Source organism: Micromonospora sp. NPDC005324, from assembly GCF_040607155.1.
Classification (GTDB): domain Bacteria; phylum Actinomycetota; class Actinomycetes; order Mycobacteriales; family Micromonosporaceae; genus Micromonospora; species Micromonospora trifolii.
This window is the reverse complement of the sequence record NZ_JBEXGE010000046.1, coordinates 1-56816: the sequence shown is the minus strand read 5'-3', so window position 1 is coordinate 56816 and position 56816 is coordinate 1. Positions and strand designations below refer to the sequence as shown.

The following is a 56816-nucleotide window of genomic DNA, read 5'->3' as shown; positions in this document are numbered from 1 at the left end:
CTCGCCAAACGCCTCACCACCGAAACCACCCCAACCTGGCGAGACGACTAAAACCACAACACACACAAAATACGTGAATCAGACGTCCTCTCAGAGCCACGGTGCAGCGCCTCGGCGGCTACTTGGCCGCGATGGTCATGCCCAACATCGGCGCGTTCATCGCCTGGGGCCTGATCACCGCACTGTTCATCCCGACCGGCTGGATCCCCAACAAGACCCTGGCCGAACTGGTCGGCCCGATGATCAGCATCCTGCTACCGGTGCTCATCGGCTACACCGGCGGCCGGCTGGTCCACGGCCAACGCGGTGCTGTCGTGGGCGCTGTCGCGACCATGGGCCTCGTCGTCGGCGCGGATGTGCCGATGATCCTCGGCGCGATGATCATAGGGCCGCTCACGGCCTATGTCCTCAAGCTCTTCGACGGCCTGGTCGAAAACAAGATCCGTCCCGGCTTCGAGATGCTGGTCGACAACTTCAGCGCCGGCATCATCGGCGCCGCGATGGCCATCGGCGGTGTCTACGGCATCGGCCCGGTGGTCGAATGGCTCACCAAGCAGGCCGGCTCCGGCGTCGACTGGCTCGTCGGCAAGGACCTTCTGCCGCTGACCTCGGTGCTCGTCGAACCCGCAAAGGTGCTCTTCCTCAACAACGCCATCAACCACGGCGTGTTCGGCCCGCTGGGCATCGCCGAGGCGGCCGACAAGGGCAAGTCGATCCTGTTCATGATCGAGTCGAACCCCGGCCCCGGCCTCGGTCTGCTGCTCGCCTTCATGGTCTTCGGCCCCCGCGCGCTGCGCCCCAGCGCCCCGGCCGCGATCATCGTGCAGTTCCTCGGCGGCATCCACGAGATCTACTTCCCGTACGTGCTGATGAAGCCGAAGCTGATCCTCGCCATGATCGCCGGGGGTGCGGCCGGCGTCGGCACCTTCGTGATCACCGGTGCGGGCCTGGTCGCCACCCCCTCGCCGGGCAGCATCTTCGCCTACCTCGCCGTCACCCCCAAAGGCGGCCACTTCGGGGTCATTCTCGGCGTCGTGATCGCCGCCGCCGTCACCTTCGCCGTCGCCTCGGCCCTGCTCGGCTTCGGGCGCGGCGAGCCCGCCGCCGACGCTGTCGGCCCGGACGAGGAGACGGCTGTGCGCCCAGGCGAGGAAAGGGTCATCGACCCCGACGAGACCCGCGACAAGTCGGCAAAGCAGGAGGTCTGAAACGTATGTCCACCATCAACGGCACCGACATCAAGAAGGTCGTCGTCGCCTGCGACGCCGGCATGGGCAGCAGCGTGATGCTGGCCAGCCAACTTCGGCGGCAACTCGCGAAGAACGCGGTGACCGTCGAGCACACGCCGGTCAACTCGATCCCGGCGGACGCAGACGTGGTCATCTGCCACCAGGGGCTCGCCGCGCGGGCCCGGGTCAGCGCGCCCGACAAGGTGATCGTGCCGATCCAGGTGTTCATCGGCGACCCGGCCGTCACCAGGGTCGTGAACGCGGTGCAGCGCGGTGGTGAGCTGAGTGGCTGAGCTGCTGGCCCGTGACGCGATCCGGCTCGACGAGCGGGCCGGATCGCGGGACGAGGCGATCAGCCGCTGCGGCGCGGTACTCGTCGAGGTCGGCGCGGTCGCCCCGGCGTACGTGGACGCGATGCTCGCCCGCGAGCAGAGCGTCTCCACGTACATCGGGGAGGGCGTCGCCATCCCGCACGGCACGCTGAACAGCAAGGAGTCGGTCCAGCGCGACGCCCTCGCGGTGCTGCGCTTCCCCGAGGGCGTCAACTGGGACGGCTTCGACGTGCGGGTCTGCGTCGCCATCGCCGCGGCCGGCGACGGGCACGTGGACATCCTGGCCCAGCTCGCCTCGGTGCTGATGGACCCGGCGCAGGCGCAGCGGCTACGAGAGTCGACGAGTGCCGATGACGTGATCGCTATCCTCGAAGGGAAATCCTCGTGAAGGTTGTCCGATTCCACGCACCCGGTGACGTCCGCATTGAGGACGCGCCCGAGCCCACGGCAGGCCCCGCCGACGTGAAGATCCGCGTCCGCGCGTGCTCCACCTGCGGCACCGACGTGAAGATCTCCCGCTTCGGCCACCACCACATCGCCCCGCCCCGCGTCATGGGCCACGAGATCGCCGGCGAGATCACCGACGTCGGTGGCGACGTCACGGGCTGGCGGCCGGGGGACCGGGTCCAGGTCATCGCCGCCATCCCGTGCGGCACGTGCGCCGAGTGCCGGCGCGGCCGGATGACCGTGTGCCCCAACCAGGTGTCGATGGGATACCACTTCGACGGCGGGTTCGCCGAATACCTGGTCGTGCCGCACAACGTCCTCGCCGTCGACGGGCTCAACCGGATCCCCGAGGAACTCAGCTTCGCCGAGGCGTCCGTCGCCGAGCCCCTCGCCTGCGTCCTCAACGGCCAGAACCTCGCCGATGTGGGGGAGGGCGACGACGTGGTCGTCGTAGGCTCTGGGCCGATCGGCTGCCTACACGTCCGCCTGGCCCGCTCGCGCGGCGCGGCCCGGGTGTTCCTCGTCGACCTCAACCGCGAACGCCTCGACCTGGCCGCCAACCTGGTCCAGCCGGACGCGGCGATCTGCGGCGCCGAGACCGACGTCGTCGACGCGGTGCTCAAGCTCACCGAGGGCCGGGGGGCCGACGTCGTCATCACCGCCACGGCCGCCGGCGTCGCCCAGGAGCAGGCGGTGCAGATGTCCGCGCGGCAGGGCCGGATCAGCTTCTTCGGCGGTCTGCCGAAGGACAAGCCCGTCATCTCCCTGGACTCCAACCTCGTGCACTACCGCGAACTGACCATCGTCGGTGCCAACGGCTCCAGCCCGGAGCACAACAAGGAAGCGCTGCGACTCATAGCCAACGGCTCCGTGCCGGTCGCCGACCTCATCACCCACCGCCTGCCGCTCGACCGCACCCTCGACGCCTTCGGCATCGTGGCGCGCGGCGAAGCGATCAAGGTGACGATCGAACCCTAGGGGGATCCGTTGCCCACCAGAACAGTCCTCGTCGGCTCCGCCAGCGGGCTGCACGCCCGCCCGGCGGCGCTGTTCGTCGCCGAGGCGGCGAAGCAGCCGGTGCTGGTCACGATCCGCACCGGTGACAAGAAACCCGTACCGGCCCGCAGCATGCTCGCCGTGCTGTCGCTCGGCGCCAAGAAGGGCACCGAGGTCACGCTGGAGGCCGACGGCGACGGCGCGCAGGCGGCCGTCGACACTCTGGCCGACCTCCTCGAACGTGACCTGGACGCCGTCGATGCGTGAACTGCGGGGGATCGGGGCCAGCCCCGGTGGTGCGGCGGGGCCGGTCTACCGGCTGGCCCCGCCTCCGGCCCTGCCGCCGTTGGCGGAGACCGTTGAACCCGAAGCCGAGAAGGCCGCCGTCCGGTCCGCGGTCCTCGCCGTCGCCGCCGACCTGACCCGTCGCGCCGAGAACGCCCTCGACGCGACCGCCGCCGAGGTCCTGCGCGCGCAGGTCATGATGGCGCAGGACGAGACGCTCATCGACGCGGCCGACACCGCCATCGACGGCGGCGCCGACGCGCCGCACGCCATCACCGATGTGCTCGCCGCGCACCGGGCCGCCTTCGAAGCCGCGGGCGGGTACCTCGCCGAGCGGGTCAGCGACCTCGACGACCTGCGGAACCGCCTCGTCGCGGCGTGCCTGGGGCAGCCGATGCCGGGCGTGCCGGACCCTGGCCATCCGTACCTGCTCACCGCCCGCGACCTGGCGCCCGCCGACACCGCCGGCCTCGACCCGGCCCTGGTGCTGGGCCTGGTCACGGCCGAGGGCGGACCGACCAGCCACACCGCGATCCTGGCCCGGACACTCGGTATCCCGGCCGTGGTCCGCTGCGCGGGCATCCTGGACGTGACCGACGGCGCGCTGGCCAGTCTCGACGGATCGAGCGGCGTCGTGGTGACCGGCGTCTCCGTGGGGACGGTGGCCACTGTCAACGCGGGCCGGCTTGCGGAGATCGAACGCCGCGCCCGCTCCCGGGGGCCCGGGCAGACGGCGGACGGCCATCCCATCGCGCTACTGGCCAACATCGGCTCCGCCCGCGACCTCACCGGCGAGGTTGAAGGCGTCGGTCTGTTCCGCACCGAGCTGCTCTATCTCGACCGCATCGACCCGCCGTCGCACGAGGAGCAGGTTGCCGCCTATCGCGACGTCTTCGCCGCGCTGCCCGGCCGCAAGATCGTCGTGCGCACCCTCGACGCCGGCGCCGACAAGCCGCTGCCGTTCCTGCGTCTGGCCGATGAACCCAATCCTGCGCTGGGCATCCGCGGTTTGCGGGTCGCGCGGCAGACACCGTCCGTGCTCACCACGCAGTTGGCCGCGATCGCGGCGGCGGCTGCCGTGACGGACGCCGACGTGTGGGTGATGGCGCCGATGGTCGCCACGGCGGCAGAGGCGGCAGCGTTCACTGAGTCCTGCCGCGAGCACGGCCTACCGACCGCCGGCGTGATGATCGAGGTGCCGGCCGCGGCCCTGCGCGCCAGCCAGGTGCTGTGCCACGCGGACTTCCTCAGCGTCGGCACCAACGACCTCAGCCAGTACACGTTCGCCGCCGACCGTATGTGCGGCGACCTCGCTGACCTGCTCGACCCGTGGCAGCCCGCGTTGATTGCGCTCCTCGCCTCCTGCGCGGCGGCCGGTGTCGAGGCGGGCAAGCCAGTCGGCGTGTGTGGAGAGTCCGCAGCGGATCCCACCTTCGCTCTGGTGCTGGCAGGCATGGGCATCACCAGCCTGTCCATGGCGCCCCGCAGCATTCCCGCCGTGCGTGAGTCCCTGGCCGCGCACACCCTGGACGAGTGCCGCCAGATCGCGGAGGCGGCCCTTGCTGCCCCCAGCCCGGAGGTGGCCCGGGCGGCGGCGGCCGGTGCCTCGCGCCAGCTCCGGTAGGGCGACGGCGTGTCCGTGCGGTGAGCCGGTCAGGGTCACCGTCGTTCAGATCGTCCAGCCCTGGTCGAGGCCCAGCCACACCTGGTGGAGTCGGTAGCTGGCCTTTGAGCGCGTGACGCAGGGCCGGTCCGCACGGCGCGTGCTCCACCGGTGCCCCTGCGGTGAGCATCGGTCGGACCTGTGCCACAGCCCATCAGGGACGCGGAATGTCATGGCGAGGTAGTGACGTGGTGTCACTGCCCGCAGGCCACCGCAGGTGCTGCAATGTAACGCGTACCTTTCCGGTCAGACCGGACATGCTGACCGGCGGATCTGTCGGTGCGCCTTCGTCCAGCGGCGAGAACGTGCTGCACGGCATGTGCTCCTGAGCGCCAGACGGATTCACCCCGAGAGGAAACGTTCCGATGAGCCCACCACGAACCGACGGGCCTGTGGTGCTGGTCGGGCTTCGCGAGCGGCACTCCCGGGGGACCGGCGCGAGCTGATTTCAGCTGAGCAGGGTGCAGGGTGCCCTGGTTCCAGCGCGGCGACCGCCGGCGGCATCGTCACGTGGATCCACCGGATGCGGCGCTGCGCTCCGGAGGTGGACGGTGCTTCGTCCGGGCCGGTCGAGGTGCGACGACCGGCGGACCGACAGCACGACCTACTACCAGCAAGGACCCATCATGACCATGCCGAAGATCGACAGGCCCGACTTCACCGGGCTGCGCGCGATGTACATCAACTGCACGCTCAACCGTTCCCCCGCCCGCAGCCACACCCAGGGGGTGATCGACCGCAGTGTGGCCATCATGGAGGCGAACGGGGTCAGCGTGGACCAGATTCGCGCCGTCGACCACGACATCGCCACCGGCGTCCGACCGGACATGACCGAGTACGGGTGGGACGCCGACGAATGGCCCACGCTGCTAAACCGGGTGCTGGCGGCCGACATCCTGGTCATCGCCGGACCGATCTGGCTCGGCGACAACAGCTCGGTGACCCGCCGGGTGATCGAGCGGCTCTACGGCTACTCCGGCGTGCTCAACGAGCAGGGGCAGTACGCCTACTACGGACGGGTCGGTGGCTGCCTGCTCACCGGCAACGAGGACGGCTTGAAGCACTGCGCGATGAGCATCCTCTACAGCCTGCAACACATCGGCTTCACCGTCCCGCCCCAGTCCGACGCGGGCTGGCTCGGCGAGGTCGGCCCCGGGCCGTCCTACCTCGATGAGGGCTCCGGCGGCCCGGACAACGACTTCACCAACCGCAACATCACGTTCATGACCTACAACCTGCTCCACCTCGCGTCGATGATCCGCCGTGCCGGCGGAATCCCGGCCTACGGCAACCAGCGCACGGCCTGGGAGGCAGGTAGCCGCCCTGGCAACGCCAACCCGGAGTACCGCTGATCGGCTGGTAGGACACGATCGCGACGAGCGTCACCCACTGGTCACAACACCAATAGATGGGAGCAACCATGACAATTCCGACTACGACGAGTTGGCCGAGCCTACGAGTCTCGGACTGGACCCCCACCCGCGACACCCTGCACATGTGGACCCAGATCGTGGGCAAGATCCGCATGGCCCACGCGCCGCTGCTCAACCACTGGTGGCAGGTGACCCTGTACGTGAGTCCGCGCGGACTCACGACGTCGACAATCCCGTACGGCGCAGGGGCCTTCGAGATCGAGTTCGACTTCCTCGGCCACCAGCTCAACGTCCGCACCAGCAACGGCGGCGCGCAAAGTCTCCCGCTCCGGCCGATGCCGGTCGCCGAGTTCTACACACGAATCCTGGATATGCTCCGTCAACTCGGGATCGAGGCATCGATCCGGCCGCATCCCAACGAGGTCGACCCGGCGATTCCGTTCGCCGAGGACCACGACCACGCCTCCTACGACGGAGAGGCGGCCACCCTGTTCTGGCGACAGCTGCTGCAGGCGAACCGAGTGATCGGCGAGTTCCGGTCGCACTTCGTAGGCAAGGTCAGTCCGGTGCACTTCTTCTGGGGCGGGATGGACCTCGCCTGCACCCGCTTTTCCGGCCGGTCGGCCCCGCCGCACCCCGGCGGAGTGCCCAACTGCGGGGACTGGGTCATGGTCGAGGGCTACTCCCGGGAACTGTCCAGCTGCGGCTTCTGGCCCGGTGGTGGCGAGGAAGGTGCCTTCTACTCCTACGCCTACCCCGCACCCGACGGGTTCGCCGAGCAGCAGGTCGGTCCCGAAGGCGCGTACTTCAGTGCCCAGTTCCAACAGTTCCTGCTGCCCTACGAGGCCGTACGCGCCGCACCGGACCCGGACCGCGCAGTCGCCGAGTTTCTCCGCACCACCTATGAAGCCGCCGCGGACCTGGGGCACTGGGACCGCTCGGCATTGGAAGACAGCCCGTTCCGGTGGCAGGAAACCCCTGCTCCGTGAGAACACCGGCGGGGCGGGCGCGCGGCAGCGCGACCGGGCCCGCGAGAAGACCGTGCCGGGAACGGCTACCCGTTCCCGGCCACCCCTCAGACGTACGGAGGACGAGTGATGGTGGAAGTGAAGGACGTTCCTGAGGCCAACCGGTACGAGGCCCGGGTCGACGGCGAGTCCAGGATCGCAGGCGTCGCGCAGTACATCCGCACCGCGGAGCTCGTCGCGTTCGTGCACACCGAGGTCTCGCCGGATTACGAGGGCCGGGGGATCGGAGCGGCGCTGGTCCGCACCGCCCTCGACGAAGCCCGCGCCGCGCACCTGCTCGTCCTGGCCACCTGCCCGTTCGTCGCGGGATGGATCGCCAGGCATCCCGAGTACCAGGACCTGGTCTACCAGTCCCGCAGCAGAGTCAGCGACTGAATGTGTGGACGTGGCAGCGACCGAGGTCGGTGTGAACAGCGGGACGAGGATTCGGCTTCACACGAACGGCGATGCACTGCTGTGTCGGGTCCGGTCCCCGGTCCAGGCCGCTTCGAGGATCGCGGTCAGGCTGGCGGTGTCGGTCGGGCCTGGATGGTTCTGGATCAAGCGGGTGACGCCACTGGCCATCTCCGCGAACCGGGGGAGGTCGGCGCGTGCCACGCCGATGTCCGCCAAGGTGCGAGGGATGCCGATGTCGGCAAGGAGCCCGTCGAGCCAGGTGAGGAACGAGTCTGCGGCCTCGGCATCGGAGGCGTCGGCCACGTCGAGCCCGCACACCCGGGCGAGGATGGCCAACCGGTCGCCGATGGCATCCCTGGCCGCGTCCAGCGCGTAGGGCAGTAGCAGCCCGACGCCCACGCCGTGCGGCGTGTGCGTGGCCGCGCCGATGGGGTACTGGAGAGCGTGCGGGGCCGCGTTGCCCGCGTGGGAGAAGGCGAGCCCGGCGAGCATGGACCCATAGGACATGTCCGCGCGCGCGTCCGTGTCGCCCCCGTCCGTGACAGCACGACGCAAGCTACGGGCGATCCGCTCCGCGGCCAGGAGCGCGTAGTGGTCGGTGATCGGGTTGCGGCCGAGGAACACCTGCTCCACCGGGTCGCGCGGTCCGTGGGCCCGGGGGCGCGCGGTGTAGCTCTCCACCGCGTGACAGAACGCGTCGATGCCGGAGTGGGCGGTGACGGTCGCAGGGCAGGTGTAGGTGAGTTCGGGGTCGACGATGGCGAAGTCGGGGACGATGTGGACACTGGACACCCCCACTTTCAGCTCGCGGTCCGGGTCGGTCAACACCGACACGGGTGTGAGCTCGGAGCCGGTGCCTGACGTCGTCGGGACCGCGACGAGAGGAATCGTCGGCCCCGGCACCTTCGACTCGCCGTAGAAGTCGCGCGGCGTCCCACCGTGGCGCCGGATGACGCCGACGATTTTGGCGAGGTCGATCACCGTGCCACCCCCGATGGCGAGGATCACGTCGGCGTCCACCTCGGCGGCGACCGAGACGGCCACTGCGACATCCGCGAGTGGCACGTCTGGGGTCGCGTCGGAGAACACCTCGACGACGGTGACCTTCTCCCGTACGGCGGCCACGATCTCGGCCACGCCCGGCTGCCCCAGAAGAACCTGGTCGGTCACGATGAGGACTCGTGAGCCACTCTCGGCCACCACTCGTGGGATGTTCTGCGCGACCCCTTCGCCCACTATCAGCTGGCGTGGTCCGCGGACGGTCTCAAGCATGTCAGTGCCTCTCCGGAACGTCGGCGGCGATGTGCTGGTCGGCGGGCGCCCGGCGCAGCAGGCCGGTCATGGTAGGTCGATCGCCACGTAGGTGAGGTCGAGGTATTCGAGGATGCCCTCGTGCGACCCCTCCTTGCCGATCCCGGACTGCTTCACGCCTCCGAACGGAGCTGACGGGTCCGATATCAGACCACGGTTGATGCCGAGCATCCCTGTATCCAGCCCCTCGGCGAACCGGAGCGCACGCTGGAGGTCACGGGTGAAGACGTACCCGGCCAGGCCGTGCTCGGTGTTGTTGGCCTTCGCCAGCACCTCGTCGTCGGAGGTGAACGAGATGATCGGCGCCACCGGGCCGAAGATCTCCGCCTTCAGCATCCGCGCATCTTCGGGCACGTCGACGAGGACCGTAGGCGGGTAGAAGTGGCCCGGGCCATCCGGACGCTCGCCGCCCACCAGGACCCGGGCGCCGCGATCGACCGCGTCGGCGACCAGCTCGTCGATCTTGGTGACCGAGGCCTCGTCGATCAACGCCCCGACGTTCACGCCGTCGTCGAGACCATGACCCATCGACAGCGCGGCCATCCGCTCGGCGAAGCGCGCCGTGAACTCCTCGCGCACCGGCTCTTCGACGTAGATCCGGTTGGCCGCGATGCAGGACTCCCCGATGTTGCGCATCTTGGCCACCATGGCACCGTCGAGCGCGACGCCCAGGTCAGCGTCGGCACACACGATCAGGGCCGCGTTGCCGCCCAGTTCCATGGAGGTGCGCAGCACGTTGTCCGCAGCCTGTCGTAGCAGTACGCGCCCGACCTCGGTCGACCCGGTGAACGAGAGCTTGCGGGTCCGACTGTCGGCCAGCAGTGCCGAGACCACCTCACCGGGACGCTTGGTGGTCACCACGTTGACGACGCCCGGGGGTACGCCGACCTCCTCCATGATGCGGGCCAGGAACAGCATGGTGAGTGGCGTCTGGCCCGCGGGCTTGGTGATCGTCGTGCAGCCCGCAGCCAGCGCGGGAGCGATCTTGCGGGCGCCCATGGCCAATGGAAAGTTCCAGGGCGTCACGAAGACGCAGGGTCCGACCGGCTTCGGTACGGTGAGGATGCGATATCCACCGGCGGGAGCGGTGCTGTAGCGCCCCTCGACGCGCACCGCCTCCTCGGCGAACCAACGGAAGAACTCGGCGCCGTAGGCCACCTCTCCCCGAGCCTCGGCGAGCGGTTTGCCCATCTCGAGCGTTATCAGCCGGGCGACCTCCTCGGATCGCTCGGTCAGTGCCCGGTACGTCGCGGTCAACAACTCTGACCGTTTCCGCGGCGGGGTCGCCGCCCACTCCGCCATCGCCTTGCTGGCCGCGTCCAGGGCGGCGAGCCCGTCGACGACGCCGGCGTCCGCCACCTCGGCGATGGTCTTGCCGGTGGCCGGGTCCTCGACGGCAACTGTGGCTCCGCCTGCGGCGTCGCGCCAGGCGTCGCCGATGCGGAGCCGCCGGTGTTCGGGGGCCAGGACCTTCATCGGGTCACTCACTGCGTCGCCTCCTGTGGTCTTCGTGGTGATGTCCGGCGTGCCGCAGCGTTCGCGCCCTGCGCGTAGACGGACGGGTCACACGCCCTCGTCGGGCGCGAGGTTGCCGAGCGGGTCGAATGTGGCCTTGGACCTGGCCGCAGGGCGCGACGCCCCGCTCCACCGATCGCCTTCTCGGGCCACTGTCGTCTCAGCGTCGTCAGACCGTGCTCGCTGGTGGCGGTCCGCCGAGGCTCGATTGCCAGGTGCGGGCGCATGTCGCCGTCGCCGCCGGGCGCCGTTACCGCCCAGCCTCGGACAGCGACAGCCCGGTGCCCGCATCGAACAGGTGCGCACGGTCCAGGTCGACAGTGACATGCAGCCGCTCGCCCGGCGTACCGGTGACTGTGGGTCGTGCCTTGACCTTGAGGATCTCCGTCCCCACTCGGACGTCGACCACCGTTCGGTCACCGAGCGGCTCGAGCCCGTAGAGCTCGCCTGACATCGAGGCGTTCCCACGCTGCTCGACGGACAGGTCCTCCGCGCGCAGGCCCAGCAGCAGCGCACGACCGTCCTCGGCCGTGGTCCAGCGGGGTCGCGGCAATGTCCAGCCTTCGGCACCGACCAGACGATCTCCCTCGGCGTGGCAGGCCAGCAGGCTGATCGGCGGGCTCCCGACGAATCCCGCGACCCACTGGTTGGCTGGACGCTCGTACACCTCGGTGGGCGTTCCGACCTGTTGCACCTTCCCCTCCTTGAGGACCGCGACCTGGTCGGCCATGGACAGGGCCTCGACCTGGTCGTTTGTCACGTAGACGAAGGTCGCTCCGAGGCTCCGGTGGATGCGGGTGAGCTCGGTGCGCATCTCGACGCGGAGCTTGAGGTCGAGGTTCGTCAGCGGTTCGTCCATGAGGAACGCGCGCGGGCGACGGACCAGCGCCCGGGCCAGGGCGACACGCTGCATCTCACCGCCCGACAACTGCGCGGGACGACGCTGCAGCAGACGTTCGATGTGCAGCAGGTTCGACATCTGCTCGACGGCAGCGGCGATCTCACTCGAAGAGCAGCGGCGTGCCCGCAGCGGCGAAGCGATGTTCTCGTACACAGTGTGTCGCGGGTAGAGGGCGTAGCTCTGGAAGACCATGGCGAGGTCGCGTGCGGCCGGTGTGTCACCTGTCGCGTCCCTGCCGTCCAGATGCACCGACCCGGCGTCGAGCTTGTCGAGGCCGGCCATCGCTCGCAGGGTCGTCGTCTTGCCTGCTCCGGAGGGCCCGAGCACGACGAAGAACGAGCCGTCCGGCACGTCCAGCGTCACCCCGTCCAGGGCCTGGACTTTTCCGAAGGACTTGCGCAGCCCGTGCACTGCCACGGTTCCCATCAGGCCACCAGCTCTTCCGTGCTCACGTCGTAGACCGCCGGGGTCCCGCCGGTGTGCCGCAGCCCGACCGTTGCGTCAGCCGCGAAACGGACAGTCGTGGGCATTCGAACCCGTACGTCGCGCTGGCCGCCGTGGTCGACCACGTAGATGATTTCGTTGCCCAGCCACTCCGCCGAGACCACGCGGGCCGGGACCGAACGTTCCTCCCCCGGTGCGGTGACCTCCAGCGCCTCCGGCCGGACGCCGGCGACCAGACGACGGTCGCGCGGCAGGCCTGGCGGTGGCGCGAGGGCCAGTCCGCCCTCACCGCGCAGCTTCCCGTCGGCCACCTCCACCTCGATCAGGTTCATCGGCGGGGAGCCGATGAAAGCGGCGCAGAAAAGACTCGCGGGACGGTCGTAGACCTCCAGCGGCGTGCCGATCTGCTCGACGCGGCCCTTGTTGAGGATGGCGATTCGGTGACCGAGCGACATCGCCTCGACCTGGTCGTGGGTGACGTAGACCATCGTCGCCCCCAGCTCCCCCTGCAGGTGCTTGATCTCGGTGCGCATGTCCGCCCTCAGCTCCGCGTCCAGATTGGTGAGAGGTTCGTCCATGAGGAATGCGCGCGGTCGTCGCACCAGGGCGCGAGCGAGCGCGACGCGCTGCTGCTCCCCGCCGGAGAGTTGGCGCGGTCGCCGGTCCAGGAGCGGACCAAGCCTCATCAGCCGGGCAGCCTCGTTGACCCGCTCGTGCACCTCCGGCTTGGGCAGTCCCTCTGCCCGCAGCGGGAACGCCAGGTTGTCGCGGGTCTTCAGATGCGGGTAGAGGGCGTAGAACTGGAACACCATGGCGATGTCGCGCTCGGCGGGCGGTAGGTCGTTGACCAGCGTGCCGCCGATGCGGATGTCGCCCGTCGTCTGCCTCTCCAGGCCGGCTATGGCCCGCAGCGTGGTCGTCTTGCCGCAACCCGAAGGGCCGAGCATCACGAACAGCTCGCCGTGGCCGATGGACAGGTCCACGTGTTCAACTGCGACCGTCCCGTCCGGGTAGCGCTTGTGCAGGGCGGTCACCTCGATGCCCGCCATCAGCGTCGCACCGCCCCGAGCGTCACACCGGCGATGAGGTGCTTGCGCACCAGGTACGCGAAGACGAGCACCGGTAGGGCGAACACCACGGAGGCGGCGGCCACGAGACCCCAGTCCGTGGTGGTGCCGCCGATGAGGCCGGCGATGGCGGGTGGGGCCGTCCGGACGTCGTCGCTGGAGGTGAGGAAGGTGGCGAACACGAACTCGTTCCACGAGAAGATGAGTGCGAAGACCGCCGTCGCGGCGATGCCGGGCACGAGCAGGGGAAGGGTGAACCGCCGGAACGCCTGCAGACGGGTGTAACCGTCGAGCATGGCGGCATCCTCGTACTCCGCGGGCACCTCGTCGACGAACCCCTTCATCATCCAGATCGTGAACGGGACGTTGAACGCGCTGTAGATGAGGATCAAGCCGAGCTTGTTGTCGATGAGTCCGACCTGTCGGTACATGAGGAAGATCGGGATCACGACCACCACGGGCGGCATGAAACGCGTGGACAGGATGAAGAACAGTTGGTCCTTCTTGGCCTTCACGGCGAAGCGTGAGTAGGCCCAGGCCGCCGGGACGCCCAGCACGGTGGCCAGCACCGTGGAAGCTCCGGCGACCACGACGGAGTTGAGGAACGATACGGACAAGGCCGAGCGACCACCGTCGGGGCCGACGAACACGTCCTTGTAATGGTCCAGAGTGACAGTGAAGTCGAAGAGCTTGGCCGGGATGGCGTAGACGTCGCGGTTCTCCTTGATGGACGTCTCGATCATCCACAGCACCGGAAAGAGCATCACGACGGCCAGCACGGTCAGCAGCGTGACCTCCAGCACCGAGCGGCCTCGGCCGCCAAGGCGGCGCGCTGGGGGCGTGTGGTCCCGGGCAGGACCTGTGGACACGGCCTCGTCGACGGAGACGGCCATCAGCCCTCCTTGAGCTTGTTCAGGTAGCGCAGGTAGAACTGCGTGAGGACGATGACGACGAGGACCATGAGGATCCCGTACGCCGAGGCGGTTCCGGTGTTGAAGCCCAGGAACGCGACCTTGTAGATGTGGAACGACAACGTCTCGGTGGAGACACCCGGGCCTCCGTTGGTCAGGATGTAGACGAGATCGAACAGCCGGAATGCCTCGATGGCCCTGAACATCACGGCAATGAGAAGCAGTGGCCATACCAGCGGCAGAGTGATGGTGCGGAACCGGAACCATTCGGACGCCCGGTCGATCGAGGCGGCCTCGTAGAGGTACTTGGGAACCGCGGTGAGGCCCGCGAGTGCGATGAGCATGATGAACGGCGTCCATTGCCAGGTGTCGACAACGATCAGGGACAGCAGTGCCGTCCGCTGTCGGGTGAGCCACTCCACCTGCCCCAGGCCGAGTGAGCCGAGCATGCTGTTGACCACGCCGAACTGCGCGTCGAGCATGAATCGCCAGAACAGCCCGACCACGACCGGCGACAGCATCATCGGCACCAGGAACAGCGTGGTCAGCACTCCTCGCCCATGTGTGCGCCGTGAGATCAGGTAGGCGATCCCGAATCCGAGCACGGTCTGCAGGCCGACCGCGCCGACCACGTAGATCAACGTCGTCAGGGCCCTCGTGTGGACCTGCGCCGACGTCAGGATGGCGGCGTAGTTCCCGAACCCGATGAAATTGGCGGGCCCCCCGCGGGTGGCCGAGTAGTCGGTGAAGGACAGGTACAACGCCCACAGCAACGGGAACACCGACATGGCGAGCAACAGCAGCATCGCGGGGGAGATGAAGGCCACGGCGAGCCCACGGTCGCTCAGCCGAGGGGGCCGACCCCGGGCAGGCGGCCTCGCGGACGCCACCTGCCCGGGATCGTCGGTCGTCAGAGGGGCAGGGTCACTCACAGTCCGCCGCCACCCTTGCGGTTGCTCGAGTCGAGCACGCCCTGCTGCTCCTTGGCGATGTCGTCGAGCGCATCCTTCGGCTTCTTCGCGCCGTTGAGAGCCGCGTTCACGTTGGTGTTCTCGATGTCGACGAGGCGCGCGTACTCGGGCACGTTCCACATGTCCCGCATCCGCGGAACCGAGTCGGTGTACACCTGGTTGAACGGCCCGGCATTGAGGAACTCGGGCGACTCCAGGGCGTCCGTACGCGATGGCACGCCACCGGCCGCGGCCCACTTCTTCTGGACGTCAGCCCGCTCGAACCACTTCATGAAGTTCAGGGCCTCCGTCTGGTTCGCCGCGGCGGAGTAGGCCGACACGTGCATCCCCATACCGCCGAGAGGGACCAGGTTCGTCTTCTGGCTCGGCAGGGTGGCAAAGCCCAGCTTGTCGAGAATCTGCTCCCGGGTGGTGCCGAGCGTCGACTGCTTCGGATCGAGCAGGCCGCCGCTCGCGGCGATCCAGTTGAACGCGATGCAGGCCTTGCCCTGGGCGACCGCCGCGTTCACCTCGTCGATGAACCAGTTGCCGGAGCCCTTGGCGGTCAGCGGCTTCATCTTGTTGACCAGGACGTCCATCGCCTCCTGGCCCGCAGCGTCGTTGATGACGCCATCGATCTTGCGCGTCCTGGAATCCCAGAGGTTGCCGCCGTAGACGCCGTTGACGGTGTTGTAGGTGACGGCCGCGGCGTCGGAGCCGTTGGCCTGGTGGAAAGCCAGCCCGCTGACGCCAGGGTTGTCCGCCTGGCACTTCTCGGCGGCTGCGATCATCTGGTCCCAGGTCTGCGGCGGCTTGTCGCCGATCAGGTCCTTGCGGTAGATCATCGTCCAGGTGTCGCCGAGCAGCGGTAGTCCGTACAGGCTGGCGTTCTCGTCGCGCTTGCCGGTCTCCGCCTGGGGGAACTGGCCGTACGCCGCCAGGAGGTACGGGTTGTACGCCGCGACGTCGATGTTTTCCTTGACGAAGTCGGTGAGGTCGAGGATGTTGCCGTTCGTCACGGCCTCGCCGATGTGTTGCGAGTCCAGGATCGCGATGTCGAAGTCGGTCTTGCGCGCGGCGAACTGGGTGAACATCGCGTCGTGCCAGTTCGCGTTCGGCACGGTGTTGACCTTGATGGTCGCGTTCGGCCGTTCCTTCTTGTACTCCGCGTTCGCGAAGGCTTCCAGTGCCTTGGCGGGCGGCCAGTCGAACCAGATGAAGCTGAGGGTCAGCGGGTCCTTGGTGAGTTCCGGGATGGTCGCCGGCGCCTTGGGTGCGCTCGCCTTCTCGCCGTCGTCCTTGCCATCGCCGCAAGCCGCCGCGGTCGTGGCCACCAGCAGCATGGCCATCGTCGCCAACTGCACCTTCCGACCGGAAGCGGATATTCGTCCTGTTCGCTTTGGATGCCGCATATTTCTGCCTGCTTTCTGGGTGGGGACCTTGAGGGCCTCGCTATGTGCCTCGCTGAGCAGTTGCTGGGTTGTTCAGGCGTGTCGCCGGGCTGACGCGGGAGCCGACCCGCGGACCGGCGTCACGAGTACGCCGCGATGCACCGGGTCCTCGTGCCGTCGAGAAGTCCTTCGGCCCATCTGCGGCCCGGGAGGTGCTGGATGCAAGGCATCCGTCACTTTTCCTATACGATCCAGTGGGGGCGTCAGCATGTCGCAGCCTTGTGACTGATGTCAACAGGTTCCCGAAGGTGCAAGAAAGGACCTCACGTCACGATGGACGACGAAGCGATGATCGCGCGGGGCCGCAGGGCCGTGACGGGCGCAGCACCGCCGGGAAGATCTGGCGGCCGGCTTGCCGACGAGGTGTACGACACGCTGCTCGGACAGCTGATGTCGCTACGGATCGAGCCTGGCTCCCGCGTCACGATCGACGTCCTGGCGCGAGAGCTGGGGGTCTCGCAGACGCCGATCCGAGACGCTCTGAACCGGATGGAGGCCGAGGGCCTGGTGGTGCGTGTGCCCCATGCCGGTTACCGCATTCCACCCCAGATCACCCGTCACCGATTCGAGGACATGCTCGAGGTCCGCCTCCTCCTCGAGCCGGCGGCGGCGCGCAGATCCGCCGAACGCGCATCCTCAAAGCAGGTGGCCGGTCTGCGACGAATGCTGGAGGAGATGGCGGAGCTGGAGGGGGGCGACGGGCCCTCGGCCTATGGCGCCTTCGGGCTACGCGACGCCGCCTTTCACGATCTCGTCGCCCTGAGCGCGGAGAACCAGGTCATCCGTGAAGCGCTGGCTCGCCTGCACAGCCACGTGCACCTCTTCCGGCTTCACCACGACACCCAGGTCACTCACCTGGCCATGGCCGAGCACGAGGAAGTTGTGGCAGCGATCGCCGCGCGTGACCCCGACGCCGCCGCCTACGCGATGCGTCGGCACATCCTGCGGTCCGGCGAGCGTTTCCGACGATTGTTCGACGAGATCGAGGGCGCCGACGGGATGGCGGTAGAGGCTTGACGGGCGCCCTGGGCCCGGGAATGCTAACTCAATCCTGATCGGATCGGATTGGATCCACCTCACCGTCCCCAGATGCGAGGAGAAGCAGGTGCCCAGAGCGCTGCTCCTGACCGGCGACGCCGCCGAGGAGCTCGACACCATGTATCCCTACTACCGCGTGCAGGAGGGCGGCTGGGACGTCGACGTCTCGTCACGGACGATGCGTGACGTGCAACTGGTCATCCACGAGTTCGACCCCAACTCCGACGCCTACGTGGAGAAGAACGGCCGGAAGTTGCCGGTCGACGTCCCCTGGGCCGAGGTCGACGTCGAGCGCTATGACGCCCTCATCATCCCCGGGGGACGTGCCCCCGAGTGGATCCGGGTCGACGCCGACGTCAGGCGCATCACCGAGCACTTCTTCGCTCGCAAACTCCCCATCGCGTTGGTGTGCCACGGCGCGCAGGTGCCAGCGGTGTACGGGCTGCTGAAGGGTCGAAAGACCGCGTGCTTTCCCCCCATCACCGGTGACATGGAGAACGCCGGCGCGACTGTCATCGACGCTCCCGACGTCGTGGACGGCAACCTCGTCTCCTGCCGGGGGTGGCCCGACATGCCGCAATTCGGCAGGGCGATGATGGAGCTCTTCGCAAAGTCTGTCAGCCCCGCATCGGCATGAGCACACCTGGTCTGCCCCGGTGACGGCACTTCGGAGCGTCACAGTCGACGGGTCCCCCGTCCACGTCCTGGAGAGCGGCACCGGGCCCCCGGTGCTGATGCTGCACGGCTCCGGACCCGGCACGACCGGGTCCGGAGCCTGGGCGACGACGGCGGAAGCGCTGGGCACGTCCTTGCACCTGGTGGCTCCGGACCAGGCGGGGTTCGGCCGTACCCCTGTGCCAGCGGGCTCCAGGGGTGGGCTCCGGTTGTGGACGGAGCAGGCCGCGGGCCTGATGGATGCTCTCGGTATCGAGCACTACGCCGTGGTGGGTCACTCCATGGGCGGTGCCGTGGCGCTGGCGTTGGCGGCCGCGCGCCACCAGCAGGTCACCCGTGTCGTGGCGGTCTCGACGATGGGCGCCCCCGGGGCGCCGCTCTCCGCCGACCTCGACGCGGTCTGGGCCGCCCCCGCCGGCCCGCTCGGAGCACGGGACATGCTGAGTCGCCTCGTCCTCGACCAGGCGCTCGTGACCGATTCGGCCGTCGACGCCCGTGCGGCTGCGATGCGAGCGGGGGCGGCGGCATTCGCGTCGTTGTTCCCTCCACCCAGGGCACGATGGGTCGACGAGCTCACCCTCTCGGCGCAGACGCTGGCAGCGGTACGCGCGCCCGTGCTGCTCGTTCACGGCGCCGAGGACCGAGTCACCCCGCTCGGGACCGCAGCCCAGCCCTTGCTCGAACACCTGGCCGATGTCCGTCTGCACGTGCTCGGCCGATGCGGGCACGTGCCGGCGATCGAGCACCCGCACGAGTTCAGGCAACTGCTGTCGTGCTTCCTCCGCCGGGACGGAGGTCACTGATTGCTGCGGCTGCCCGACGATGGGACTGGCCGCACCGGTAGGCGCTGTGCCCAGAAGAGGGAGTGCCCGCTGCTGCCTTCCGGGACGAAATCCTCGGCCATGATTGTCAGTCCCGCCTGTTGCAGCCACGAGCGGTAACTGGAGGCGTCGGCGTGACTCCACCACATGCTGGCGGGGCCACCGAGCCAGTTGTCCTCAATGCCCGTCCAGGCACTGTTGCCGACGGTGGTGAGCAGCCAGCCGCCGGGGCGTAACCAGGTGCCGATGCTCTTGATGAGTTGCGGCTGGTCGGCCAGGGGCATGTGGATGAGGGCGTACAGGCAGACCACGGCGTCGAACGAGGCCGGCGGCAGGTCGAGCCCTGTGGCGTCGGCGCGGAGAAAGGTGCCGTTGGGCACCAGGCGGCGCGCCCGCTCGATCTGCACGTCGCTGATGTCAACGCCGGTGACGTCGTGTCCGGCGTCGGCGAGGAAGCGGGCGACCGGCACCCCACAGCCGCATCCGAGATCGAGGACTGCCGCCGAGGCAGGTAGGCGCTGGTGTAGGCCGGCGAGCCAGGGAGCGTACTGGCCGTCGTCAGCGTCGTCCGGTCGATAGTGGTAGGAGAGTGCGTCGTACCCGCGTCGAACCAGGTCACGCTCGTCGCTCCTGCTCATTGCGGGAACGCTACGAGGCTCGGTGCCACCTGCCGAGCGGTTGGTTGCGGTACGGCTTCGTCCTGCCATCGGTAGAGGTCGCGCAGCAGGCAGATCTCGGCACCGTGATGGATCAGCTCCCTGTTGACGTGCAGGACGATGCCCTCCATGGGAAACCGCTCGGAACCCACAGTGGGCGGACTCTCCAGCTCGGCGTCCGAGAGCTCGCGGACCCCGGCGTTCCATCGTCCATACATCTCATCAAGCTGTTTCAGCGCCTCGTCAGCTGTCCCCGCGTAGGTAAACGTCTGGGAGTCGACGTCCTGGCCGCCGAAGTGCCACCCGACCCGATAACCCAGGCAGGAGACGATGATGTGCGCCAGCCGCCAGGCGATTGTCGTCACCGGCGCCGGCGCCGGCGCCGGGTCAGGGGACGCACAGTCCATCGTCCATTCCCCTGAACCTGCCGACGTCGGTGCGGCCGACGTGCCACGTGGGCGGATGCTCCAACAGCCGCGCACCGGCTCCCAGAAATACTCCTCGTCGGCAAGACCGTGCAACCGCGGCCGCAGGTTCCTGTGCCAGTGCCGGTCCAGCTGGTCCGCGATCCGCTCGCTTCTTGTCACTTCCGCACATTACCTACATCGGAGACCTGGCCGTGACCCTCGCGGACGCCGTCGCCGGCAACGGGCCGCGCTTCGACATCGACCACCCGGCTGGCTGGGTTGGGTTCCACGACCCGATGTGCCAGCCTCGACCAATGACGCGCGTGTCAGACCTGGGAGCCGTCGCCTGGCCGCCTGCGCCGATCGGGACCGAGAGGCTCGTGCTCCGTGAGCCCGAGGCCCAGGACCGCGCTGCGTTCATCGAGCTGCTGGCGTCGCCGGAGGTGAACACCTACCTCGGTGGTCCCCGCCTGCCCGGCGAGCTTGAGCGCGAGATGCCTGAAGTGCCCGAGCGGTGGCCCGGAAGCTTCGTCGTTGACCTCGACGGGGCGATGATCGGCCAGATCCTGCTCAGGAGAGCAACGGGGCACCGCCGCCCGGCAGCGATGGGGAAGGCCGACCTCGGTTACCTGTTCCTGCCGCAGGCGTGGGGATTCGGGTACGCCACCGAGGCGTGCGCGGCGGCCCTCGACTGGTTCGACGGTGTCCTTCCCGGCGAGCCGGTGGTGCTCACCACCCAAACCGCCAACGTCGCCTCGATGCGCCTTGCGGCAAAGCTCGGGTTCCAGGAGGTAGAGCGTTTCCACGCCTGGGACGCTGAGCAGTGGCTCGGCCTGCGGTCCGCGGTCACGCTGCCTGCTCGTGGAGGTCGCCAATGGCGGCTTCGGTCCTGAGCTGGGCGTTGCTGGCGGTCGCACGGACGATCTCGGGCGTACTGCGGTCGATCGGCTCGAATTGGCTCGCCGGGTGGCTCAACGGGAGCCTGCCGCGCAGCAGTCCGGGGACGGCCGCCGAACGCGGCCGCCCCCGGAGGTGGTGCTGGTGTCAAGGGCGTATCCCGAGGTTCAGCGGATCGTCGCCCCGCCGGTGGGGGATGGCTGAACCCGCTCGAACCGCACCTTGCTCAGCCATCCCGGGAGGTCACTGAGCACATACAGCTCGCCGTTCACGTCGGCGCCGAACGCCGTCGGCTGGGTGGGGAAGGTGCCGATCTCAGCGGACTCGTAGCCACCCGTGGACGTGGGACGCACGGCGAAGGCGCGGGTCGAGCAGTAGTCGCTAGCGATGTAGGTGCCCCGTGCCTCCGGGGTGACGAACCCCCGGTACACCAGGCCGCCGATGATGGAGCAGTTCTCCGTCATGTAGTGGTCGTACTCGACGATCGGGTCGGTGAGCCGTACGCCCGGCCGGCACTGCGTCTCGTCGAAGACGGGCGTGCCCTCTCGACAGGACCAGCCGAGGTTCGCGCCACGCTGCGACGGGCGGACGTGGTTGATCTCCTCGATCAAACCCTGGCCGACGTCACCGATCCACAGCGAGTTGTCGGCCGGGTCGATGGAGAACTTCCACGGGTTGCGCAGCCCGTAGACCCAGATTTCCGGCCGCGCGCCCGGCGTGCGGACGAACGGGTTGTCGTAGGGCACGCAGTAGGGCTTTCCCCCGCAGCTGCGGTTGACGTCGATCCGCAGAATCTTGCCGAGCAGGGTGCCGAGGTTCTGGCCGCTCTTGTAGGGGTCGTTCGCGTAGCCACCGTCGCCGAGGGACCAGTAGAGGTAGCCGTCGCGGCCGAAGGCCACCTGTCCGCCGTTGTGGTTGCCGTACTCGGCGTGCTGCTGGGTGAGCAGCACCTGCACCCGATCAGGAGCATTGATGGGCACTCGCGCCAGGGTCAGCGCGCCGGCCGGCAGGCTGGTGTAGGCCACGTAGAGCATCCCGGTCCGCGCGAAGTTCGGCGCCGGAGTAATGCCGAGAAGGCCGCGCTCGTTGTCCGACGTGTCGATCCGGGCGCTCAGGTCGATCACCGGGTCGGGAGCCAGGCCGGTGTCGGGGTGGTAGGCGCGGACGGTGCCGTTCTTCTCCGCGATCAGCATCCGGCCGTCCGGAAGCCCGGTGATCGCGATCGGACGCTGCAGACCGAAAGCCACCCGTTCGGACACCACGGTCAGCTCAGCGAGTGGCACAGCGCGGGGTTTGGATGTGCCGGCCGTGGCGGCGCCGGCCATCGGCGCCGGTGGCGACAGGGACGCTGCCAGGGTCAGAACGAGCAGCCCGGCCAGCATGGTGGCCGGGCGATGACGCCGTCGTGACATGTTCAGCTCCTCGATCAGGTGGGGTGGTGGATGCGGTCTGGGAGCGTTCCCACGATACATCGGCTCTAGTCAATATCCAACTCTCGCCGCCTTTGAGCACCGGCCGGACCCGGGCTGTCGCGCTCCGCCCGGAGCGGGTGACATCGGGCGGTAGGGTGAGTAGCCGATCAATACGAACGGTGGTGCCGGTGAGTCTGATCCAGGTGGGTGTCACCGCGACGACGACGATGCTGGCGGTCCTGATCGGTGGGTGGCTCACCGTCCGGGCTCAGGACCGGTTGTGGCGGCGCGACCAGGATCGACAGTGGCGGGACATCCGGCTGAACGCGTACACCGACTTCATCGGCGCGGTCCGGGAGTACGTGGCCCACGTCCTCAACCCGGCCGCCCGCATCACCGCGGTGCCGCGCCCGCGTGATCCGGGTGATCTCATGCCGTTCTTCGACGACGAGGGCAGTCGATACCGGGAGCGACTGGAGAGCACGAAGACCGCGCTTCGACTGGTGGCCGGCAACGTCGAGGTGGTGAGCGGCTCGTCGGAGCTGGTGCGCCAGGCCCGGCTCCTGGCTGCCGCACGGGCGGGCAGCGAGGCCGAGGCGTTGCCCGCCGATCGGTTCGACGCCCTGTGGGAGGCCGAGCGCCGATTCATCGAGATGGCCCGGGCCGAACTCGGCCTGCCCTCCGCGTTCCACGCCGTCGGTCAACGCAGTTGACAGGCTGGGGGTGAGGCACCCTCCGGCGGCTGACGGCCGTATCCCCAGCAGCTGCGGTGCCACCCGGGCCCAGAGGCGGAGGCCGCCTCGCTGATCTCTCGCGGCCGGTCGGCCCAGGTGTCGTTGCGCCGGGATGAGCGCCGACGCAACTCCGCTGGCGGCCGGCTCGTTGGTAGCGAGGGGCGGACGGAGGCTGACGATGGCGGCGGGGCGGGGTGCCGAGCTGCTGCGCCCTCCAATGAGTTCGGGTCGGGCGACGTTCCTGGAGCTGTTCTTCGATCTGGCCTTCGTTGTGGCCCTCACCCGGGTCTCGCAACGATTCGCCGGGTTGGGCGACGACACCGGCTGGGCGCTCGTCACGGGGTTCGGGCGTACCCTGCTGCTCTTTCTGGCGCTCTGGTTGATCTGGTCGCACACCGCCTGGATCACCAGTCGGTACGAACCGGAACAGCCGATCATTCAGGCCGTCGTGGTCGGCACCATGTTCGCCGGCCTGATCATGGCGGTGACGCTGCCACGCGCCATGGAGGAGCGTGCGCTGCCGTTCACTGTCGCGTACCTGATGGTGATGGTGCTGCGGCCGCTGGTGGTCGCCGCCGCGCTGCGTGGTCATCCGCGACGGCTGGTGCCGTTCCGGCTTGTCGTGTGGGCTTTGGCGAGTGCCCCGCTGTGGCTGGCCGGCGCGTTGGGCCCGGACAACCTCCGCCTGCCGCTTTGGGTTGTCGCCCTCGCCGTCGACTACCTCGCCTGGACATTGGGCTGGCCGCTGCCGTGGCTCGGGGTCTCGAAGGTAGGTCGGTGGCGAATCGCGGGAACGCATCTCGCGGACCGTTATCAGCAGATGTTCCTCATCGCGCTCGGTGAGTCGATTCTGGTTATCGGCGTGGTCTTCAGCGGTGCGGACTACTCCGCCGAGCGGGCAGCCGCGTTCACTGTCGCGTTCGCCACCAGCGCGCTGCTCTGGCGGATCTACTTCTACCGTGCCGGTCTGCTGCTGACGGAGACGTTCGGCCGGGCGGGTATGCCCGGCCGACTGGGCGCGGTGTCGGAGCGGACGCATCTGTTGATCGTGCTCAGCGTGCTCGTCACGGCGGTCGGCTACGAGCTGGTGATTGATCATCCGTTCGGGCAACCGCGGCCCAGTTGGCTGCTGTTCGTGGTGGGCGGTCCGATGCTCTTCCTCGTCGCCCGGATGCGGTTGGAGTATGAGATCTTCGCTAAGGTCTCCCGACCTCAGGTCATCGGCTTGGCCGTTCTGGTGCTGTTCACGCCGGAGTTGGCCCGTTGGGCGCCGATGGTCGGGCTGAGCGTGGTGGCCGCAGTGCTGGCACTCGTCGCGCTCCTCGGTGCACTGCGACGCCGGGGCCGGCCGCTGGAGGTTCCCGCCTCGCCGATCGGACGAGAGGCGTCCGGAGATCGCGACTCCGAGGCGTGACGCGGCGGTCGTGCAAACCTGCGCGTCGATGTCGCACCGGTACTGCTCCTGCGCCTGGTGGCGAGCGTCACTCACGTGACCGCGGCTAGATAGAACGGTCGGTCTTGACGGTGTGGGTCACGGCCGGTATGGTTCTCACAGACAGAACGTTCGTTCCATCTGGCACTCGTCAGGTGTGCGGTTGTGCCTGAAGGAGAGCGCCATGCCCACCAAGATCACCCTTGTCATCGGTAATCCCGCCAACCCGGACGAGTTCGAGAAGGTCTACGCCGACGTACGCCGGGCCGCGGAGACGTTCCCGAGGCTTCAGCGGGTCGAGTCGGCCAAGGTGTGGCCGAAGGAGGACGGCACGCCCACTCCCGCGTACCGGACGCTCGACCTGTACTTCGCCAGCTACGAGGACGCCTCTGCCGCAGTGGCGACGCCTGCTGCCGGTGCCGTCTTCGGCGGGCTCCAGGGCGCCCAGGTGGAGATCACGGGGCTGTTCTCGAACGTCGAGTAGCACCGCCGTCTCGTCCCGGCGGCGGCCTGCACCCCCGCTGGGCGTCCCCTTCGCTCCGGAATCACCGAGAGGATGACCATGACCACCGTTGCCGTTCCCGGCATCTCGACGACGGCCGCCGCCCTGCGGCGGTTGTACTTCGGTCGCTTCGCCTTCGCGATCGTCTGGGCTGCCGTGACGTTCCCCCTGGCAAAGCACCTCAACCCCCTCACCGCCGCGCTGCTCGTGATCTACCCCCTGTTCGACGTGGCCGCCGCCATCGTCGACGTCCGCGCGTCACGGGCCACCGGATCGCCCACCCTGCTGTACGTGAACGTCGCGATCAGCCTGCTCGCCGCGGTGGGCCTGGGCATCGCCGGCGCGTCCGGCATCCCGGCGGTCCTGCGCGTCTGGGGCGCCTGGGCGGTCGTCGCCGGGCTGGTTCAGCTGATCGTGGGCGTCACCCGCCGCAGGATGGGTGGCCAGTGGCCGATGATCATCAGCGGTGGCATCTCCGTCATCGCCGGTGGATCGTTCGTCGCGGCCGCCTCCGCGGATAACCCGGCGCTGACCAACGCGATCGGCTACGCCATCCCCGGCGCCATCTTCTTCCTCATCGCGGCCATCCGCCTCGGCCGCGCAGCGAAGGGAAACTGACGTGCAGAACGCCGCGTACGACGTCATTGTCATCGGCGCGGGACCGGTGGGGGAGAACGTCGCCGACCGCGTCGTGCAGGGCGGCCTGACCGCCGCGATCGTCGAGCGGGAACTGGTGGGTGGTGAGTGCTCGTACTGGGCCTGCATGCCGACCAAGGCGTTGCTGCGCAGCCAGGCCGCGCTCCGGGCGGCTCGTCAGCTGCCCGGAGCCCGCGAGGCGGTGACCGGCGAGCTGGACGCGGCGGCCGTGCTGCGTCGCCGGGACTCCTTCGCCTCGCACTGGAAGGACGACGGGCAGGTGTCCTGGCTGAACTCCGCGGGGATCGCGCTGTATCGGGGCCAGGGGCGGATCGGCGCCGACCGGCTCGTCGAGGTCACCGGCGCGGACGGTGTCACCACCTCGCTCACCGCCCGACACGCGGTCGTCATCGCGACCGGAAGTAGCGCACTGGTGCCGGACATCGCCGGTCTGCGCGAGGCGGCACCGTGGACCAGCCGTGAGGCAGCAGCCGCGAGCGAGGTGCCCGGCCGGCTCGCCATCATCGGCGGTGGCGTGGTGGCCACGGAGATGGCGACCGCGTACGCCGGCCTCGGATCGGCGGTGACGGTGCTCGCGCGCGACGGAGTGCTCACTCAGGCGGAGCCGTTCGTCGGCGAGCGGGTCACGCAGTCTCTGCGGGAAGCTGGCGTGTCGGTCCACCTCGGTGCCGAGGCCGCCTCGGTGAGCCGCGACGGCGACGGCACTCTGCACGTCACGCTCACCGACGGCGAACAGGTCGAGGCCGACGAAATCCTCGTCGCGATCGGCCGTACGCCGAACACGCACGACGTCGGCCTGGACCGGATCGGCCTGAAGCCGGACGCCTGGCTCACTGTCGACGACACCCTGCGGGTCATCGACAGTGCTGGCGCGTTGATCGGCGACGGCTGGCTGTACGCGGCCGGGGACGTCAACCGGCGTGTGCTCCTGACCCACCAGGGCAAGTACCAGGCGCGCGCGGTGGGCGACGTGATCGTGGCGCGGGCCAGGGGCGAGGCGGCAGACGACCGCCCGTGGGGTCGGCACGTCGCGACCGCCGACGAGCGCGCCGTGCCGCAGGTCGTCTTCACCGACCCGGAGATCGCGTCGGTGGGGCTGACCGCAGCCGCCGCCGAGGCCGCCGGACTGCGCATCCGGGTCGTCGACTACGACCTGGCCGCCGTCGCCGGGTCCGCGCTGCACGCGGACGGCTACCAGGGGCATGCCCGGATGGTCGTGGACGAGGACCGACGGGTGATCGTCGGTCTCACCCTCGTCGGCCCGGACGTCGCGGAACTGATCCATGCCGCGACGATCGCCATCGTCGGGGAGGTCCCACTGGAGCGGCTGTGGCACGCCGTGCCCGCGTACCCGACAGTCAGCGAGATCTGGCTGCGCCTGCTGGAGGCGTACGGCCGCTGACCTGAGCGTGCGGCAGTCCGCCCCACCCCCGGCCGAGTCCGCTCGTCCGGGGGTGGCCCAGCCCGAGGTCGTGCGGCGGCGGTCACGCGAGGGCTAACGGGCCGACTCGGCCGACTGAAGCTCCGAGTTGATCCTGAGGAGTCCCTCGACACCGCGCAGGAAGGTCTCGGACACCAACGTGGGGTCGGAGAGGCACCCGGCCGCCATCGCGCCGTCCCGGAGCATGACGAAGTGGCGCGCTGCGGGATCCGCCGTTTCTTCGTGGACCTGTGCCATGAGCGTGGTGATGGTGTCCAGGAACCATTGCCGGTGGGCCGTGAGTTCTTGGTGAACGGGATGGTTCGTGTCGGGATATTCCGCCGCTGCGTTCAGGAACGCGCACCCGCGGAACCCGGGGGACTGGATGTTCTGGGCGATGGAACTGGCGATGGCCAGGAGCGGATCGACCGGCGGTCGGTTGGCGGCGAGGGCCTCCTCGACCATGCCGCGCTCCAGTTGATGCACCTCACGCAGGTAGGCCAGGATGAGGTCGTCCTTGCTGGGGAAGTGGCGGTAGAAGGTAGCCCTGGTCACCTTCGCCTCGGCGATGATCCGGTCGACGCCAACGGAGTGAATGCCCTCGGCGTAGAAGATCCTGGTCGCCGTGCGGAGAAGCTTGAGGCGTGCCTCGGAGGGCCGGGCATGGGGTTCGTCGCTCGCCATCCAACCATCTTAGCGACAGAACGTTCGGTCTGATTGGTGCCTGCGGTTGTGGCGTGGTTTTTCGCCAGCCAGGCGTTTCGCCCCGACGTTCGGCGCGGCGCTTCATTCTCGATCTCGCTGACAGTGGCCTGATCGATGCTGGATTCTGGGTACTGGGTACTGCAAGGCACCGGAGCCGGGATCGCCGGCGTGGCCTCTTGAAAGGACTCCAGATGAGCGCTGCTTCTGACATGTCTGCCCAGGAGATGCCGACGGTTGTGCTGATTCACGGTGCATTCGCCGGCTCGTCGAGTTGGAATGGGGTGATTGCCAACCTCAAGGGCCGGGGTTATCCGGTCATTGCCGTTGCCAACCCGCTGCGCGGTGTGCAGAAGGACGCCGCGTACGTTCGGGCTCTTCTGGACAGCCTGCCCGGACCGGTCGTGATGGCAGCCCATTCCTACGGCGGGCTGGTCATGACCGAGGCCGCGGCCGGTGCCTCCAATGTCAAGGCCCTGGTGTACGTCGCCAGCGTGAGCCCGGACGTAGGCGAAAGTGTGATCGAGTTGGTCGGCAGGTACCCCGGAAGTCAGCTCCCCTCCAGCATCACAATGGTGCCGATCCCCTCCGACGACGGCGGCACGACCATGGATCAGTACCTCTTGCAGGACAAGTACCCCGAGGTGTTCGCCGCCGATGTCGACCCCGAAACCGCCAAAATCATGGCGGCGACGCAGCGACCCGCCTCGGCGAGCGCCCAGGAGGAGGGCGTGACCAAGGTCGCCTGGAAGACGATCCCCTCGTGGACTCTGATCACCACCCAGGACCAGGGCATTCCACCAGACCTGCAGCGCTTCCTGGCCCAGAGGGCGGGGTCCACGACGGTTGAGATCGCCGCTTCCCACGCTGTGGCAGTCTCGCAACCCGGCCCGGTCGCAGACCTCATCGACACCGCCGCCCGCGCCACCGCACGCTCGATGCAGTTGTCCAAGAGTCGCCAAGGTTGACGGAGGCTTGGGCGTTCGACGCTTATGCGCGGTGCCGGATCAGTGCGGGAAGGCGCGGGGGATGCGCGCGCCGAGAAGCTCGTCGCGGAACGCCTGGATGCGTGTGATGACCTGCCGTCTGCCGATGGTGTTCTCGATGCGGTCGAGGTAGAGGCATCGGGCCGCGAGTTTGTCCAGATCGACTGTGAAGTAGATCGCCATCAGCGGGTTGACGAACAGATCGCCACCGCCGGTGCGTCGGCTGAATCGGACGTCCCCGAACCCGCCGCTGGTGGCGGCGGCGATCTGTCCCTGAACGATGCTCGGCCGTTGCGGGGTGGCGGCCTGGGCGTCAGCGACGGCAGCGCGGTAGAGCTCCGCCTCCCGGCTGGAACCGGGGATGGACAGGGCGCCGAGGTAACCACCGTCTCTGTCGAGCGCGGCGAGGTTCTCCAGCACCTCGACATGGTTGACGCCGTCGTAGGCGTCGATGCCGAAGCCCAGACTGGTCACCAGCTTGACCGGTACGTCCAGCGCGGCCACGGCGGCCAGGCTGGTCATGTCCTCCACCGGAGTGCCGAGGTTGCTCTCGTCGCCCCGCAGCAGCACGTCGGTGCCGCCGTCGACCAGCACCACCGCGTCGATGTCGAGGTGTTCCACCAGGTGCCGGTAGGCCGTCCGCAGCGGCTGGACACCGAGCGGCGGAAACGCGTACACCGTCGACGGCAGTTGCTGAGCCGCCAGCCATCGGGCGAGCGTTCTCTCCGGGAAGTACCAGTCGGGGCTGGTGGTGTCCGGCTGAACCGCTGCTACGTGCTCCACCACCCACGCGTCTCGGTCGATCAGCTCGAGTTCCGAGAAGGAGAGGTTCGCCAGGTGCACCTGCGCGCCGGCGCGCCACAGGGCGAACGCCAGGGGCAGGCCCGCGTAGACGTCGAAGCCGCCGCCCGCGCCGGCGATGAGGATGCTCCGCGCCGGAGCCAGGGCGGCGAACAGTGGCGGAACGGCCATCGAGAACGCACCGGAGTCGGCCGGTGGCGCCGCAGGGGTCATCACCGCTCAATGATCACCGACGCGCGGCGGACACCGGCGACCCGGCGGTGACGTCGTCGTGCAGGGGTTCCTGGCCTGATCACGAGAGCGCTTCGACGCAGTGGCCGCCCCGAATGCCTTCTGAGGGTGCGAGGCTAGTTGATCCGGTGCGCACTGTAGATGTACAGCACACTGGGATCCGCAGCCCTCCGGTACCACAAGAGGCCGGCTGGGCTGGTGCAGCGGCCGTCCATGATGTAGGTGTATTCGGGGTACGCGTATCCCGCCACCCCGGACGAACTGCTGTAGCCGTAGCGCCACGGGGCCTCGGCGAACCGCATTTCTATGCGCTTGGTGGTCGTACAACCCGCAGCGAACGCGGGAGTCGGCACGGCCAGCGTACTCAGCGGAAGCACGATGGCTGCTGCCAGCGCTAACAGTGATCTCCTCAAGATCTTGCCTCACTTTCTGCACGGCCGCCGTTTGAACGAGCCGGCAGCGATGACGGATTGCCGAACATGTCCAAGATCCGCACCCGTGTGGGCGAAACTCGTTTCCCAGCTTCGATTCGCCAGCGTCACAGGTGATGGGAGTTCACAGCGTATGGGCGCAGAATGGGCGGTCGCTACCGCCGCTGGCTGTCCCGAACACAGGCGTGCCTGTCCGGGCTGCTCACGGGCTTGTTCGGGCTTGTTCGGAATGCTCGTCAGGACGTCAGGGTCTCACGGACGCGGCGAATGCTGCGTGAGTGTCAGCTGTCCGAGTTCCTGGGTGCATCGGGTGAGCGCGACGTAGAGGCCGTTCCAGCCGCGCGGTTCGGCGGCGATGCCCTGAGGGTCGATGAGGAGTGTCGCGTCCCATTCCAGTCCCTTGGACTGGGTCGCGGTGAGCACTGGTACATCACTCAGTACGGCTTGGAGTGTGGCGACGTGGTCCGCGGGGGCGATGACGCCGACAGTGCCGCCGCGCCACCGTTGCTGCAACTGCCGCACCGCTTCCACGGCGGCGCCCGCTAGCTCAGCCGGTGTGATCGCGAGCTCCCAGGGGGCGACGCCGGAGGCGCGTACCGCTCGTGGCGGCGTGTTGTGGCTGCCAGCCTTCTTCAAGACCGGTTCGGTGAGGTCCATGACCTCGCGCGGGGTCCGGTAGCAGATGGTGAGTTCCGCGCCGGTCCAGCGGTCTCCGAAGGCAGACTGCACCGCTTGGGCCCACGTGGTGTGCCGGTGGGCTGCCTCGGCCTGGTCGATGTCGCCGACGGCGGTGATGGAGCGACTGGGACAGCGCCGGAGAACCATCTGCCACTGCATATCGGACAGCTCCTGCGCCTCGTCGATGACGACGTGGCCGTACACCCAGCCGCGCTGGCGGCGCGCGCGTTCGGCGAGGAACTCGCCCTGTGGTTGCGGGGTGTCGACCTCGCCGAGCAGATCGGCGAGGGCGTCGAGCAGCGGGATGTCGCTTGATGCCCACGGGGTGGGCTCGGCCGCGACGGCGGCGATCTCCTCGGGGGACAGCTGCGGGGCGAACCGGGCCAGCAGGGTGCTGTCGGTCAGGAAGCCACCCAGCAGGGTTTCGGGGGCGAGGGTGGGCCACCATGCCTCGATGAACCGGGCGATTGTGGCGTTCTCGGCGATACGACAGCGAAGCTGCTCGACTTCCTGCTCGGAGAGCAACCCGTCGATGTCGCTGCCGGTGGACGTCCGGGTGGAGGGGTGGTCCTGCCCCATGCCCCTGTCGACGCGGGCGAGGATGTCCTCGAAGCCCTCCTCCATCTCCTCCATCAGCGCCTCGCGCTGCTCGGCGACGACATTGGCCAGGAGGTGGTGCAACTGCTCGGCGAACGCCGCCCGAGCGCGATGGTACGGGCGTCCCTGCACCGCCGAAGCGAGCGCCTGCGCCACAGTTGCGGCCGGAATGGCGTAGAAATCGCCCTGCCAGCGCAGCTTCAGCTCGCGCGGCCGGGGGAGCAGCGACGCGACGTAGCCTTCGAGCGCGGGCTGCCAGAGGGCGCGGCCCTTGATCTCGGCGAGAAGCCGGGTCTCGTCGCGGCTGACGTGGACGTCGGCCAGCAGGGTGTCGCAGGTCGCCGAGACGACGGCGGTCTCACCGAGCGCGGGCAGCACCTGGGCGATGTACTGGAGGAACCGCGGCGACGGGCCCAGAACCAGGACCGCCTGGTCGGCCAGCTTTCGGTGGGTGAACAGCAGGTACGCGACGCGGTGCAGGGCAACCACCGTCTTGCCCGTGCCGGGACCGCCCTGGACGACCAGCGGGCCGGTCGCCTCAGCCCGGATGATGTCGTCCTGTTCGCGTTGCAGGGTGGAGATGGCCGTCGACATGTGACCGGTGCGCCGCTGGTCGAGGGCGGCCAGTAGGGCGCCTTCGCCGACGAGTTCCGCATTTGTGGTCCCGTCCAGAGGCTCGTCGTCCACGCCGACGACGGCCGATCCCGTCGTACGGATGTGCCGGCGCCGTGCCTGACCCTGTGGGTCGACAGCCGTCGCGGTGTAGAACGGCCGAGCTGCGGGCGCGCGCCAGTCCACCAGCAGTGGCTCGGCGCCCTCGCCGTCGTCACGGAGACCGATACGGCCCACGTGGCGCACTGTGCCATCGAGGCCGTCGAGGCGGCCGAAGACCAACCCTTCCTCTGCTCGCCGTAGCTCGTCGTACTGCTGCCGGAGCATGCGCTGCCGGGCCCGTTCCAACGCGTCCACTGCCTCTGACGAAAGCTCGACCTGCAGGTGATCGGCCAGCCTGTCGCGCCGGGCCGTGGCCACATCCAGAAATGCCTGTTCCTCGGCGATCGCGGATCGGCGCGCGGCACCCTCTGCGGTAGAGGCCGGCAGTTGGCCGTCAGGTGCTACTTCGCCGCCGCCAGCAGTGCCGTTGCTCAGAGCAGACTTCCGGTGCATTCGCAGATCCTTGTATCGGGGTAACCCTCGGCTCGGACGAGCCGCAGCGCATTCGGCGGCAAGCATAGATTTGGTTTCCCTCACCGGCCAGAAGATTCGCCGGCAGAGATCGGAATCTCAATGCCTTGCGGTTCCGGGGTTGCTTGTGACCTCACCAATCTCATTCTCTTATTGACAGTCCGGTCTTCATCTGTTCTGCGGGGGCGTTCCGGGCAGTGCGGGTGTTCCCCGGCGACCACCGGCTACGACGCCGTTGGTCGGCAATCGTCGACCTGGGTTCTTCATGCGATGTACGAGAACCCCGGCCGTGCAGGTCTGGGCACTCACGACGATCTGCATCGCCACCGGCTCGAAACTGGCGACCTCGCGCCGGAGATAATCGGAGGCATCAACCTCGACGAGCCCACACCGCAGTTGGCCCGTCGCCGTCCAGCCACCGCCTGAAGGGTCCCTCGACGAGGAGAGCCTGGATGCCCTACTGGACACCGTGAGCCGTTTTTCGGTCGACGGCCCCGGGACCGACTGCGTCGCCTTCTACGCGTCCTTGCCGGCCGCTGACTTCGGCGACCCGCACGTGTGGCGGGGACCGTTGTCGGCAGTCCCCGAACTGATCGAAGAACGTGGGGGGCCGGACTTCGACCTGTTCGGCACCAAAATCAGCGGGACCGAGCAACTGGTCGAGGCGGTCAACAGCCACACCGCTCTCGAGACGGTGGAATGGCCGGCTCAACCCCGCTGAGTCGACCTGTTCTCCCCGCTGGCGCTACCGGCGCCGGCGGGCGTCGGCCTCGGTGTCGAGCAGGTCGTTGAGCGTCAGCGCAGAGTTGATCAGGGAGAGGTGGCTGAACGCCTGGGGATAGTTGCCGATCTGCTCCCCGGTCGCGGCGATCTCCTCGGCATAGAGGCCGAGGTGGTTGCTGAAGGTGAACATCTTCTCGAACGTGAGTCGGGCGTCGTCGAGACGGCCGGCACGGGCCAGCGCCTCGACGTACCAGAAGGTGCACATGTTGAAGGTGCCCTCGTGGCCGGGGAGACCGTCGGGGGAGTGGACCGGGTCGTACCGGTGGACCAGGCTGTCGGAGACCAGCTCGCGCTCGATCGCCTGCAAGGTGGACTGCCACAGTGGGTCGCTCGGCGTGACGAAACCGACCGCCGGCATGGCGAGCAGCGCCGCGTCCAGCACGTTCTCGTCGTACGCCTGCACGAAGGTGCCGCGGGCCCGGTCGTATCCGCGCTCCATGACCTGGTTGTAGATGCGGTTGCGTTGCTCGGTCCAGCAGGTCATGTCCCCGGGGCGGCCGGTGCGGGTGGCCAGCCGGATGGCCCGATCCAGCGCGACCCAGGACATCACCCGACCGAAGGTGTAGTTGCGGGGGTGGTGGCGGCTCTCCCAGATGCCGGCGTCGGGTTGGTCCCAGTTGTGGCAGAGCCAGTCGACCAGCCGGACGGTGCTCTTCCACACCTGGTGCGAGACGCGGATGCCCTGCTCGTCGGCGAGGTGCATGGCGTAGAGGGCCTCGCCGTGGATGTCGAGCTGGAGCTGGTCGGCGGCGCCGTTGCCGATCCGCACCGGTCGAGAGCCGCGGTAGCCCTCCAGATGGTCTAGCACCTCTTCGTGCAGGTCGGAGGAGCCGTCCACCCGGTACATGATCTTCAGTGGGTCCTGCTGGTCGCCGGCCTCGCGGATCCGCTCGTCCAGCCAGTTCATGTACCGGCTGACCTCCTCGGTGAAGCCGAGGCCGAGCAGCGCGTGCACCGAGAACGACGTGTCGCGTACCCAGGTGTAGCGGTAGTCCCAGTTGCGGGTCCCGCCGACCAGTTCGGGCAGCGCGGTGGTGGGCGCGGCGATCATCGCGCCGGTCGGCGCATACGTCATGAGTTTCAGCGTGATGGCGGAGCGTTCGACCATCTCCCGCCAGCGGCCGGTGTAGCGGGAACGTTCGAGCCAGCGCCGCCAGTAGTCCCGGGTCCACTCGAACATGCCCTGGATCTCTTCCGGCGCGAAGATGCGCGGCTCGGCGCCACCCGTCTCCAGGACCACCCCGCCGGTGTCGCCCTCGTTCAGCGTGCCGTACGCGACCAGGTCGCCGCCCTCAAGGTGGACGTCACCCTGTTCGGAGATCAACCGCCGCACCGGGTCGACCGGGTTGAACGTCAGCGTCGCCGACCGGCTGCGGAAGACGTACCCGTTGTGGTGGCGCTCCAGCTGATGCTCTTCGCGGGCGTAGTCGAAGCGCGGCCGGCACTCCACCCGGAAGCGCATGCTGCCTCGGACCATGGTGACGGTGCGGACCAGCCGGTGCGCGTCGGTGGCCCGCTCGCCGGTGACCGGCATGAAGTCCATCACCTCGGCCACCCCGTCGGCGCTGATGAACCGGGTGATCAGGATGGGTGTGCCGGGGAGGTAGAGCTGCTTGGTCACGTACCGCACGTCGTGCGGCGCGATCTGGAAGTAGCCGCCCTTCTCCTTGTCCAACAGGGCGGCGAAGATGCTCGGCGAGTCGAACCGCGGCGCGCAGAACCAGTCGACCGTCCCGTCACAGGTCACCAGCGCGGCGGTCTGCAGGTCGCCGATGAGCCCGTGATCCTCGATCGCCGGATAGCTGTCCACGTCTCTCCCCGGTTCGGCTGCGTCCTGCGCATCGAACCTAGGGGGAGAATCGCCGACTCAGGTGAGATTCACGTTCCGCCACCCTGTCGCGCGCCCCCGGTGCCAGCCACGGCAACGACTGCGTCGCCGCTGGAGCCGTGGTCGACGCCGGAGGTCAGTGGTGCGGGCGGCAGGAGGAACGGATGACCAGCTCGGTGGGGAGCCGGATGTGGGTGTCGCGCTCGACGCCGGCGATCAGGTCGATGAGCAGGCGCAACGCCTCGGCGCCCATCCGTTGCAGCGGCTGCATGATGGTCGTCAGCGGCGGGTTGACCAGCGCCGACTCCGGCACGTTGTCGAAGCCGATCACCGACAGGTCGTCGGGCACCGACAGGCCCATGTCGCGGGCCACTGTCATCGTGGAGATCGCGGAGAGGTCGTTACCCGCGAAGATCGCGCTCGGCCGGTCGGTGAGGGCGAGGAGCTCCGCGGCTGTGCCGGCGGCGCTCTCGATCCGGAATCCGCCGACGCGCACGAGCCGCTCGTCCACGGGCACGCCGGCGTCGGCCATCGCACTGCGGAAGCCGGCCTCGCGTAGCTGCGCCGACTTCAGGTCGGTGCGTCCACTGATGTGCCCGATCCGCTTGTGGCCGAGGGACAGCAGGTAGTTGGTCGCCAGCACGGCGCCGGCGAAGTTGTCCGAATCGACTGTGGGGAGGTCGGACGGCCCGGTGTGTGGGTCGACGGCCACGACGTGGAAGCTGTGTTCGGTCTCGACCACGGTCGGCGTGACGATCACGGCGCCGTCGATGAGAGTGCCGGAGAGCCGGGCGAGTGAGCGCCGCTCCCACCCCACGGCGGCGCCCTCGCCGTCACCGCTGGAGTAGGCCAGCAGCTGGTAACCGCTCCCGGCGACCTCCTGCGACGCCCCCTTGAGCAGTTCTGTCGAGAACGGCTCGAACTCGGCGACCAGGATGCCGAGCACGTTGGTGCGGTGGCTGCGCAGGCTCTGCGCCCCCAGGCTCGCCTCGTAGCCGAGCTCGTGGATGACCTGTTGGACGCGCTCCACGGTTGCCTGGGCCACGCCGTAGCGGCCGTTGACGACCTTCGACACGGTCGCGACCGAGACGCCGGCGGTACGTGCCACATCCGACATCTTGACGCGCTGCTGAAACACCACGTCGATGATGATAGGGCCCCGCCGGGGGTGCGTCGTCGGCAACTCGAAAACGTTATCGATACCGATTGACATCAAGTTACATGACTGTAAAACTTCGCCGCAGGCCGAGTACCGCGACTGACTAGTCGAGGAGACATTGATGGCAACGAAGCGGCGTGCGAGTGCCGTTCTGGCACTGTTAATGACAGGTGTTGTCGTCCTCGCCGGGTGTTCCGGCGGCGGCGAAGAGGCGGCCCCTCAGAGCGAGCTGTACAAGGACCCGGTGACCCTGACCTGGTGGCACAACGCCTCACAGGACGGGCCCGGCAAGACCTACTGGGAGAAGGTCGCCAAGGACTTCTCCGCACTTCACCCCACCGTCAAGATCGAGATCGAGGCGATCGAGACGAACCAGCTCCAGCGCACCCGGCTCCCTGCCGCGCTGCTGAGCAGCGACCCGCCGGACATCTTCCAGGCCTGGGGCGGCGGCGAGATGAGCGAGCAGGTGGAGGCCGACTACCTCAAGGAGATCACCGACCAGACCAAGACCGAGGTCGGCGACATCGGCAGCGCCGCGGAGATCTGGCAGGTCGAGGGCAAGCAGTACGGCCTGCCGTTCCGGATGGGCATTGAGGGCGTCTGGTACAACAAGGACATGTTCGCTGCGGCGGGCATCGCGGCTCCGCCGACCACCTTCGAGGAGCTCAACACCGCGGTCACCAAGCTCAAGGCGACCAACGTCGTTCCGATCGCCGTGGGGGCCGGTGACAAGTGGCCGGCCGCGCACTGGTGGTACAACATGGCGCTGCGCGCCTGCTCGATCGACGCCCTCAAGAAGGCGTCGGCGGAGAAGAACTTCGACGACCCGTGCTTCGTGAAGGCCGGCCAGGACCTGAAGGCGTTCATCGACACCAAGCCGTTCCAGCCCAACTTCATCGCCACGCCGGGCCAGAACGACCCGACCAGCGCCAACGGCATGCTCGCCAACGGCAAGGCCGCGATGGAGCTCATGGGTGACTGGAACCGCGGCACGCTGGACACCGTCACCACGGACAAGGCGAAACTCGCGTCGTTCCTCGGCTGGTTCCCGGTGCCGGCGATCTCCGGCTCCCCGGGTGACCCGAAGGCGGCCCTCGGCGGTGGCGACGGGTTCTCCTGCGCCAAGAACGCCCCGGCCGAGTGCGTCGAGTTCCTCAAGTACCTCGTGAGCCCCGAGGTGCAGAAGGGCTACGCCGAGACCGGCACCGGCCTGCCTGTCGCCAAGGCCGCGGCGGACGCCGTGAAGGACCCCGCGCTGAAGTCCATCCTGGAGGTCACCTCCGGGGCGAGCTACGTGCAGCTCTGGCTGGACACGGCGTACGGCAGCACGGTCGGCAACGCGATGAACGACGCGATCGTCGCCATCTTCGCCGGCAACGGGACGCCTGAGAAGGTCGTCTCGGCAATGAAGGCGGCCGCAAGCAAGTGACCTCCGCCAACCAGATCCGTATGCCCGCCGGCGGCGCTTCCGCGTCGCCGGCGGGCCCCCACAGGGCCGGGCGCGAGTCCGCCCGCCGAGCCGACAACCGCCGCAAGTGGTACGAGATCATCGGGCTCACCACGCCGGCCGTTCTGATCTACGTGATGTTCGTGCTGGTGCCGATGGGCTTCGCGGTCTACTACAGCCTGTTCCGGTGGCGCGGGGTCGGGCCTCCCACGGAGTTCGTCGGTCTGCGGAACTACACCCTCGCCTTCCAGGACCCGATCTTCCTCGACGCCCTGCGCAACAACGCGATCATCGTGTTCGGGTCGCTGCTGATCCAGGGCCCGATCGCCCTGGGCGTCGCCCTGCTGCTCAACCGTCGCTTCCGTGGGCGGGCCGTGTTCCGCCTGCTGGTGTTCGTGCCGTACGTGCTGGCCGAGGTCACCGTCGGCATCATGTGGAAGCTTCTGCTGACCGGCGACGGCACTGTCGACGCGCTGCTGCGGTCGCTGGGCATGGGCGGCCTGGTGCAGGCCTGGCTGGCGGACCTGGATGTGGTCATCTGGACCCTGCTGGCCGTCCTGACCTGGAAGTACGTCGGCTTCGCCATCATCCTGCTCCTCGCCGGACTGTCCAATGTGCCGGACGAGCTGACCGAGGCGGCCGCCATCGACGGCGCGAGCTGGTGGCAGATCCAACGGCACGTCACGATCCCGCTGCTCGGCCCGACGATCCGGATCTGGATGTTCCTTTCCATGATCGGCTCGCTGCAGATCTTCGACATGATCTGGGTGACCTCGGTGCCCGCGGTGCGGTCTCTCGGCGCATCGGCCACCATGGCGACGTACATGGTCGACAACGGGTTCTTCGCCCGGCTGTGGGGCTACGGCAACGCCGTAGCGGTAATCCTGTTCGTCATCTCCTTCGTGGCGGCGCTGCTGTTCCAGCGGTTCCTGCTCCGCCGCGACATCGAGGGCGCCATCACCGGAAGGGCGAAGTGACGATGGCCGTGAACTCGGTTCTCCCCCCGTCCACCGGGCGCCGTCAGGTCTCCTATGGCACGCCGCTCACCTACGCGCTCGCCCTCGCGATCGCGGCGGTGTCGATAGCCCCGGTCCTCTACGTGGTCATCGGTGGTTTCCGCACCACACCGCAGATCGTCGCGGACCCGGCCGGCCTGCCCGACCCGTTCGTCTGGGACAACTACGCCAGGGTGCTGACCCAGAGCAACTTCTGGCAACAGGCGTTCAACAGCGCGGTCATCGCCCTGGGAACCACGCTGGCCGTGGTCGTGCTCGGACTGGCCGCCGCCTTCGTGCTCGCCCGCTACAGCTTCCGCGGGCGGGAAGGGCTCTACACCTTCTTCACCCTCGGTCTGCTGTTCCCGGCCGGGGCGGCGATCCTGCCGCTCTACCTCATGCTGCGTGACCTGAATCTGATCAACTCCTACTACGCGGTGATCCTGCCGCAGGTCGCCTTCTCACTGCCACTGACGATCGTGATCCTGCGTCCCTTCCTCTCGGCCATCCCGCGAGAGTTGGAGGACGCCGCCGCCATCGACGGTGCGAGTCGGCTCGGCTTCCTCTGGCGCGTCGCGATGCCGCTGTCGCGGCCCGCGCTCGTCACCGTTGGCGTCCTGGCGTTCGTGGCGAGCTGGAACTCGTTCCTGCTGCCGCTGCTCGTGCTCAACGACGTCAACCTGCACACCCTGCCGCTGGGCGTGCAGAACTTCTCCAGCCAGTACACCACCGACACGGCAGGCGTACTCGCCTTCACCTCGCTGGCGATGCTGCCGGCACTGCTCTTCTTCACGCTCGCTGAGAAGCAGATCGTCGGTGGCCTGCAGGGTGCGGTCAAGGGCTGAGCGGCAGCGGCACGAGCACAACCACAGGAAGGCACAGCATGACTGAGGTCCACGCGGTGGTGGGCGGGCCGGCACCGGCCCAGGCAGGTCCGGAGCACGGACGACCGGACGGGCGCGACGGCGAGGCCCGCCTACGCGATCTCCTCGGCCGGATGACGATCGAGGAGAAGATCGCCCAGCTCGTCGGCTTCTGGGAGAAGGAGGACGGCGAGGCGGTCGCACCGTTGCAGGGGGAGTTCGGCGACGCCTTCAAGCTCGAGGACTTCTCCCGGCACGGGCTCGGTCACCTCACCCGCGCCTACGGCACCCGCCCGTTGGACGCGGCGGAACGCGCGTCGTGGTTGTGGAAGTTCCAACGGGACCTGGTGACCGGCACCCGGCTCGGCATCCCGGCGATCGTCCACGAGGAGTGCCTCACCGGGCTGTCCGCGTGGAAGGCGGCCACGTTCCCCACCCCGCTGGCCTGGGGTGCCGCGTTCGACCCCGACCTGGTCACCGAGATGGCCGCGGCGATCGGCGCCTCGATGCGGGCTCTGGGCGTGCACCAGGGGCTCTCTCCGGTGCTCGACGTGATCCGTGACCCCCGCTGGGGTCGGGTGGACGAGTGCATCGCCGAAGACCCGTACCTGGTCGGCACCATCGGCACGTCGTACGTGCGCGGCCTGCAGTCGCAGGGGGTGCACGCCACCCTCAAGCACTTCGCCGGCTACTCCGCCTCGCGCGCCGGGCGTAACTTCGCGCCGGTGCACGTCGGCCGCCGGGAACTGGCCGACGTGCTGCTCCTCCCGTTCGAGATGGCGATCATCGACGGTGACGCCCGCAGTGTCATGCACTCGTACGCCGAGATCGACGGGGTGCCCGTCGCCGCCGACCCGACGATGCTGACCGGCATCCTGCGGGACCAGTGGGGCTTCGACGGCACGGTGGTGGCCGACTACTACGGGGTGGCGTTCCTGAACCTGCTGCACCACGTGGCGAGCGATCACGCGGATGCGGCCGGGCAGGCGTTGACGGCCGGGCTCGACGTCGAACTGCCGACCGGCGACGCCTATCTGACCCTGGGGGAGTCGGTGCGGGCGGGCACGCTGGACGAGGCGTTCATCGACCGCGCGGTGCTGCGGGTGCTGCGCCAGAAGCAGGACCTGGGTCTGCTCGACGCGACCTTCAGCGACGAACCGCCCCAGACGATCGACCTCGACTCGCCCGAGCACCGGTCGATCGCCCGCCGGCTCGCCGAGGAATCGATAGTGCTGGTCGCCAACCGGGGCGCGCTGCCGTTGCCCGCGGGGCGACGGATGGCCCTCATCGGCCCGAACGCCGACCGGCAGAGTGCGCTCTTCGGGTGCTACTCGTTCCTCAACCACGTCCTCGTCCAGCACCCCGGTGTGGAGACCGGCATCGAGGTGCCGACGGTGCTCGACGCCGTGCGGGCCGAGTTCGGCAGCGACCTCGTCACCTGGGCACGCGGCTGCGACGTGGACGACGACGACCGATCGGGCTTCGACGAGGCCGTCGTCGCCGCCTCCGGCGCGGACGTGGCAGTCCTGGTCGTCGGCGACCACGCCGGCCTCTTCGGACGCGGCACGGTCGGCGAAGGCTGCGACCGGGACGACCTGGAGTTGCCCGGCGTCCAGCGCGAACTGGTCGAGGCGGTGCTGGAAACCGGCACCCCGGTCGTCCTCGTGCTGCTCACCGGCCGGCCGTACGCGATCGGCTGGGCGCTCTCACGCTGCGCGGCGGTGGTGCAGGCGTTCTTCCCGGGCGAGGAGGGCGCCGGGGCGATCGCGGGGGTGCTCTCCGGGCGGGTCAACCCGTCGGGCCGGCTGCCGGTCAGCCTGCCCGGGTCGGCCGGCGCGCAGCCGTACTCCTACCTGCACCCCACCCTCGGTGCGGGCAACGAGGTGACCAGCCTGCCGGCGACGCCCGTGGCGCCGTTCGGCCACGGCCTGTCCTACACGACATTCGCCTACAGCGATCTCACAGTGCCGACCACGGTGCCCGCCGACGGGGCGGTCGGGGTGACCGTGCGGGTGACGAACACCGGCGCGGTCGCTGGCGACGACGTGGTCCAGCTCTACGGTCGCGACGTGGTCGCCTCGGTGACCCGGCCGGTGGCGCAGCTGCTCGGCTACCGGCGAGTCCACCTGGAGCCGGGCCGGTCCGTCACGGTCGAGCTGACGGTCCCCACCACCCGCCTGGCCTTCTCCGACCGCACGTTCACCCGCGTCGTGGAGCCCGGCGACGTCGAGCTCTGGGTCGGCACCAGCGCGCGGCGGGACGCCCAGGCGTTGACCACGCTGGTCGGTGACACCGTCCCGGTCACCAACGCCTCCCCACGCTGGACCACCACCGACGTGCGCTGAGAGCCGGTCCGCCGATTGTCCCCGGCGGACAGTCGGCGGGCCGGCCCCACTCGCGTGCCGGTTCTCCGCGGTGACCTCGCACGGGTAGCGCAGGCCCCGGCGCGCGGCTGAGCGGACGACGCCAGCAGGGCCGAGGTGCTACTCGCGCACGCGGTCCTGGTGTGGGCCGAGCTGGCTGATCTCGTACCCGTCGGGGTAGCTCTTGGCCTTGATCCCGTCGGCGAACAACGCGGAGGTCCGTGGCGCCCCGAACCACCGCTGCAACCCCGAGCGCGTCCGCAAGGCCAGGTGCAACCCCGCCCGGACCGGCCAGGCCGGCGTGCCGACCCGCGTTGCGCGCCGAAGCGGCGCGTCGTACAGGGCGCTGACCAGTGCGTTTCCCAGTGGCGCGAGGATCCTGGGGATCCGGGTGAGCATCAGCATGCGGGTGGCGCGTTCGATGGCCGCCGCGTCGTCGTTGGGCTGAAGGTGAGCTGCGTCGTGCGCGTCGAACCAGGTCTCGAACTCGTCGTACGACCCGGGGATGTCGGTGATGCCCATCCGTCGGCCCAGTTCCCGGTAGAACAGGTACGTGGCGTGACGTTCGTGGCAGCAGGGTTGGCGCCAGCCGTACTCCTGCAACCAGCGGGTGGGGATCACGACCAGGCAGCCGAGGACGTAGCGGAAGTCGTCGTTGCTGATGTCGTACGGGCGGTGGATCTGGTTGACGCGCCGCAACGCGTCGCGGCCCCGAGGCTGTTCGAAGCCGTTGAGCACCATCTCGTACATCAGCAGGCCGGTGTCGTCGATCCGCTTCTGGGTGCGTTCGGTCAGCTCGGCCGTGGCGGTGTGCACCGCGGCGATGGCGGGGACGGAGAACGACCTGTTGAAGGCGAGGTTGAGCCCGAGCTTCATGTCCCACGGAAACTCGTAGCGCAGCATGGTCTGGTAGATGTGCAGGTAGTCGCGCTCGGGGTCGAGAGCACGGGTACGGGTCAGGTTGTCGTAGCGGCCTCTCATCGGCGGGCGTCTCCAGCGCTGTCATGTGGGGTGCCCGCGGCGGCGAGTTCTCGGGTCGCGGCGATCGTTCGCTCCACCACCGGCGAGCGGGCGTAGACCTCGGTGACGAGCGTCAGCCAGGCGACCTCACCGGCGTAGCCGTCGTCCGGGCGGTGCAGTTGGTCGGCCGGTTGCGGAACCGCTGCCACCAGACCGGCGCCGTGGCGACGCAGAGCGCAGGCCAGGTGGGCGGCCTCAATGGACGCCTGCCGCTCCTCGGCGGTCAGCCCGGCCTGCTCGGCGAACTGTGCGGCCAGCGCCGTCACACCGGTCTCCGTGTACGGGCGCAGCGCCAGGCGGCCGTCACGGATCTCGGCCACCCGGCGGGTCAGCGCGTAGTCGGTGTCGCGCACGGCAGTGCGGCGTCGGCGCAGGGCGGGTTCGAGTTCGAGTTCGGGGAAGGCCGCGACGAGGTCACGCCAGAGTGGTTCGAGCCGCCGGTAGGAGTGGTAGTCCTCCCACCGGCGCGTGATCTTGAGGGTGGGCCCCCACGCCGGCATGGTGAGACCGATCGTGATGAGCAGAGCGCCGATGGTCACCAGGACCGCGGCGATCTGTCGTTCCCCGGCCGGTTGGTAGCCGGCCCAGTAGGCGACCAGATAGCCGATCTTGTTGGTGCTGTAGAGCAGTGCGAAGGCGGCACCGACCGCTGTGATGCGCAGGCCACGGCGCAACCAGGGTCGCCCGCAGATCTTCGCGAAGCCCCAGCACAACCGGGCGATGTCGAAGCAGTAGGCGAAGAAGCCGAGCATCAGGAAGATCAGCAGGTAGGCGGTGACGACGGGGTCCGTCGCGTACTCGACCGTCAGGAGCACCGGGTCGTCGTAGGTGAGGGTGTGGGCGAACAGGCCGACCATGACGAGGAACGCGCACGCGGTGACGCAGATCCACTTGCGGGCCCGGGCGGTGGCCGTCGCCGCGGGGAGCGCGAAGTGCAGGAGCATGATCTCGGCGTTCGCCGAGATGGTCAGCGCGCCGGCGTGGGCCATGACCTTGGCCAGGTTGGGTAGCCCCGACATCTGGTCGATCGCCGTCGCGATGGGCGGGATGGCGACCGTGATCCCGGCCGCGAAGGCGCCGAGACCGAAGCAGATCGCACGGCGGGCGTGGCTGGGGTGCCGGCGCTGGAGTCGCACCATGTACCCGAGGGCGATCCAGCCGGCCGTGGCGCAGACGGCGTAGAGGGCGGTGTCCATCGCGCCGCTACCAGTGGGGATGTTCGAGTGAGTGCCGCAGCCGGCCGTACAGCTCGACGTCCTGGCCGGTCAGCGGCGCGTCGTCCACGTCGCTGCTACTGCCGCGGACCCGCCGCAGGAGCAGAGAACCGATCATCTCAGCTTCGCGTTCCTCGGTTGCGGCGTAGTTGCTGCGACCGAGACTGCGCTGGACCAGCTGCGGGTCGAGATCCGGTAGCAGCAGTCGGGAGGCGTCCGCGTCCAGCACCTCGGTTGCCTGGTGGCCGGCGAGCAGGTGACCCAACTCGTGGCCGATGATCAGCATCTGGTGCAGCGGCGAGGTGTCCTGCTCGAAGAAGATGGCGTCGAAGTCGCCGGTCGGCACGCACATCCCGCACACGGTATGTGCCGGCAGCTTGATCGGCACCAGGTGGATGGGCCGACCGCGCCGCTCGCCGAGGGCATCGCAGAGCTTCCGGATGTCGAAGGGTTCGGGCACCTCAAGCTCGGCAACCATCTGCTCGCAGCGCCTGCGTAGTCGGTGCAACTTCACGTCAGCGGTCTCCTGCTCGTCGGTGTACTGCCACCGAAGGATCTGCACGGCTAGCCGCGAACGACCGGCGCGGAACTGGTCGTGCCAGTGCCGGCCGCCACGGCTCGCAATCGGGCCACCATCTGCTCGATGAGCTGCGTGTCCGTCGCGGAGAGCCCGTTGTCGGCGAGCACCTGGCGCAGCGCCACCTGCTTGACATCCATCTGGCGTAGCTCGTTGAGCAGCGTGAGCTGGTCCGCTGTTCGTCGTGCTGCCGCGTCGTCGACGAAGTAGCCCGAGTTGACCCCGAAGGCGGCAGCCAGGGCGCGGACGTGTGAGGTGCGGGGATCGCTGGCCACACCGCGGCGCAACTCGCCGATGTAGGCGGCGCTGATCGTCACGCCCGTCCCGGCGGCCACCTCGTTGATCTTGTCGGCGATCTCCCTGTTGGTGTACCTGCGCCCCGGCTCGTCGGAGTCGCTGACCTCGTCGGGCGTCGGGCGGATCTTGTCGAACAGGTATTCCAGCCTCGCAGCCAGCGTGCCGAGGGGTGGCAGCTCGTGCTCTGCGTGCCAATCGTCAACCATGACTCTTCACCCTCCAGCCGCTAAACGACAGTGTCGCAGATGTGCGGCGCGGCAAAACAGATGTTGACACGTGCACGGAACGTGAGCGTATGCTCGCTCCTGTTTGGAGCAACGGGCGTTGAGTGTGATCTCAAGTGGCTCAACACCCGTTGCGCGCCGGATGGCGTGTGGTCCGGCCGGCCACACCCGGGGGCCATCGCTGGGAGGGGTCAGCTCCGCGGGAGCACAACGGGGGCTCCTCCCGCGGCTTGGCTCGCGTGTCGGGTCGGTGGCGGCAGACCGCCCCTGCCCGGCCGCTTGTTGGTGGGGGGTCGCTGGGCCGCTCCGGCAGATGACGTTGTCTGCCGGCGGCCCAGCGACAGTGGCGGCTCACGGTGTCAGATTTCCCCCGGGCCCCGGCCACCCATCCAGGTGACGGTGGTCAGCCTTCCAGCTCCGCCCGCAACTCGTCCGCGTTCCGGCCCAACAAGCCGATCCGGCTCACCCACCGCGCCCCCCACGGGCGGCAGGCGGGAATGGTGGCGGCGGGCGCGAGGAGTACGAGCGCGGCGACGGCGAGCGGCAGCCGAGCACCCGCGAAAGCAGTGCGTCGCAGGAGCAGCCCGAATGCGTCCTCCGCCACCCTCACCGGCAGCATCGCCGGCGCGGTGGGTTCAGGCCGGCTCGGTAGCTGTCGGTAGCACCGCGATCAGGTCGAGCACCTCGACGGTACGGGCCGGGCCGAAGGCGTCGGTGAGGATGGCCGTGAACGCCTCGTCGCCGAGACCGGCCCGCAGGTCGCGCAGTGCGTTGAGGTCGAGCGCCGCGTTGGTCGACCCGATCTGCCGGTCGATGCTCAGTGCCTCGACGATCAGCGGGATGCCCTCCGCCGGATGGCCCTGCTCGACCCGCAGCTGCCCGAGCGCCACCTGGTCCAGTGCCATCTCCTCCCAGTTGCCCTGCTCGCGGTCGATCCCCAGGCAGGTCCGGTAGCACCGCTCGGCCAGGGCCCGGTCGCCGCGCAGGCCGGCGACCCGACCGAGGTGGAAGGTGCTGTTGGAGACGCCCGACAGGTTCCCGAGCCGCTTCTTGATCGCGATGGAGCGGCGGTAGAACCCGTCCGCGCCGGCGAGGTCCTCCTGCTCCTCGCAGACCCGGCCGAGCTGGTGTAGGACGATGGCCTGGTTGGTCTCGTGGCGCAGCACGCGGTAGACCTCCAGCGCCTCCTCGTAGCGGGACCGGGCCTCGGCCAGCCGGCGGGTCTCCAGGGCCACCCGGCCGAGGTCCTCGTGGCACTTGGCGACCCCCGCCCGGTAGCCGGCGGCGGCGCAGATCGGCAGCGCCCGCAGCAGGCACATGCGGGCGGTGCCGAACTCACCCGCCTGGGCGGCGGCGATGGCGAGCAGGACGTACCCACTGCCCAGCGGCGTCGGGTGGGAACCGTCGAACCGGAACCGCAGGTACGCCTCGACCCACTGGGCCCGCTGCGCCGCCTGCCGCCGGTCGAGGTGCCGGGCCAGCAGGGCGGAGAAGGCTTGTGCTCCCAGTTCCAGGCGCTGCACGGCCAGCCACTCCAGGGCCGACTGGCGCGGCGGCTGGTCGTCCCCGCCGATCGCGCTCACTGTGTGCGGCACCGCCTCGGCGGCCCGGCCGAGGACGGTCCGGACGCCGCCGAGCAGTTCGTCGCAGCGGCGCAGCAGCCGGTCCTCCCCGAGGGCCGCGACGATCGTCCGGGCGCGGGCGAAGCAGCTCTCGGCGAATTCGAGGTCGTCGAGGTCACGGGAGAGGTGACCGAGCAGCAGTGTGCACTCGGCGATGTGACCGTTGCTGCCGACCTCCTCGAAGATCTTCAGGGCGGCGCGGACCCGGGCCTCGGCGGTCTCGTACGCGAACTGTGCGAGGGCGATCCGCCCGAGCATCACCAGCCCGCTGCCCTGCTGGACCCGGACGCCCAACCGTCCGTAGGTGGTGATCGCCACCTGGATGCACTGCTCCGCCTTCACGAGGTCCCGGGCTTCGAAGGCGAGTACGCCGATCTGGTGGTGGCTCGCCGCGATCCCGTCCAGGTCGTCGAGGTCCCGGGCGATCGCCAGCTCCTCCAGGTAACGCGACATGGTCAGCTCGGCGTCGCCGTTGTCGCGGGCGGTGCCGGCGAGCTGGTGCAGGGTCCGGAAGACCGCCGCCCGGTCGTCGAGCCGACTCAAAATCGTCAACGCCTCCTGGAACAGCCGGTCCGCTGTCGCCCGGTCACCCCGGTTGTCGGCGACCAGGCCCAACTGGTGCAGGAGTTTGCCGACCCCGCTCTCGTCGTCGAGATTCCGGTAGACGGCCAGCGCCGCCTCGTAGCGCTGCGTCGCCTGCGGGTACTCGCCCCGGCTGAGGTGCACGTCGCCGAGTCCCTTCAGGAAGCTCGCCGAGCGCGCGGAGCCCGGGGGTGCCATCGGCAGCAGTTCCCGCCAGATCTTCTCCTCCCAGGCCCAGTGCCCCGCCGCGTGCAACTCCTGGCAGGCCAGCTCGGAGTAGGTGACGACGTCGTCGGTGTCACCCGCGGCCAGGTGGTGGTACCGCGCCTCGACGGCCCGGCGGATGAAGTCGTGCTGGTCGGTGCTGGACCGTGTCCGCCAGCCCCAGTAACGACCCGCCCGGCGATGGGCGTCCACCACCGCGTCGCGGCCGGCGATCCGCAGCAGGCTCGCTGCCGTCCACCTGTGCACCAGGTGGCCCCCGGTCACCGGGGCGAGCAGCCCCAGCTGGGACAGCGTCTCGACCGACTCGTCCAGCCCTGTGGGCTCCGGTGGTGGGTCGCCGCCGTCCGTTGGATCGGCGAGCTGCCAGGCGAGGCCCGTCCGGTCTACCGGGGTGCGGTACACCGCCGCGCCGAGCAGCAACCGACGGGCCGCCGGGACGGCCTCCAGGCGGGCGAGCAGCCGGGGCAGCAGCACATCCTCGGCGGCCAGCGCGCCGGCCTCGGCCAGCGGCGTGCCGACCTCCGCCGGCCCGGCGTCCCGGCCACCGCCGGCCGCGGCCAGTCGACTGGCCACCTCGTCGGATCGGGCGCTGCCACCGCGCAGCAGGCCGTCGAGGTATTCCAGCGCGCGCGGGTGGCCACCCAGTCGGTGCCACATCCGTTGCTGTTCCGCCGGCGCCAGCTGGCCGACGCCCGGCAGTCGCCAGAGCAGCTTGCGGGTCTCCTGCCAGGAGAGCGGACCGAGGTGACAGGTTTCGAGACCGACGACCGGGAACGGGTGCCGGCTGGTCACGACCAGCTCGTGGCGGGACGCCCAGGCGGCGAGGAACGCGGCCAGGTCCCCGTCGGCCAACCGGTGCTCGGCGTCCAGGGCGTCCTCGGCGTTGTCGAGGACGAGCAGCAGCGGCGGGCCGCCGGTGCCGATCGAATCCAGCCGTCGCCGCCAGTCCTGGCCCGGCTCGGCGAGGGCGACGAGCCATCGCCGCACCGGGTCCTCCGGGGCCGCCCCCGCGCATCGGCCCTCCACCTGGCGGCGCAGCTCGTCGAGGATCTCGTCGACGGTGGCGTCGCCGCGGGTCGCCACGACGATGCCGCCCGCGTCGCGGAACCGCTGCCCGAGTTCCGCGGCGAGACTCGTCTTGCCGATCCCGCCGATGCCGTGGACGAGCACCCGCAGCTTTCCCCGGGACAGCCGGCGCAGGATCTCCCGGCGGCCCACGAAGTCCGTGGGTGCGCGCACCACGCCGTCCCCGACGAGCGACTGGCCGGGCGGCACGGCGACGGCAGCACCGTTCCGCCCGCCGGCCAGCCGCAGCCCGGGGTCGGCCAGGAACAGTGTGGGCATCCACCACTCGGCGGCGGTCGGGGCCAGCTCGCGGCGTACGGCGGAAACCTCCGCCAGCAGCTCCGGCTCGCCGCGGGCGGCCAACCGCTCATAGAGCCGAGCGCAGAACTCGATGGTGTATTCGTCGCTGACCGTTCCGTTCATCGCCAGCACCGACGGCGCACCGTGGGCCAGCAGCGCGCCGGCCAGCCCGGGCAGCTCCCGCTGATCCTGCCGAGCGGTGGAGCAGCCGGCCAGCACGATCAACGGCACGGTCCGGCCCGGCGGCAGCACCTCGGCCAGGAACCGCGCCGCGTCCACGCGATCCTCAGTGCCGGTGGGGGTCTCCAACAGCAGCGCGCCGGGGCGCGCGTGGCTGGAGACGTGCAGGACGTGGAACGGCTCCTCGGCGAGGGCGGCCCTGATCGCGGCGGCGCTGCCCCACTCCAGGACGCGCACCCGCACCCCGTGCCGGTGCCCTGGTTCCACGGCGCCGAGGATCCGCCCGAGTTCCCGTTCGTGGTCCAGCAGCGGCTGGGTGGAGTCGTCCGGGCTCGCGATCGCCGCGAGCATCCGCAGCGGGCCGTCCACCCGGACTGTGGGCGCCGGCCTGTCGGGACCGGTCCGGCAGACGTCGACGTCGGGGCGCAGCGCCAGCGGCAACTCCTCGCCGGGCAGCACCAGGGTCTCCCAGGGCAGGTCGGCCAGGGCCGGGTCGACGACCTCGATGCCGAGCCGGTGCCGGCCGGGCCGGGCCAGCTCAGCGCGCAGGGCCGGGCCGGGGGCGTCGAGGAAGCGGCGGCCGAGCGCGACGCCCACCTCGTACGACAGCTCCACCGAGGGTCCGCCGCGCAACCGCCAGAGCAGGTCGGCCGTGCGCTGATCGGCCGGGCCCACCGGGTGCCGGCGCCGGTCGCCCCGAAGGGCGAGGACCACGTCGGTCGCGCTGACGGTCAACCGGATCACAGACGCCCCCTGCGGTCGCCCGGCGGACGACCCGACGCCGGGGCGGATTGCCGGACTGACCGATACTGTATCCATGGCTGACGATCCTGAAGAGCTTGCGCAGGTCAACGCCGTGCGGATCAACGACAGCGGCGAGCTGGAGTTCTTCGACGGCCAGCGCTGGGTGCCGTACACCGATCTGCCCGACGACGAGCACGGCCCGCTGGGTGTCGTCTTCCGCGACGACCACCGATGACCGGGGAGTCGCCGACGAGCGGCGCGGGGCTCGACGCGCTGCCGTCCCCGTTGGACTCGGTAGCGGACAGCCGGGCCGCGGCACGGTGGATCATCTCCTCGGCCGGCGCGGTCGGCGCGCTGCTGCTCGGCGGTGGCCCGCTGATCGCGGCCGGCAAGGTCACCGACTGGGTTCACGCGGCGTGGGCGGGCGGCGGTCTGCTGGTGACGCTGCTCGGCGTGGCCTGGGCGATCTGGCGGACCAGCGAGGTGCTCGTCCCACCGATGACCACGCCGGCGTCGCTCACCGGGCCGGAGCTGCGCGGCCTGCGCGAGCGGCTGGAGGCCGAGCCCTGGTACCACTTCGGCGGGTACGCCGATGACGTCGACGGTCTGCTGCGGCATCGCCGGATCGCCGCGGAGATAACCGGCCGCCTGTCGACGGCCCCGCCGCAGGAGCGGGCCGCCCTCCGGGAAGGGCTCGCCACCGCGCGTCGCAACATCGCCCGGACCGATCCGTACCTGCGGTGGTTGCTCGCCACCGCGCACGCCTGGCAGGTCCGGGAGTCGTTGCGTCGGGCCCGCCGGCAGACCTTCCTGGCCGCCGCGCTGGTGGTGGTCGGGGCGGTGGTGTTCATCGCCGCGAGCGCCGGATAGCGCGCCGCCACGTCGGGTTACGACGGAAGCGGCGCGCCATCCAACCGTCGGTCAGTACGGATAGCCGGGGATGGTGAGTCGCACGCTGTAGAGCCCCGAGTCGCCCCACCGACCCGACGTGACGAAGAGGGTCTGCCGGTCGGGGCCGCCGAACGCCACATTGGTTGTGCCGGAGCCGCCGGACCGGATCGTGCCGAGCTGGGTGCCCGTGGGGGAGTAGACGTGGACCAGGGAGTCCCCGCCCGAGGTCCAGTACACGTTGCCGGCGCAGTCGACAGTGCCGCCGTCGGGGCCGCCGATGTAGTTCACGAAGACGCTGCGGGCACCGATGCTGCCGTCGGGCTGGACCGCGTACTTGTAGATCTTGTTCTCGGAGTAGGCGCCCACGTACAGCGCGGACCCGTCCGGCGAGAGCGAGATGCCGTTGGGTTGGCGCAACCGGTCGTCGACCAGCGACACCTGCCCGTTGGAGACGCGGAAGACGCTCGTACGCCCGCTCATCTGGTCCGGGCGGTTGCCGCGCTGGAAGTTGGGGTCGGTGAAGTAGACGACGCCGTCGGAGCGGACCGCGACGTCGTTCGGCGAATTGAACGCCCGGCCCTGGTAGTTCGCCGCGACGGTGCTGCGGGCCCGGTCGCTCAGCCGGTACGCGGACACGCTCCGCTGGTCGTGGGTGGCCGCCACGAGTTGCTGGCCGTCGGCGCTGAGTGCCAGGCCGTTGCTGCCGGCGTCGGCGATGAACGTGTCGAAGGTCGCCGGCGGGGTGAACCGGCGGATCGTCGACGGCTGGACGTTGTACGGCCCGGTGCCGGCGGCCATGTCGGACAGCAGCAGGTAGCCGCCGTCGGCGACCCAGACCGGCCCTTCGAGGAAGGTGAACCCGCCCTGGATTCGCGGGGCCGTCACGGTGCTGGCCGGCAGCGGTGGGCCGTAACTGACCCCCGTCGGGCAGGCCCCGGGCGGTGCGCCGGGCGGACCGGCGAGCGTGGCGTGAGCGCTAACATGCGCAGCGTCGGCGGCAGCACCGGCGGGCAACGGGGTGGCGCTGACCGCCAGGCACAGGCCGGCCAGTGCGGCAATGGTTGGACGCCAGGTCATCGAATACTCCAATCGGCGTCGAGGGTTGCGATGGCCGGCGTGCAAGGTCGGTGGCTGGCACGGCGTGAGGGCGGGCCGTCGATGTGAGCATTCGGGAGCCTAGGTTATGAACCGTCGGCCCGCAGCAATCTTTCGCCGTTGATTCCGAAACGGATCGGCGCTTATGCACAAAGACGCTGGTCAATGCTAGGCAACGTCGGGAAATCCTTCCGGTATGACCACAGTGGACAGATTGACGATGGCTCGGGTCGCCGGGCCGGACGCGGAGAATAGGCTCGGGTCATGACTGGCCTGCTCAGTGGTGCCCCAACCGCCGTCAACCCCCTCCGCCAGCTCACGATCGACCAGCTCCGGCAGCGGACGAGCCTCAAGTGGCGGGAGTACCCCGACGACGTGCTGCCGCTCTGGGTGGCCGAGATGGACGTGCCGCTGGCCGAGCCGGTCGCACGGGCGATCACCGACGCCGTCGCGCGCGGCGACACCGGCTACACCGCCGGCACGGCGTACCCGCAGGCAGTGGCCGAGTTCGCCGCGCGGCGGTGGGGTTGGGACGGGCTGGCCGTGGCGCGCACCGCGCTGGTGCCCGACGTCATGCACGGCGTCGTCGAGGCGCTGCGACTGGTCACCGGGGCGGGGGACGCGGTGATCGTCAACTGCCCGGTCTACCCGCCGTTCTACGAGTCCGTGGCGCACGCCGACCGCCGGATCGTGGAGGCGCCGCTCGGCGAGGACCTGCGGATCGACCTCGGCACGCTGGAGGATGCGTTCCGGCGGGCTCGCGCTGGCGGCCGGCCGGCGGCGTACCTGCTCTGCAACCCGCACAACCCGACCGGTGTCGTGCACAGCGTCGCCGAGTTGACGGCCGTCGCCGGTCTGGCCCAGCGGCACGGGGTGCGGGTGGTCGTCGACGAGATCCACGCTCCGGTGGTGGCTGCGGAAGCGCGGTTCGTGCCGTACCTCTCGGTGCCCGGCGCGGAGAACGGCCTGTCGCTGATGTCCGCCTCCAAGGGGTGGAACCTGGCCGGCCTGCGCGGTGGGCTCCTCGTCGCCGGCCCGGCCGCCGCCGAGGATCTCGCCCGCGTCCCGTTCGGGGTCAGCGTCAGCACCAGCCACCTCGGCGTGATCGCCCACACCGCTGCCTTCCGTGACGGCGGCGAGTGGCTGGACGCGGTGTTGACCGGCCTCGACGACAACCGTCGGCTCCTTGCCGCGCTGCTCGCCGAGCACCTGCCGGCCATCCGCTACCAGCCCGGTCAGGCCACCTATCTGGCCTGGCTGGACTGCCGCGCCCTGGGCCTCGGCGACGACCCGGCCACGGTGTTCCTCGACCGGGGCCGGGTGGCGCTCAACTCCGGACTGGCGTTCGGCACCGGCGGCGTCGGGCACGTCCGCCTGAACCTGGCCACCGCGCCGGAGCTCATCACCGAGGCGGTACGCCGGATGACGAGCGCCGTCGGCTAGGGGCTTCCCAGCGTTCTTCGACGGGGACGCAACCTGATGGTCGTCCGGTCCCGTCGAGCTTGCGGAGGAGGGAGCCTCGATGGTGGATGCCGAGGGTGAGTTCGTGGAGTACGTCTCCGCGCGACTGCCGAGCCTGCATCGAACCGCGTTCCTGATGTGCGGCGACGCCCATCTGGCCGACGACGTGGTGCAGCAGACGGTCACGGCGCTCTTCGTGAACTGGCGCCGGGTCAGCCGGGCCGACAACGTCGACGCGTACGTACATCGGATGCTGGTGCACAAGCTCGTCGATGAGAAGCGGTTGAGCTGGGCGAAGGTTCGGCTGCTGGGGGCGGTGCCGGAGCCGGAGCGCTCGCCCGTGACGCCGCACGACAACCTGGCCGAGCGGGACAGCCTGCTCGCCGCGCTCGCCCGCCTCCCGCGCGGCCAGCGCACCGTGCTGGTCCTGCGGTTCCTGTGCGACCTGTCGCTGACCGACACGGCCGCCGCGATGGGCTGCTCCGAAGGCAACGTGAAGTCGCAGACGGCTCGGGCGCTGGCGGCCGTCCGCCAGGTGCTCGACGTCACCGAGATGTCAGTGAGGAGTCCGAGATGACCACGGAAGACGATCAGCGGATCGCCGAGCTGCTGCGGTCGGTGCCGGTACCGGAGCCGCGGGTCGACCTGAGCCGGGCGGTCCGCGACGGCCGGCGGCGCCGTCAGCGTCGGCGCGTCGGCGGGATCGCCGCGCTGACGGTGCTGGCCGGGGTCGGCGTCATGGGTGCCGTCCAGGTAGGCGGGACCGCCAGCCCGCCGGTTCCCACCACGCCGGCGCTCGCGGTGTCACCGGCGGGGAGCGGGTCGGCCGCGCCGCGCCCACCGGTCGCCTGCCAGGCGTCGTGGTTGCCGCAGCCGGTCGGCGGTCCGGTAGCGGTGGCCAACCGGGTCGACCCCACCGGGCGGCACATCGTCGGTGACATCGGAACCGGGCGGGAGGACGGACGGGTCGTGCTGTGGACCGACGGCCGGCCGGTGGTCCTGCCGGCTGCCGCGCGGCACGCGGCTGCGGTCAACACCCGTGGCTATGTGGTCGGTACCAACGGCGACGGCGCCGGCTGGCTGTACCGGGACGGGAAGCTGCGTTTCCTGGACACCCCGCCCGGCTACGAGGCGGTGCTCGTGCACGCCGTCAACGGCCGGGGCGACATCGTCGGCACCGCGCGCAGGTCCGACGACTCGCACCAGGCTGTGCTGTGGTCGGCGGACCACCCCGAGAAGCACCGGCTGGTCGGCAAGCGGGGGTCGTCCGCCACCGGGATCACCGAGGACGGCACGATCGTCGGCACCGTCGGTGAACAGCCCTACCGGTGGACGCCGCAGGGCGTCGGGGCGGCGCTGACGGTGCCCGACGGCTACCCGCGGGCGTCGGTCGACTCGGCGCGGGGTCAGTGGGCGATCGGCATGGTTCCCGGCGGCCGGCGCAACGGCGCCGTGCAGATGCTGCCGGTGCTGTGGAATCTCGCCAGCGGAGCGGTGAGCCTGTTGCCCTTTCCGGGGGCGAGCGGCATCGCCGGCAATGGTGACGTTCTGGTCGCCGATGGTGCGCCGCTGGTCGTGGCCGCGGACGGCACCTCCCGCCGGTTGCCGGGCCGACCCGAGGTCCGGGCGACCGAGGCGGGCACGTACATGGCCGAGGGGATCAGCGACGACGGTCTGACTGTGGTCGGGGCAGTCTACGAGAAACAGGCATATCGGCCGCTGGTGTGGCGGTGCACACGCTGAGGGGCTTCACGTGGTGGTGGACGGCCGCGGCGCCCGGGTGCCCACGGCGCTGGCGACCAGGAGTATCACCGCTGGCAGGAACGCGACACCGATGCCCAGCCCGAGCAGCAGACCCCATCCGGTGAGGACGAGCGCGGCCACCAGATCGGCGACCATGGTCAGCCGACCGGAGCGTTGCGCGAGAACGGGCAGCAGCGCCGCGGCGACGGGAACGCCGAGCAGATAGCTTGCCGCGGCACCCGAGTCGTCCACGGTGAAGGGGACCAGCGCGGCGGCCACCAGCGCGGTGATCGCCAGGGCCGACCATTCGAGCACCGACCGGGTGTTGGCCGGCTTACGGACCAGGACCACGAGACCGACGAGCAGGACACCCACGATTGCGCCGACGGTCGCCAGACCAGTCATCTCGTTCTCCTCGACCGACACCGGTGGCGTTTGATCGAAGACGGCGGATCGTCGTCTCCGTGTCTCACGATACGGCTGGTCGGATCGGCTGCACGAGAGCCGGCGCGAGTGAGGAGGTCCCGTCATGCGGACGTCAGCCGGCGTCCAGCACCTCCCGCAGCCGCGCGGCGAACTCCTCGGGCTTGCCCGCGTAACCGAACTCGCCGCCGAGGAACCCGCCGTGGTGGCTCGGGAACACCACGGCCTCCTGGCCGAGCAGCGCCGCGAGGCCCAGGGCGGTGCGAGCGGTGTACGTGTCGGTCGATTCCTCGCCGACAGCGACGACGATGTGGGTGGGCGCGGCGGTGAGCACGCTCGCGTCGGGACGGTAGTCGGTGATCGCCCACGAGTTCTGCGACAGCAGCGGGTCGTCGCGGCGGCCATCGTCGTCGGCGGCCATGCCGAACATCGCCGGGTCCGGAGCGGGTTGGGCGAAGTAGGCATCGGTGAACTCGCCCTGCCAGGACGTCATGGCGATGAAGGCCGCCATCCCCGCACCCGAGCCCTTCGCCTGGTACGCCTCGTAGAAGCCGGCCCGGGCGCGCTCGGCGGCCGTGGCGTCGGGGAGCACGGCGTTGATCGGCGGTTCGTGCGCCACCAGGGTGGCGACGTCGTCGGGGTGAGTGGCGACCAGTTCGAGGGCCGTCACCGCGCCGCCGCTGCTGGCGAACAGGTCGACCGGGCCGACGTCGAGCGCCTGCACGAGCGCGTGCAGGTCGGCGGCCTGCTGCTGCGGCGTGTGGTCGGACCGACCGTCCTTGCGGACGCTGCGGCCCAGGCCACGCGGGTCGTAGGTGAGGACCGTGCGGTCGGTGAAGTGCGGGGCGAGCGCGGTGAAGCCCTCCGCCGCCATCGGCTGGCCGATCATGAGCAGCGCACGATGGGCGCCAGCGGGGGGAAGCGGGCCGCGGACGTCGTAGACCACATCGACGCCGGGAATGACCAGGGTGTGCGTCTGGATGTCCTGCATCCGATGAGACTACGGCCGGCTGACCTGTGTCGGGGTGCGCTACCGATCGGTGGCGTGGGGGGGGGGGGCCGCCCGCCCCCCCCCACACGAGGGCGGGCGCGCGGCCAACGACGAACAAAAACAACACCGCGAGGTGGAACGCCCCCACCGAAGGATATAAACA

54 protein-coding genes are annotated in these 56816 nt (G+C 69.5%); 29 read left to right on the top strand and 25 right to left on the bottom strand.

Annotation, left to right across the window (positions count from 1 at the left end; genetic code table 11):
• Positions 1-131 precede the first annotated feature (131 nt).
• The 9 genes from ABZS40_RS32160 (at position 132) to ABZS40_RS32120 (ending at position 7728) form a co-directional block, all read left to right on the top strand.
• Positions 132-1208 carry a PTS mannitol transporter subunit IICB gene (locus ABZS40_RS32160; protein WP_354947828.1) on the top strand — a complete coding sequence of 359 codons (1077 nt, stop codon included), beginning with the start codon at positions 132-134 and terminating at the stop codon, positions 1206-1208.
• A gap of 5 nt (positions 1209-1213) precedes the next feature.
• Complete coding sequence (locus ABZS40_RS32155; RefSeq protein WP_124820847.1) at positions 1214-1522, top strand: PTS lactose transporter subunit IIB; 309 nt, start codon at positions 1214-1216, stop codon at positions 1520-1522.
• A complete protein-coding gene (locus tag ABZS40_RS32150) occupies positions 1515-1949 on the top strand; it encodes a PTS sugar transporter subunit IIA (protein ID WP_354947824.1) in 435 nt (144 codons plus the stop codon). Before ABZS40_RS32155 ends, ABZS40_RS32150 begins: the two co-directional genes overlap by 8 nt.
• The gene (locus tag ABZS40_RS32145; RefSeq protein ID WP_354947822.1) at positions 1946-2986 is read left to right on the top strand and encodes a zinc-dependent dehydrogenase; all 1041 of its coding nucleotides are present in this window, start codon (positions 1946-1948) and stop codon (positions 2984-2986) included. The genes ABZS40_RS32150 and ABZS40_RS32145 overlap by 4 nt, the downstream gene beginning before the upstream one ends.
• Positions 2987-2995: 9 nt before the next feature.
• Positions 2996-3271, top strand: coding sequence for an HPr family phosphocarrier protein (locus ABZS40_RS32140; protein ID WP_354947820.1), 276 nt, complete (start codon positions 2996-2998; stop codon positions 3269-3271).
• Complete coding sequence (ptsP, locus tag ABZS40_RS32135; protein ID WP_354947818.1) at positions 3264-4913, top strand: phosphoenolpyruvate--protein phosphotransferase; 1650 nt, start codon at positions 3264-3266, stop codon at positions 4911-4913. Before ABZS40_RS32140 ends, ptsP begins: the two co-directional genes overlap by 8 nt.
• Positions 4914-5578: 665 nt before the next feature.
• The gene (locus ABZS40_RS32130) at positions 5579-6304 is read left to right on the top strand and encodes a flavodoxin family protein (RefSeq protein ID WP_354947816.1); all 726 of its coding nucleotides are present in this window, start codon (positions 5579-5581) and stop codon (positions 6302-6304) included.
• A 68-nt stretch (positions 6305-6372) separates the two neighbouring features.
• Positions 6373-7314 (top strand): DUF5996 family protein, encoded by a 942-nt coding sequence (locus ABZS40_RS32125; protein WP_354947814.1) that lies wholly within the window; start codon positions 6373-6375, stop codon positions 7312-7314.
• 108 nt (positions 7315-7422) lie between these two features.
• Complete coding sequence (locus ABZS40_RS32120) at positions 7423-7728, top strand: GNAT family N-acetyltransferase (protein WP_354947812.1); 306 nt, start codon at positions 7423-7425, stop codon at positions 7726-7728.
• 57 nt (positions 7729-7785) lie between these two features.
• Here ABZS40_RS32120 and ABZS40_RS32115 read toward each other — a convergent pair whose 3' ends face one another.
• The 7 genes from ABZS40_RS32115 to ABZS40_RS32085 form a co-directional block, all read right to left on the bottom strand.
• Positions 7786-9021, bottom strand: a complete 1236-nt coding sequence (locus ABZS40_RS32115; RefSeq protein WP_354947810.1) for an iron-containing alcohol dehydrogenase — start codon at positions 9019-9021, stop codon at positions 7786-7788.
• A 66-nt stretch (positions 9022-9087) separates the two neighbouring features.
• Positions 9088-10548 carry an NAD-dependent succinate-semialdehyde dehydrogenase gene (locus tag ABZS40_RS32110; protein WP_354947808.1) on the bottom strand — a complete coding sequence of 487 codons (1461 nt, stop codon included), beginning with the start codon at positions 10546-10548 and terminating at the stop codon, positions 9088-9090.
• 277 nt (positions 10549-10825) lie between these two features.
• A complete protein-coding gene (locus ABZS40_RS32105; RefSeq protein ID WP_354947806.1) occupies positions 10826-11902 on the bottom strand; it encodes an ABC transporter ATP-binding protein in 1077 nt (358 codons plus the stop codon).
• Positions 11902-12969, bottom strand: a complete 1068-nt coding sequence (locus ABZS40_RS32100; protein WP_354947804.1) for an ATP-binding cassette domain-containing protein — start codon at positions 12967-12969, stop codon at positions 11902-11904. Before ABZS40_RS32100 ends, ABZS40_RS32105 begins: the two co-directional genes overlap by 1 nt.
• A complete protein-coding gene (locus tag ABZS40_RS32095) occupies positions 12969-13880 on the bottom strand; it encodes a carbohydrate ABC transporter permease (RefSeq protein WP_354947803.1) in 912 nt (303 codons plus the stop codon). Before ABZS40_RS32095 ends, ABZS40_RS32100 begins: the two co-directional genes overlap by 1 nt.
• On the bottom strand, positions 13880-14725 hold the full coding sequence (locus tag ABZS40_RS32090; RefSeq protein ID WP_354947801.1) for a sugar ABC transporter permease: 846 nt from the start codon (positions 14723-14725) through the stop codon (positions 13880-13882). Before ABZS40_RS32090 ends, ABZS40_RS32095 begins: the two co-directional genes overlap by 1 nt.
• A 101-nt stretch (positions 14726-14826) precedes the next feature.
• Positions 14827-16212, bottom strand: coding sequence for an extracellular solute-binding protein (locus tag ABZS40_RS32085; protein ID WP_354947799.1), 1386 nt, complete (start codon positions 16210-16212; stop codon positions 14827-14829).
• Positions 16213-16572: 360 nt separating this feature from the next.
• Here ABZS40_RS32085 and ABZS40_RS32080 point away from each other — a divergent pair, with 360 nt between their 5' ends.
• The 3 genes from ABZS40_RS32080 (at position 16573) to ABZS40_RS32070 (ending at position 18815) form a co-directional block, all read left to right on the top strand.
• On the top strand, positions 16573-17316 hold the full coding sequence (locus tag ABZS40_RS32080) for a GntR family transcriptional regulator (protein WP_354947797.1): 744 nt from the start codon (positions 16573-16575) through the stop codon (positions 17314-17316).
• Positions 17317-17404: 88 nt separating this feature from the next.
• Positions 17405-17974 carry a DJ-1/PfpI family protein gene (locus tag ABZS40_RS32075; protein ID WP_354947795.1) on the top strand — a complete coding sequence of 190 codons (570 nt, stop codon included), beginning with the start codon at positions 17405-17407 and terminating at the stop codon, positions 17972-17974.
• A 19-nt stretch (positions 17975-17993) separates the two neighbouring features.
• Entirely contained in the window at positions 17994-18815 is an 822-nt protein-coding gene (locus ABZS40_RS32070; RefSeq protein WP_354947794.1) for an alpha/beta hydrolase, read from the top strand.
• Here the strand turns inward: ABZS40_RS32070 and ABZS40_RS32065 are convergent.
• The gene (locus ABZS40_RS32065; RefSeq protein ID WP_354947792.1) at positions 18809-19471 is read right to left on the bottom strand and encodes a class I SAM-dependent methyltransferase; all 663 of its coding nucleotides are present in this window, start codon (positions 19469-19471) and stop codon (positions 18809-18811) included. The genes ABZS40_RS32070 and ABZS40_RS32065 overlap by 7 nt on opposite strands.
• A complete protein-coding gene (locus ABZS40_RS32060; protein WP_354947790.1) occupies positions 19468-20076 on the bottom strand; it encodes a DinB family protein in 609 nt (202 codons plus the stop codon). Before ABZS40_RS32060 ends, ABZS40_RS32065 begins: the two co-directional genes overlap by 4 nt.
• 200 nt (positions 20077-20276) lie before the next feature.
• On the opposite strand from ABZS40_RS32060, the gene ABZS40_RS32055 reads away from it, so the two are divergent.
• Entirely contained in the window at positions 20277-20789 is a 513-nt protein-coding gene (locus ABZS40_RS32055; RefSeq protein WP_354947788.1) for a GNAT family N-acetyltransferase, read from the top strand.
• 171 nt (positions 20790-20960) lie between these two features.
• Here ABZS40_RS32055 and ABZS40_RS32050 read toward each other — a convergent pair whose 3' ends face one another.
• Positions 20961-22205: a PQQ-dependent sugar dehydrogenase gene (locus ABZS40_RS32050; protein WP_354947786.1), complete on the bottom strand. Its 1245-nt coding sequence runs from the start codon at positions 22203-22205 to the stop codon at positions 20961-20963.
• A gap of 188 nt (positions 22206-22393) precedes the next feature.
• Here ABZS40_RS32050 and ABZS40_RS32045 point away from each other — a divergent pair, with 188 nt between their 5' ends.
• The 5 genes from ABZS40_RS32045 to ABZS40_RS32025 all read left to right on the top strand — a co-directional run bounded on the left by ABZS40_RS32045 (position 22394) and on the right by ABZS40_RS32025 (position 26932).
• Positions 22394-22918 carry a hypothetical protein gene (locus ABZS40_RS32045; RefSeq protein ID WP_354947785.1) on the top strand — a complete coding sequence of 175 codons (525 nt, stop codon included), beginning with the start codon at positions 22394-22396 and terminating at the stop codon, positions 22916-22918.
• 199 nt (positions 22919-23117) lie between these two features.
• Positions 23118-24353, top strand: coding sequence for a low temperature requirement protein A (locus tag ABZS40_RS32040; RefSeq protein ID WP_354947783.1), 1236 nt, complete (start codon positions 23118-23120; stop codon positions 24351-24353).
• Between the two features lie 202 nt (positions 24354-24555).
• Positions 24556-24855: a hypothetical protein gene (locus tag ABZS40_RS32035; protein WP_354947782.1), complete on the top strand. Its 300-nt coding sequence runs from the start codon at positions 24556-24558 to the stop codon at positions 24853-24855.
• 78 nt (positions 24856-24933) lie between these two features.
• Positions 24934-25491 carry a hypothetical protein gene (locus ABZS40_RS32030; protein ID WP_354947780.1) on the top strand — a complete coding sequence of 186 codons (558 nt, stop codon included), beginning with the start codon at positions 24934-24936 and terminating at the stop codon, positions 25489-25491.
• A gap of 1 nt (position 25492) precedes the next feature.
• On the top strand, positions 25493-26932 hold the full coding sequence (locus ABZS40_RS32025) for an NAD(P)/FAD-dependent oxidoreductase (RefSeq protein ID WP_354947778.1): 1440 nt from the start codon (positions 25493-25495) through the stop codon (positions 26930-26932).
• A gap of 93 nt (positions 26933-27025) precedes the next feature.
• On the opposite strand, the gene ABZS40_RS32020 is transcribed toward ABZS40_RS32025, so the two are convergent.
• Positions 27026-27634: a helix-turn-helix domain-containing protein gene (locus tag ABZS40_RS32020; protein WP_354947777.1), complete on the bottom strand. Its 609-nt coding sequence runs from the start codon at positions 27632-27634 to the stop codon at positions 27026-27028.
• Positions 27635-27846: 212 nt separating this feature from the next.
• Here ABZS40_RS32020 and ABZS40_RS32015 point away from each other — a divergent pair, with 212 nt between their 5' ends.
• On the top strand, positions 27847-28620 hold the full coding sequence (locus ABZS40_RS32015) for an alpha/beta hydrolase (RefSeq protein WP_354947776.1): 774 nt from the start codon (positions 27847-27849) through the stop codon (positions 28618-28620).
• A 39-nt stretch (positions 28621-28659) separates the two neighbouring features.
• Here ABZS40_RS32015 and ABZS40_RS32010 read toward each other — a convergent pair whose 3' ends face one another.
• The 3 genes from ABZS40_RS32010 to ABZS40_RS32000 form a co-directional block, all read right to left on the bottom strand.
• Positions 28660-29652, bottom strand: a complete 993-nt coding sequence (locus tag ABZS40_RS32010; RefSeq protein ID WP_354947826.1) for a DUF1152 domain-containing protein — start codon at positions 29650-29652, stop codon at positions 28660-28662.
• Positions 29653-29786: 134 nt separating this feature from the next.
• Positions 29787-30047: a hypothetical protein gene (locus ABZS40_RS32005; protein WP_354947775.1), complete on the bottom strand. Its 261-nt coding sequence runs from the start codon at positions 30045-30047 to the stop codon at positions 29787-29789.
• 306 nt (positions 30048-30353) lie between these two features.
• Positions 30354-32543, bottom strand: coding sequence for a UvrD-helicase domain-containing protein (locus ABZS40_RS32000; RefSeq protein WP_354947774.1), 2190 nt, complete (start codon positions 32541-32543; stop codon positions 30354-30356).
• Positions 32544-33030: 487 nt separating this feature from the next.
• On the opposite strand from ABZS40_RS32000, the gene ABZS40_RS31995 reads away from it, so the two are divergent.
• Positions 33031-33282 carry a hypothetical protein gene (locus ABZS40_RS31995; protein ID WP_354947772.1) on the top strand — a complete coding sequence of 84 codons (252 nt, stop codon included), beginning with the start codon at positions 33031-33033 and terminating at the stop codon, positions 33280-33282.
• 24 nt (positions 33283-33306) lie between these two features.
• Here ABZS40_RS31995 and ABZS40_RS31990 read toward each other — a convergent pair whose 3' ends face one another.
• A complete protein-coding gene (locus tag ABZS40_RS31990) occupies positions 33307-35154 on the bottom strand; it encodes a glycoside hydrolase family 15 protein (protein WP_354947770.1) in 1848 nt (615 codons plus the stop codon).
• Between the two features lie 154 nt (positions 35155-35308).
• Complete coding sequence (locus ABZS40_RS31985) at positions 35309-36313, bottom strand: LacI family DNA-binding transcriptional regulator (RefSeq protein WP_354947768.1); 1005 nt, start codon at positions 36311-36313, stop codon at positions 35309-35311.
• Between the two features lie 262 nt (positions 36314-36575).
• Between ABZS40_RS31985 and ABZS40_RS31980 the strand changes: the two genes are divergently transcribed.
• From ABZS40_RS31980 to ABZS40_RS31965, 4 genes are read left to right on the top strand one after another with little or no spacing between them, the layout of a single operon-like run.
• Positions 36576-37760 carry an extracellular solute-binding protein gene (locus ABZS40_RS31980; protein ID WP_354947766.1) on the top strand — a complete coding sequence of 395 codons (1185 nt, stop codon included), beginning with the start codon at positions 36576-36578 and terminating at the stop codon, positions 37758-37760.
• Complete coding sequence (locus ABZS40_RS31975; protein ID WP_354947764.1) at positions 37757-38755, top strand: sugar ABC transporter permease; 999 nt, start codon at positions 37757-37759, stop codon at positions 38753-38755. Before ABZS40_RS31980 ends, ABZS40_RS31975 begins: the two co-directional genes overlap by 4 nt.
• On the top strand, positions 38752-39618 hold the full coding sequence (locus ABZS40_RS31970; protein ID WP_354947762.1) for a carbohydrate ABC transporter permease: 867 nt from the start codon (positions 38752-38754) through the stop codon (positions 39616-39618). The genes ABZS40_RS31975 and ABZS40_RS31970 overlap by 4 nt, the downstream gene beginning before the upstream one ends.
• A gap of 38 nt (positions 39619-39656) precedes the next feature.
• Positions 39657-41981, top strand: a complete 2325-nt coding sequence (locus ABZS40_RS31965) for a glycoside hydrolase family 3 N-terminal domain-containing protein (protein WP_354947760.1) — start codon at positions 39657-39659, stop codon at positions 41979-41981.
• 138 nt (positions 41982-42119) lie between these two features.
• Here ABZS40_RS31965 and ABZS40_RS31960 read toward each other — a convergent pair whose 3' ends face one another.
• From ABZS40_RS31960 to ABZS40_RS31935, 6 genes are all read right to left on the bottom strand, one after another.
• Positions 42120-42980, bottom strand: a complete 861-nt coding sequence (locus ABZS40_RS31960; RefSeq protein ID WP_354947758.1) for an oxygenase MpaB family protein — start codon at positions 42978-42980, stop codon at positions 42120-42122.
• Positions 42977-44215, bottom strand: coding sequence for an MAB_1171c family putative transporter (locus tag ABZS40_RS31955; protein ID WP_354947756.1), 1239 nt, complete (start codon positions 44213-44215; stop codon positions 42977-42979). The genes ABZS40_RS31960 and ABZS40_RS31955 overlap by 4 nt, the downstream gene beginning before the upstream one ends.
• A gap of 7 nt (positions 44216-44222) precedes the next feature.
• Positions 44223-44795, bottom strand: coding sequence for a hypothetical protein (locus ABZS40_RS31950; protein ID WP_354947754.1), 573 nt, complete (start codon positions 44793-44795; stop codon positions 44223-44225).
• A 2-nt stretch (positions 44796-44797) separates the two neighbouring features.
• The gene (locus ABZS40_RS31945) at positions 44798-45313 is read right to left on the bottom strand and encodes a hypothetical protein (protein WP_354947752.1); all 516 of its coding nucleotides are present in this window, start codon (positions 45311-45313) and stop codon (positions 44798-44800) included.
• A gap of 421 nt (positions 45314-45734) precedes the next feature.
• Positions 45735-45935 (bottom strand): hypothetical protein, encoded by a 201-nt coding sequence (locus ABZS40_RS31940; RefSeq protein WP_354947750.1) that lies wholly within the window; start codon positions 45933-45935, stop codon positions 45735-45737.
• Between the two features lie 31 nt (positions 45936-45966).
• Complete coding sequence (locus ABZS40_RS31935; protein WP_354947748.1) at positions 45967-50049, bottom strand: tetratricopeptide repeat protein; 4083 nt, start codon at positions 50047-50049, stop codon at positions 45967-45969.
• A gap of 73 nt (positions 50050-50122) precedes the next feature.
• Here ABZS40_RS31935 and ABZS40_RS31930 point away from each other — a divergent pair, with 73 nt between their 5' ends.
• Both ABZS40_RS31930 and ABZS40_RS31925 read left to right on the top strand, forming a co-directional pair.
• Positions 50123-50284, top strand: a complete 162-nt coding sequence (locus tag ABZS40_RS31930; RefSeq protein WP_354947746.1) for a hypothetical protein — start codon at positions 50123-50125, stop codon at positions 50282-50284.
• Entirely contained in the window at positions 50281-50919 is a 639-nt protein-coding gene (locus tag ABZS40_RS31925; RefSeq protein ID WP_354947745.1) for a hypothetical protein, read from the top strand. Before ABZS40_RS31930 ends, ABZS40_RS31925 begins: the two co-directional genes overlap by 4 nt.
• Positions 50920-50970: 51 nt before the next feature.
• On the opposite strand, the gene ABZS40_RS31920 is transcribed toward ABZS40_RS31925, so the two are convergent.
• Entirely contained in the window at positions 50971-52017 is a 1047-nt protein-coding gene (locus tag ABZS40_RS31920; RefSeq protein ID WP_354947743.1) for an SMP-30/gluconolactonase/LRE family protein, read from the bottom strand.
• 282 nt (positions 52018-52299) lie between these two features.
• Here ABZS40_RS31920 and ABZS40_RS31915 point away from each other — a divergent pair, with 282 nt between their 5' ends.
• The 3 genes from ABZS40_RS31915 to ABZS40_RS31905 all read left to right on the top strand — a co-directional run bounded on the left by ABZS40_RS31915 (position 52300) and on the right by ABZS40_RS31905 (position 55239).
• Positions 52300-53478, top strand: coding sequence for an aminotransferase class I/II-fold pyridoxal phosphate-dependent enzyme (locus ABZS40_RS31915; protein WP_354947741.1), 1179 nt, complete (start codon positions 52300-52302; stop codon positions 53476-53478).
• Between the two features lie 79 nt (positions 53479-53557).
• Positions 53558-54073, top strand: a complete 516-nt coding sequence (locus ABZS40_RS31910; protein ID WP_354947739.1) for a SigE family RNA polymerase sigma factor — start codon at positions 53558-53560, stop codon at positions 54071-54073.
• Positions 54070-55239: a hypothetical protein gene (locus ABZS40_RS31905; protein ID WP_354947738.1), complete on the top strand. Its 1170-nt coding sequence runs from the start codon at positions 54070-54072 to the stop codon at positions 55237-55239. The genes ABZS40_RS31910 and ABZS40_RS31905 overlap by 4 nt, the downstream gene beginning before the upstream one ends.
• Positions 55240-55245: 6 nt before the next feature.
• Here the strand turns inward: ABZS40_RS31905 and ABZS40_RS31900 are convergent, their stop codons facing one another.
• Both ABZS40_RS31900 and ABZS40_RS31895 read right to left on the bottom strand, forming a co-directional pair.
• On the bottom strand, positions 55246-55644 hold the full coding sequence (locus tag ABZS40_RS31900; RefSeq protein ID WP_354947736.1) for a hypothetical protein: 399 nt from the start codon (positions 55642-55644) through the stop codon (positions 55246-55248).
• Between the two features lie 133 nt (positions 55645-55777).
• The gene (locus tag ABZS40_RS31895; protein ID WP_354947734.1) at positions 55778-56653 is read right to left on the bottom strand and encodes an alpha/beta hydrolase; all 876 of its coding nucleotides are present in this window, start codon (positions 56651-56653) and stop codon (positions 55778-55780) included.
• Positions 56654-56816: the final 163 nt, after the last annotated feature.

Excerpts from the sequence above, each read along its gene's own strand:
- ABZS40_RS31920 (WP_354947743.1), bottom strand. The coding sequence starts at position 52,017 with ATGACCTGGCGTCCAACCATTGCCGCACTGGCCGGCCTGTGCCTGGCG.
- ABZS40_RS31910 (WP_354947739.1), top strand. The coding sequence starts at position 53,558 with ATGGTGGATGCCGAGGGTGAGTTCGTGGAGTACGTCTCCGCGCGACTG.
- ABZS40_RS32155 (WP_124820847.1), top strand. The coding sequence starts at position 1,214 with ATGTCCACCATCAACGGCACCGACATCAAGAAGGTCGTCGTCGCCTGC.
- ABZS40_RS31925 (WP_354947745.1), top strand. The coding sequence starts at position 50,281 with ATGACCGGGGAGTCGCCGACGAGCGGCGCGGGGCTCGACGCGCTGCCG.
- ABZS40_RS32160 (WP_354947828.1), top strand. The coding sequence starts at position 132 with ATGGTCATGCCCAACATCGGCGCGTTCATCGCCTGGGGCCTGATCACC.
- ABZS40_RS32020 (WP_354947777.1), bottom strand. The coding sequence starts at position 27,634 with ATGGCGAGCGACGAACCCCATGCCCGGCCCTCCGAGGCACGCCTCAAG.
- ABZS40_RS32120 (WP_354947812.1), top strand. The coding sequence starts at position 7,423 with ATGGTGGAAGTGAAGGACGTTCCTGAGGCCAACCGGTACGAGGCCCGG.
- ABZS40_RS31905 (WP_354947738.1), top strand. The coding sequence starts at position 54,070 with ATGACCACGGAAGACGATCAGCGGATCGCCGAGCTGCTGCGGTCGGTG.
- ABZS40_RS31965 (WP_354947760.1), top strand. The coding sequence starts at position 39,657 with ATGACTGAGGTCCACGCGGTGGTGGGCGGGCCGGCACCGGCCCAGGCA.
- ABZS40_RS32010 (WP_354947826.1), bottom strand. The coding sequence starts at position 29,652 with ATGACCCCTGCGGCGCCACCGGCCGACTCCGGTGCGTTCTCGATGGCC.
- ABZS40_RS32015 (WP_354947776.1), top strand. The coding sequence starts at position 27,847 with ATGAGCGCTGCTTCTGACATGTCTGCCCAGGAGATGCCGACGGTTGTG.
- ABZS40_RS32100 (WP_354947804.1), bottom strand. The coding sequence starts at position 12,969 with ATGGCGGGCATCGAGGTGACCGCCCTGCACAAGCGCTACCCGGACGGG.
- ABZS40_RS32065 (WP_354947792.1), bottom strand. The coding sequence starts at position 19,471 with ATGAGCAGGAGCGACGAGCGTGACCTGGTTCGACGCGGGTACGACGCA.
- ABZS40_RS32030 (WP_354947780.1), top strand. The coding sequence starts at position 24,934 with ATGACCACCGTTGCCGTTCCCGGCATCTCGACGACGGCCGCCGCCCTG.
- ABZS40_RS32035 (WP_354947782.1), top strand. The coding sequence starts at position 24,556 with ATGCCCACCAAGATCACCCTTGTCATCGGTAATCCCGCCAACCCGGAC.
- ABZS40_RS32095 (WP_354947803.1), bottom strand. The coding sequence starts at position 13,880 with ATGGCCGTCTCCGTCGACGAGGCCGTGTCCACAGGTCCTGCCCGGGAC.
- ABZS40_RS32050 (WP_354947786.1), bottom strand. The coding sequence starts at position 22,205 with ATGTCACGACGGCGTCATCGCCCGGCCACCATGCTGGCCGGGCTGCTC.
- ABZS40_RS32040 (WP_354947783.1), top strand. The coding sequence starts at position 23,118 with ATGGCGGCGGGGCGGGGTGCCGAGCTGCTGCGCCCTCCAATGAGTTCG.
- ABZS40_RS31895 (WP_354947734.1), bottom strand. The coding sequence starts at position 56,653 with ATGCAGGACATCCAGACGCACACCCTGGTCATTCCCGGCGTCGATGTG.
- ABZS40_RS32000 (WP_354947774.1), bottom strand. The coding sequence starts at position 32,543 with ATGCACCGGAAGTCTGCTCTGAGCAACGGCACTGCTGGCGGCGGCGAA.
- ABZS40_RS32105 (WP_354947806.1), bottom strand. The coding sequence starts at position 11,902 with ATGGGAACCGTGGCAGTGCACGGGCTGCGCAAGTCCTTCGGAAAAGTC.
- ABZS40_RS32115 (WP_354947810.1), bottom strand. The coding sequence starts at position 9,021 with ATGCTTGAGACCGTCCGCGGACCACGCCAGCTGATAGTGGGCGAAGGG.
- ABZS40_RS31915 (WP_354947741.1), top strand. The coding sequence starts at position 52,300 with ATGACTGGCCTGCTCAGTGGTGCCCCAACCGCCGTCAACCCCCTCCGC.
- ABZS40_RS31945 (WP_354947752.1), bottom strand. The coding sequence starts at position 45,313 with ATGGTTGACGATTGGCACGCAGAGCACGAGCTGCCACCCCTCGGCACG.
- ABZS40_RS31955 (WP_354947756.1), bottom strand. The coding sequence starts at position 44,215 with ATGGACACCGCCCTCTACGCCGTCTGCGCCACGGCCGGCTGGATCGCC.
- ABZS40_RS32080 (WP_354947797.1), top strand. The coding sequence starts at position 16,573 with ATGGACGACGAAGCGATGATCGCGCGGGGCCGCAGGGCCGTGACGGGC.
- ABZS40_RS32125 (WP_354947814.1), top strand. The coding sequence starts at position 6,373 with ATGACAATTCCGACTACGACGAGTTGGCCGAGCCTACGAGTCTCGGAC.
- ABZS40_RS31900 (WP_354947736.1), bottom strand. The coding sequence starts at position 55,644 with ATGACTGGTCTGGCGACCGTCGGCGCAATCGTGGGTGTCCTGCTCGTC.
- ptsP (WP_354947818.1), top strand. The coding sequence starts at position 3,264 with ATGCGTGAACTGCGGGGGATCGGGGCCAGCCCCGGTGGTGCGGCGGGG.
- ABZS40_RS32130 (WP_354947816.1), top strand. The coding sequence starts at position 5,579 with ATGACCATGCCGAAGATCGACAGGCCCGACTTCACCGGGCTGCGCGCG.
- ABZS40_RS31930 (WP_354947746.1), top strand. The coding sequence starts at position 50,123 with ATGGCTGACGATCCTGAAGAGCTTGCGCAGGTCAACGCCGTGCGGATC.
- ABZS40_RS31960 (WP_354947758.1), bottom strand. The coding sequence starts at position 42,980 with ATGAGAGGCCGCTACGACAACCTGACCCGTACCCGTGCTCTCGACCCC.